We start from the raw sequence: 55,925 nt of genomic DNA, 5'->3' as shown, positions 1-55,925 counted from the left end.
AGTCATCGGTGGCGAAGTCGATCCGGGGGACGAAGCCGGACTCCTCGCAGACCTCCACCAGCTGCCGCCGGCAGCGCGGGCAGCCCGCGATCCAGGACTCGTCGGCCAGTTCACCGATCCCCACCGCGTCCGCACCGGCCAGCCGGTGCCCCTCGGGAACCAGGCCGATCAGCCGGTCGGTGAGCAACGGGCGCACGACCAGGTCCTCCCACTCGCCGCCCGAGGCGCCGTAGCGGAACGCCAGCGCGATGTCGCAGTCGCCCTCCCTGAGCATCTCGACCGAGCGCGGCGGCTCCGCCTCGACCAGGGAGACCCTCGTCCCCGGGTGGGCGGCGCGCAGGGCGGCCAGAGCCCCGGGAACCAGAGTGGAGCTGCCACTGGGGAACGAGACGAGCCGGACCCGGCCGGCCCGCAGCCCGGCGATCGCAGCGACCTCCTCCTCGGCGGCGGTCAGCCCGGCGAGGATGCCGGACGCGTGACGTACCAGCGCCTCACCCGCCTGGGTGAGCCGCATCTCGCGGCCTGTGCGGATCAGCAGCGTGGTGCCGGCCGAGGACTCCAGGGCCTTCATCTGCTGGCTGACCGCGGGCTGGGTGCAGCCCAGTTCGCGCGCAGCGGCGGAGAACGAGCCGGTGGCGGCCACGGCGCGCAGGACACGGAGATGACGGGCTTCGATCACTCTTCAACCATAAGGGCAGCTTGGGTGGGGTGCGAAATATTCGCATGCATCTTTGAGGATGGGGTCGTCAGTGCCCCTCCCGGCAGGCTTTGCCCCGTCGCACCGCCGAGCACGCCCGCTCGCCCCGTCGGCCAAAAGCCCTGGTGGCTGCTTCCTCGAGCTCTCGACTCCGTTCGAGCAGGGGAGACCGCATCCAAGGACGTCCGGCCGCCGTGCGACCGCACGCACCGGAGAACGCCCCTCATGGGCAAACACTGCCGGTCACGGCACTAGCGTTCGCTGCATGGAACTGCTGACTGTGAATGCGGGACGGCCCGAGGCCGTCGACTACACCGACGCCGCCGGCGGCGTGACCGGGATCGACAAGCAGCCGGTCGACGGCCCGGTGCGGGTCACCGACCCCGGCCCCAAGGGCACCGGCGGCAGTGGGGTGGCCGGGGACGCGGTGTGCGATCTGCGCCATCACGGCGGCTCGGACCAGGCCGTGTACGCCGTCGCCCGTGAGGATCTCGACGCCTGGGAGCGTTCGCTCGGCCGCCCGCTGGCCAATGGCGCGTTCGGCGAGAACCTGACGACCGCCGGACTGGACGTGAGCGGCGCGAGGATCGGCGAACGCTGGCGGATCGGAGCCGATCTGGTCCTGGAGGTGACGTCGGGTCGCATTCCGTGCCGCACGTTCGCCGGTCACCTCGGAGAGAAGCGCTGGGTCAAGCGATTCACCGAGGCGGCCGCGCCGGGCGCCTACCTGAGGGTGATCGAGCCGGGCGAGATCCGCGCCGGGGACCCGGTCGAGATCGTGCACCGGCCGGACCACGACATCACCGTACGGATGCAGTTCCTGGCGGTGACGGTGCGACGGGACCTGCTGCCGGAGCTGCTCACGGCCCGGGACGCACTGCATCCCGAGACGCTGCGCACCGCTCTGAAGTACGTGGCGGCGCAGGCACCGGGCGAGTGATCAGTGCGGTGTGCGGGGCACTAACGTGCCGCGTATGACGACTGCATTGATTACGGGTGCGACCGCGGGAATCGGGGCCGCCTTCGCGCGGCGTCTCGCGGCCGACGGGCACAATCTGGTGCTGGTGGCGCGCAGCACCGAGCGACTCCGGGAACAGGCCACCGAACTGCACGACCGGCACGGCATCGAGGCCGAGGTGCTGATCGCCGACCTCTCCGAGGACGACGGGATCGCCTCGGTCGAGGCGCGGCTGACGGACCGCCGGCAGCCCGTCGATCTGCTGATCAACAATGCCGGGTTCGGCAACAAGGGCCGCTATCTGGATGTGTCGATGGCGGACGAGCTGAAGATGTTGAAGGTGCACTGCGAGGCGGTGCTGCGGCTGACCTCGGCTGCCGCGGCGGGGATGAAGGAACGCGGGCGGGGCGGGGTGGTCAATGTGGCCTCGGTGGCGGCGTTCGTGCCGCGCGGGACGTACGGCGCGTCCAAGGCGTGGGTCGTTCAGTTCACCCAGGGCGCGGCGAAGGACCTGGCCGGTTCGGGGGTGCGGCTGATGGCGCTGTGCCCCGGCTTCGTACGGACCGAGTTCCATGAGCGCGCCGGGATGGGGACCGACAACATTCCGGGCTGGATGTGGCTCGACGCGGACAGGCTGGTCGCCTCGGCGCTGGCGGATCTCGCGCGCGGGAAGTCGGTGTCGATCCCCGACGCGCGGTACAAGGCGCTGATGGGGCTGGTGAAGGTGACGCCGCGCGGCCTGCTCGGAGGGGTCACCTCCAAGACAGGCCGCAAGTACGGTCCGCAGTAGGGCGGTCGGACGGTGTGCGGATTACTTGACGCCGCGGCCCGCGTACGCGCCGATGTTGGGGGCGCCGGGCTTCAGCTCGTTGCCGAACCAGTCCTTGCCGCCGTTGTTCTCGATGACGGCTCCGGCGGCCAGGGCGGGCGAGCCCTCGCCGAGCCGGAAGTCGTCCCGCAGCTTCGGGTCCTCGGTGATGCCGCCGGGGTTGGGGCGGGTCATCTCGATGCCGTGGAACGCGTTGTGGTCGAAGGAGAGCCCGGGGGTCGGGTTCTTGAAGGCGTAGCCGCCGGTGCCCTCGCTCACGAAGATGTTGTTGCGGATGGACAGTTCGTGCTGGGTGGTGGCGGGGCTTCCGGCGTCGTCCTGGACGAGGTAGCCGGGCACCTTCTCCTTGTTGTGGAAGGTGTTGTTGTAGATCTGCGTGTCGAGGATCGGGCCCCAGCAGTTCTGGATGAGGCGCGCGCCGTCGTTCCGGCTGACGTTGTAGCGGGCGACCGTGCCGATGGTCTTGGCACCGCTGTACGGGCAGATCAGCAGGAAGCCGCCGGCGTTGTCGTGGCTGTAGTTGTACTGGAAGACGGTGTTCTGCGAGGCGCCGTCGGCGTCGAAGGACATGCCGTCGTGGGTGTTTCCGCCGCCCGAGACCTCGTTGTACTCGATGGTCGTGTCGTCGGTGTTGAAGGTCCAGATACCGGCGTTGGCGGAGGGCGAGCGGAGCTGGAAGCCGTCGACCCTGTTGTGGTCGACGCGGGCGCCGCTGGTGGTGTCGAGCTTCATGCCGTCACCCGCGAGGGACTTCAGCGTGTTGTGGTGGATCCGCACGCCGGTACTGGGCGTCCACTCCCCCGGGTAGACGTTCGGGTCCTGCTGCTGGCCGACCAGATCGCGCTTGGAGAACGTCGACTTGAAGTAGATGCCCTCGCGGTCGACGTCCTCGATGCGGTTGTGGCTGATGTCGAGACCGTCGTACGCGCTGGGCTTCGTCTTCCCCTCGACCGCGATCTGGATCGCGCTGGAGCCGGAGACCGTCTTGTAGTCGCCTCCGCGCACATCGTGGATGTACAGGCCGGAGATCTTGAAGCCGCGGGCGGTGCCGTAGTCGGTCAGGCGCAGCCGGACCCCGTTGCGCTCGCTGCCGGGGGCGGCGGCGTTGGTGATCTCCAGGTCGCCGAGGTGCACGTATTGCGTGTTGGAGAGCAGGACGACGTCGTGGGCGCCCGCGCCGTCGAGCTTCGCGCGGGCCTCGCCGCTGCCGTAGTCGGCAATGGTGAAGGGCGCGCGGGCCGAGCCTTCACCCCGCGGGGCGAGGGTGCCGGTGCAGGTGGTGCCGCGCTTGAAGAGCAGCCGGTCGCCGGGGCCGTAGGTGGGGGCGCCGGCCTCGGCCAGGGTGGTCCACGGATGCTCCTTGCTGCCGGTGGCACCGGCCGGGTCGGCCGAGCAGTCGACATGGAACGTGCGGCCGGTGGGCGCGGCCTGCGCGGTCGTCTGGCCCGCGACGGTCACACCCGCGGCAGCAGTCAGGGCCGCGAGCGCTGCGGCGGTGACGCGATGTCTCACAATTCCTCCGTACGAACAGTCAGGGTCGAGTCGGCATCGCCGGAATCCTGGACTCGGATTGATCGAACGTCAATGGATTACGTTTGAATGATCGAAACTGCCATCGTTCGATCACGTTGGACTAGGGTCGATCCCGGGGTCGGATCACTGCGAGGGGACTGCTGCCGTGCGCGAAACTGCTGCTGAACGTCATGACCGGCTGCTGGGGCTGGTTCGGGAACGGGGCTCGGCCCGGGTCTCCGATCTCGCCTCCCAGCTGGGCGTCTCGCCCGTCACGGTGCGCCGGGACGTGGAGGAGCTGGCGGGCCGGGGCCTGCTGGACCGGGTGCACGGCTCGGTCTCCTGGCCGCAGGACCACGCGGCTCCCGGTGCCGCCTCCGCCTCCGGCGCGGGCAGCGGCCTGGTCCTCGGCATGCTCGCCCCCTCAGCGACGTACTACTTCGCCGAGGTCATCCGCGGGGCGCACGAGGCGGCGGCCCGGGCCGGGGCCCGGCTGATCCTGCGGATCTCGGACTACCGGCCCGAGGAGGACCACGCGCGCACCGACGGGCTGCTCTCGGCGGGCGCCGAGGGCCTGCTGATCGCACCCGGCTGGCAGCATCCGGGCGACCCGGCGGCATTCGGCGACTGGATCGCCTCACTGCCCGTGCCCACGGTGCTGCTGGAGCGTCGGCCCGCCGCGGGCTCGCGGCTGGACGGCCTGGACCGGGTCTGCTCGGACCATGCCCACGGGGTACTGCTCGCCGTGCGCCACCTGGTGGAACTGGGGCACGGGGCCCCGCTGCTGATGGCCCGTGCCGATTCCCCGACAGCGATCGCGGTGCGGTCCGGATACGCGGAGGCACTGGCCGTGCTGGGGCTGCGCGCACCGCAGGACGTGATCGATTCCGTACCGGCGGAGCTGGCCCCCGACGCCTTCGAGGCGGCGGTGCAGGCGCTGCGCGAGGCGGTCGTCTCGGGGGTGGCCACGGCGGCGCTGATCCACAACGACGTGGACGCGATCCAGGTGGTGCAGCGCCTGGCCGAGCTGGGTGTGCGGGTGCCGGACGACCTGGCGCTGATCGCGTACGACGACGAGGTGGCGGCGCTCGCCGACACGCCCCTGACGGCGGTGGCGCCGCCCAAGCGCGATGTGGGCCGGCATGCCACCGAGCTGCTGGTGGAACGGCTGGGCGAGGGCGCGGGCGCGCCGCGGCGCCATCTGACGCTGCTGCCGCAGCTGCGGGTCCGCGACTCGTGCGGTTCACCCCTCCCGTAACCCGTCCCCCGCGACCCCTCCGGCAGCTCTCACCATCCGCTTCCGTACGTAACTTCTTTGATCTTTTTTCGATCAATCAATCTTTCGCTCTTGACTTCGGTCACGACTGGTTCAAGGATCACGGCCAACGCCAATGTCGTCGCCTGTTCAGGAGCCTCGCTGTGAGCCGCAGTTCGAGCAGAACGTCCCTTGCCCTCGTCGGCGCCGCCACCGCCCTCGCCGTACTCACGGCCTGCGGCGGCAGCGGCGACGACAGCGCCGCCACCGGAAGTGACGGCAAGCCCGTCAGCATCACCTTCTGGGGCTGGGCCAAGGGATCCAAGGAGGTCGTTGACGCGTTCAACGCCTCGCACAAGAACATCAAGGTCGTGTACGAGGAGATCCCGTCCGGCAACGCGGGCGGCTACGCCAAGATCTCCAACGCGGTGAAGGCGGGCAACGCCCCCGACCTGGTGTCCATCGAGTACCCGCAGCTTCCGGAGTACGTCAGTCAGGGCGCACTTCAGGACATAGGCCAGTACTTCACCGAGGACATCAGGAAGAAGCTGCTGCCGCAGGCGGTGGAGCTGACCACGCTCGGCGGCAAGAACTGGGCCGTCCCCTTCGACGCCTCGCCGCAGTCCTTCTACTACCGCAAGGACCTGTTCGAGAAGTACGGCGTCGAGGTCCCCACCACCTGGGACGAGTTCCGCAAGGCGGCCGAGAAGATCAAGAAGGCCGACAAGAAGGCCCGCATCGGCACGTTCTTCCCCGACGACCCGACCACGTTCCAGGCAATGACCTGGCAGGCCGGCGCCCAGTGGTTCAAGGCCGAGGGCGACACCTGGAAGGTCGACACGACCGACGCGGCCACCAACAAGGTCGCCGACTACTGGCAGGGTCTGCTCGACGACGACCTGATCCGTGCCAACGCCTCGTTCAGCCCCGAGTGGACCAACTCCCTGAAGAGCGGCGGCACCGTCGGCTATCTCGGCGCCGCCTGGGGCGCGGGCGTCCTCAAGGGCACCCTGCCCGAGCAGAGCGGCAAGTGGGCGGTCGCCCCGATGCCCAGCTGGGACGGCAAGCCGGCCAGCGGCATGCTCGGCGGCTCCACCTTCGCGGTGACGAAGACCAGCAAGAAGGCGAAGGCCGCGGTCGAGTTCGCCACCTGGATGTCGACCACCGAGGACGGCATCAAGGCCCGGATCGAGTCCGGCACGTCGAGCGCCTTCCCGGCCGCGGCCGAGCTGCGTCCGGTCGCGAAGAAGGCCTTCGACGCGGACTTCTACGGCGGCGAGGACATCTACCAGGTGTTCGAGGACGCGGCGGCGTCCATCGGCCCCGACTGGACCTGGGGTCCGACGACCGGCACGACGAACACCACCATCAAGGACCAGTTCGGCAAGGTCGCGGCCGGCGGCACGACGATCACCGACGCGGTCAAGGCGGGCCATGACGCCACGGTTGCCGAGCTGAAGAAGCGCGGTCTGAAGGTCGAGGACGCAGGCTGATGAACCGCGCCCGGACGACCAGAGCCGCCGCCATCCTGCTGGGGCCCTTCTTCGTACTGTTCACGTTGGCGATGGTGGTGCCGATCGGATACGCGGTCTGGCTCAGCCTGTTCACCGAGAAACAGTCCGGCCTGGGCTTCGGCGGCACCGAGACCGTCTTCAGCGGACTCGACAACTACGCGGCGGCGCTGGGTGACCGGGCATTCCGCGAGGGCTTCGCTGTACTCCTCGGATACTGCCTCTTCTACATTCCGCTGCTGCTCATCGGGGCCCTCGCCCTCGCCCTGCTGCTGGACTCCACGCTGGCCCGCGCCCGCCGGTTCTTCCAGCTCGCGCTCTTCCTGCCACATGCCGTGCCGGGCATCATCGCCGCGCTGATCTGGGTGTACCTCTACACGCCGCAGCTCAGCCCGGTCATCAGCGCCATGGAGTCCGGCGGCATCGGCTTCGACTTCTTCTCCCCCGAGGGCGCGCTCCCGTCCGTCGTCAACATCGCCCTGTGGGAATGGCTCGGCTACAACATGGTGATCTTCTACGCGGCGCTGCAGGCCATCGACCGCTCCGTGCTCGAAGCGGCCACGGTCGACGGGGCGGGCGCCTGGCGCATCGCGCTGAGCATCAAGGTGCCGCTGATCCGCGCCTCCGTCGTGATGGTCGCCCTGTTCACGGTCATCGGCTCGCTGCAGCTGTTCACCGAACCGCTGATCCTCAACAAGGGCACCGGATCCGCCGTCTCCTCCACCTGGACGCCGAACATGTACGCGTACACCGCGGCCTTCGAACGCAACGACTACGGCCTCGCGGCCGCGGCCTCCATCCTGCTGGCCCTCACCGCCGCACTGCTGTCCTTCGTCGTCACCCGCTTCACCGGCCGGAAGGGCAGGAAGGCATGAACTCCTCAGCCCCCAAGAGCCGTTGGATGTCCAGGACGGCGGTCAACGGCTTCCTGATCCTCGCGGTCGTCTACATGCTCTTCCCTCTCGTCTGGCTGGTCACCGCCGCAACCAAGGACACCGGCGATCTGCTCGCGGGCAACGCGTTCTCCTTCGACGGCTTCAACCTCGGCGAGAACCTGTCGAACCTCGCCTCCTACGGCGACGGCATCTACTTCCGCTGGTACCTCAACAGCCTCTTCTACGCGGGCGGCGGCGCGGTCGTCTGTTCGCTGATCTGTGTCGCCGCGGGGTACGCCTTCGACAAGTACGAATTCCGGGGCAAGGAGAAGCTGTTCGGCCTGGTACTGATGGGCGTGCTGGTCCCGACCACCGCGCTCGCCCTGCCGATGTATCTCCTGGCGTCCAAAACCGGTCTCGTCAACACCTACTGGTCGGTGCTGATCCCGGTCCTCGTCAATCCGTTCGGCGTCTACCTCGCCCGGGTGTTCTCCACCGGCTACATCCCCAACGAGGCGCTGGAGGCCGCCCGTATCGACGGAGCCGGCGAGCTGCGCGTCTTCTGGTCGATCGGGCTGCGCATGGTCATGCCGGGCTTCGTGACCGTCTTCCTCTTCCAGTTCACCGCGATCTGGAACAACTTCTTCCTCCCCCTCGTGATGCTGTCGGACCGCAAGCTGTTCCCGCTGAGCCTCGGTCTGTACTCCTGGAACACCAACACCCACGGCGAGCCGAGCTTCTATCCGCTCGTCGTCACCGGATCCCTCCTCGCCGTGATCCCCCTGATCGTCGCCTTCGTCTCCCTGCAGCGGCACTGGAAGGCGGGTCTGACCGCCGGAAGCGTCAAGTGACCGTCGCCCGCCCCTTGAGCCGAGCGCCCTTTGAGGAGTCCGAGTTACACCATGCCCCACGCCACTGACAACCGGCCGAAAGCCCTGCTGGCGATGGGCCCCGGCATCGCCGACCGGCTCCTCGCCGACCGCCACCGCACACGACTGGCCGCCCTCACCCGTACGGATCCCCGCTTCGTCGCCCACGACCTGGCCGACCCGACACCGGAGACGGCCGCCGCGCTCGCCGAGGCCGAGGTGCTGTTGACCTGCTGGGGTGCGACACCGCTGACCGCCGAGGTGCTGGACGCCGCACCGCGGCTGCGCGCCGTGGTGCACGCCGCCGGTTCCGTGAAGCACCACATCACGGACGCCTGCTGGGAACGCGGGATCGCCGTCACCTCGGCGGCCGGTGCCAATGCGCTGCCCGTCGCCGAGTTCACCCTTGCCGCGATCCTTTTCGCGGGCAAGCGGGTGCTGCAGACCGCGCAGCGTTACGCCGCCCTGCGCACCGACCACGACTGGCTCCAGGAGCTCGCCGGCTCCGGCAACTACCGCCGCACCGTCGGCATCATCGGAGCATCCCGCATCGGCCGACGGGTGATCGAGCTGCTGCGCCCCTTCGACCTGGACGTCCTGCTGTACGACCCCTACGTCGACGCGGCGGAGGCGGCCCGGCTGGGCGTACGGCTCGCGGCGCTGGACGAGCTGTGCGCACGCAGCTCCGTCGTCTCCGTGCATGCGCCGCAGCTGCCGGAGACGCGCCATCTGATGGGCGCGGCGCAGCTGGCGGCGATGGCGACGGGCACGACGCTGATCAACACGGCTCGCGGGTCGCTGATCGACGAGGACGCCTTGCTTGCGGAGCTGCGGAGCGGGCGGCTGCACGCGGTGCTGGATGTGACGGATCCCGAACTTCCGCCCGCGCTCTCGCCGTTGTACGAGCTGCCGAATGTATTGCTCACTCCGCACATCGCGGGCTCGCAGGGCGATGAGCTGCACCGGATGGCCGACCAGGCACTCGACGAGATGGAGCGGTTCGCGTCCGGCCTGCCCTTCGCGGACCCCGTGCACGCCGGGAGCCTGCAGCACTCGGCCTGAGCCCCGAACGTCGAAAACCCTCTGGCTCACTGAGCTCCTCTAAACTGGAAGGATCCCATCCAGACTGCAGGACCGGGAGACGCCATGAGATTCGTACAAGTAATCGACTGCAAGACGGAGCGGTTCGACGACATGGACCGCCTCATGGACGAATGGGTCGAACGGACCAAGGGCACCCGGACGGCCACGCACAGCCTCATCGGCAAGGACCGCTCCGACGGGTCCCACTTCGTCGAGATCGTCGAATTCCCTTCGTACGAAGATGCGATGGCGAACTCGAAGCTGCCGGAGACCGACCAGATCTTCCAGGAGATGGTGGCGCTCTGCAACGGAATGCCCACCTTCACCGACCTCGATGTGGTCCGTGACGAACAGTTGAACCAGACACTGTCGCGCCGGTTCTTCCACGAGATCGCCGTCGGGGGCAACCTCGAAGCCATCGACGAGGTGTTCGCGCCCGACTACATCGACCACGACGTCGCCAAGGAACAGGACACGGTGATCGGGTCCGGCTCCCTGAAGAACGACGTGATCAGATGGCGTGCGGCCTTCGATTTCACCATCAGCCTGGACCGGCAGGTCTGCGAGGGTGACGACGTCGTGACGCTGTGGACCTGGACCGGCACCCACGAGGGCGACTTCATGGGGATCGCCCCCACGGGCAGGCAGTGCACCATGACGGGCACCACGATCTTCCGGTTCAAGGACGGCAGGATCCAGGAAGGCTGGTGGCACGAGGACCTTCTCGGCCTGATGCACCAGCTCGGCGCGCTCCACTGATCCAACGGCAAAGGACAGCCGAAGGCCCCCGTTCCCATCGCTGAACAGCGGGAACGGGGGCCTTGTGCGGCGGTGAGCCCAGGTGTCAGCTCGTCAGTGCGAGTGACCGTGGCCGCCGTGACCGGCTTCGGCCTCTTCCTCGGCCGGCTTCTCGACGACCAGGGTCTCGGTCGTCAGCAGCAGCGACGCGATGGACGCGGCGTTCTCCAGCGCGGAGCGGGTGACCTTGACCGGGTCGATGACGCCGGCCTTCACCAGGTCGCCGTACTCGCCGGTCGCGGCGTTGAAGCCCTGGCCCTTGTCGAGCTCGGCGACCTTCGAGGTGATGACGTAACCCTCGAGGCCGGCGTTCTCGGCGATCCAGCGCAGCGGCTCGACCGCGGCGCGGCGCACGACCGCGACACCGGTGGCCTCGTCGCCGGCCTTGTCGAGGTTGCCCTCGAGGACCTTGACGGCGTGGACCAGAGCGGAGCCACCACCGGAGACGATGCCCTCCTCGACCGCGGCGCGGGTCGCGGAGATGGCGTCCTCCAGACGGTGCTTCTTCTCCTTGAGCTCCACCTCGGTGGCGGCACCGACACGGATCACGCACACGCCGCCGGCCAGCTTCGCGAGGCGCTCCTGGAGCTTCTCGCGGTCCCAGTCGGAGTCGGTGGCGTCGATCTCGGCCTTGATCTGGTTGACCCGGCCCTTGACGTCGCCGGGCTCGCCGCCGCCGTCCACGATGGTCGTGTCGTCCTTGGAGACGGTGACACGGCGGGCGGTGCCCAGCACGTCCAGACCGGCCTGGTCGAGCTTGAGGCCGACCTCCTCGGCGATGACGGTCGCACCGGTGAGGGTGGCGATGTCGCCGAGCATGGCCTTGCGGCGGTCACCGAAGCCCGGGGCCTTCACCGCGACGGCGTTGAAGGTGCCACGGATCTTGTTGACGACCAGGGTCGACAGGGCCTCGCCCTCGACGTCCTCGGCGATGATCAGCAGCGGCTTGGAGCCACCGGCCTGGATGACCTTCTCCAGCAGCGGGAGCAGCTCCTGGATCGAGCCGATCTTGCCCTGGTGGATCAGGATGTACGGGTCGTCGAGGACGGCCTCCATACGCTCCTGGTCGGTCACCATGTACGGGGACAGGTAACCCTTGTCGAAGGCCATGCCCTCGGTGAACTCGAGGTCCAGACCGAAGGTGTTGGACTCCTCGACGGTGATGACACCGTCCTTGCCGACCTTGTCCATCGCGTCCGCGATGAGCTCGCCGACCTGCGAGTCCTGCGCGGAGAGCGCGGCCACGGCGGCGATGTCGGACTTGTCGTCGATCGGGCGGGCGGTCGCGAGGAGCTCCTCGGACACAGCCTTGACCGCGGCGTCGATGCCCTTCTTCAGGGCGGCCGGGGAAGCACCCGCGGCAACGTTGCGCAGGCCCTCGCGGACGAGCGCCTGGGCGAGCACGGTGGCGGTGGTGGTGCCGTCACCCGCTACGTCGTTGGTCTTGGTCGCCACCTCCTTCACCAGCTGGGCACCGAGGTTCTCGTACGGGTCGTCGAGCTCGACCTCGCGCGCGATGGTGACACCGTCGTTGGTGATGGTGGGAGCGCCGAACTTCTTGTCGATGACGACGTTGCGGCCCTTGGGGCCGATCGTCACCTTGACCGTGTCGGCAAGCTTGTTGACGCCGCGCTCAAGGGCGCGACGGGCGTCCTCGTCGAACTTCAGAATCTTCGCCATGGGAGCTGAACTGTCCTCTCGAACGAACTGCGCCCCTGACCGCCCGGCTTGTTATCTCGCAGGGGACCAGGGGCGCAGAACGGAAGCAAACGTGTGTGAATTACTTCTCGATGATCGCGAGCACGTCGCGGGCCGAGAGGACGAGGTACTCCTCGCCGTTGTACTTCACCTCGGTGCCGCCGTACTTGCTGTACAGCACGATGTCACCGGTCTTGACGTCGAGCGGCAGGCGCTCGCCGTTCTCGAAGCGACCCGGGCCCACGGCCAGGACGACGCCCTCCTGGGGCTTCTCCTTGGCGGTGTCCGGGATGACCAGGCCAGAGGCCGTGGTCTGCTCGGCGTCGAGCGGCTGGACCACAATGCGGTCCTCAAGCGGCTTGATGGCAACCTTGGAGCTGGTGGTCGTCACGATCCGGCCTCCCCCTTCGGAGATCTCGGGGTTAACTGCGGGGTTAACTGTCTGGGGTGGCGATCAGGTGGGTCCGTCGTCGCGGGTGCCGGACCTGCCGGTCGCACAGTACTGCTGGCACTCTCCAGCGGGGAGTGCCAGAGCTGACACTATGACCGCGATTAGCACTCGGTCAAGCGGAGTGCCAATTCAGTCCGGTCGTGGCGTCACCGCACCGGACTGTCCCGATGGGTCGACGTACGGGGAACGCAGGGACGGACCGCACCGTTCCGTACGACGGCGGGGAGATGCCGGACGTCGCGCCCCCGCGTCGGCGCCGACTGTCGGGACAGGTCTCGACATCGCTCCGGTTCCGCCCCTGATGGCCCCTCCGGGCGGCCGGGGCGGGCCGGGCCGCCTCCTGCACCGACCCGCCCGAGGCGGCCGAACCAACCGCCGACGAACCGGGCCGTGATCACATTCGGGGTGCTCACCCCGGCGGTCGTCGCGATCGGCGTCGCACCGCTGCGCGCGAACCGGCCCCGGGCCCGGTCCAGGCCTTCGCCGCGATCGCACCGTGCCTCATGACGGTGCGGACCGGGCACGTCGACTACCGCCGCTCGCACCCCGTACCGGCGCCCGCTCCGCCGGACGGTCCCGGACGGTCCGGCCGCCAGTGCCTCAGCGGCGAGGACGACGCCGTGGGCCCGGTCTCCGGCAGCCGACCCGGCCGACCGCAGGAGCCGACGACCGTCGGCCCCGCGGCCCCCTGATCACCCCGCACACCCGCCCGCCGCTCCGGCTCCGCCCCCGACGCTGGTCCCGGCTCCGGCTCCGGCGTCCGGTGCGGCCGGCTCACCTTCTGCGCGGCCTTCCGGCCCAGCCGTTCGATCGGGTCGACCGACTGCGCGCACCCGGCGGTGGCCGTCAGGAGCGCACCGGTTGCCAGTAGGCCGGCGAGCAGCCGGTGCGCCCTCCTCATGCGTAGTCCTCCAGCCGGGCCGCGGCGTACCCCTTGTCCGTGACGGTCCTCATGACGGCCCGCGCCGCATCAGGGCCGACCCATACCCCTGCGCGGTTAAATCTTCCTTTTGTCGTACAAGCTGCGTGGTTTCGCATACTGCCAGTGGGGGCTCGGCCGCTGGCTCCGACACCTCCGCCGGGCCCGCGCGGTCCCCCGGCTGGCTCACAATGGGCCGGTGAACGCCTTCGATCCGACCGACCCGACCGACCCGCTCGCCGCCTTCACGGCCCTGCGTACCCCCGAGGGCGAGGCACTCCTCGCCGAGCTGCGGGCGTACGACCCCTCCCAGGAGCTCGCCACCGCGACCCGGCTGCGCCGCAGCCATCCGGCCCCGCTGGTGTCGGCGGCGCTGGGGCAGGCACGGCTGCGGCAGCGGGCGGTGGCGAAGTTCGGCGCCGAGGACGCGTACCGGATGTTCTTCACCCCGAACGGCGTCGAGCAGGCGACCCGCACCTCGGTCGCCACCCACCGCGCCCGGCGCTTCGCCGAAGCGGGCGTACACAGCATCGCCGACCTCTGCTGCGGGATCGGCGGCGACGCCCTCGCCCTCGCCCGCGCGGGCATCTCCGTCCTCGCCGTGGACCGCGACCCGCTGACCGCCGAGGTGGCCCGCGCCAATGCCGCCGCACTCGGTCTCGACACCCTGATCGAGGTGCGCTGCGCCGATGTCACCGAGATCGACACGTCCGCGTACGACGCGGTCTTCGTCGACCCGGCCCGGCGCGGCGGACGCGGCAGGATCTTCGACCCCGAGGCGTACTCGCCACCGCTCTCCTGGGCGACCGCCGCCGCGCTGACGGCCCCCCGTGCCGCACTGAAGATCGCCCCCGGCATCCCGCACGAGGCGATCCCGGCGCAGGCGGAGGCCGAGTGGATCTCGGACGCCGGCGATGTCAAGGAGGCGGTGCTCTGGTTCGGTGAAGGGTTCGCCCCGGGCTCGTACCGCGCCACACTGCTCCCGGCGGGCGCGACCCTGTCGGCCCCGGCCGCACTGCCCGCCCCGCCCGTCGGACCGGTGGGCCGCTATCTGTACGAGCCGGACGGCGCCGTCATCCGTGCCCATCTGGTCGCCGACGTCGTGGAGCGGTCGGGTGGCCGGCTGGTCGACGAGACGATCGCGTACGTCACGAGCGACGAGCCGTACAACTCCCCCTACGCCTCCGCGTACGAGATCACCGACCAACTGCCCTTCAACATGAAGAAGCTGAAGGCACTGCTGCGGGAGCGGAAGGTCGGCGTCCTGACCGTCAAGAAGCGCGGCTCGGCCGTCGAACCGGAGGAGCTGCGCCGGAAGATGAAGCTCCAGGGCCCGAACGCCGCGACCGTGTTCCTGACCCGGGTCGCCGGGGCACCGACCATGCTGGTCGGCCACCCCGTGCGGCCCGACGTGCGTGCGAGCTCCTAGCGTGTGTTTGCCCCGTGAGGAGCGTCGTCCGAGTGTGCGTGCCGGGCGGCGCGACGGGGGCAAAGCGTGCCGGGAAGGGCACTAGGTCAGATCGGTCAGTTCGTCGGCGTACACCTGGGAGAGCGGCTGCGGGCCCACGTACTGCTGGCAGTTGCACTGCCCGGATTCGAAGCGGACCGGCTTCTTGCTCTCGTCCCAGGCCGTCGGCACCTCGACCCGCTCATGGCACTTGCCCTGCTTGTCATGCTTGGCAAGGTGGTGCGTGCAGCCGCAGATCGGCTCCGGCGGCCGGTTCGCCGCCTCGACGGCGAGGCGTTCCTGTTTGCCCGCCTCCAGCAGTTCCAGCTTGCGGGTGTGCCGGTTGCGCAGCGCCGTACGGACGTTGTCGACCACCCATCCGAAGCCACCGGTCCAGAAGATGATGAGCACCCACCAGTACCACTCCATATGACCCCTCCCCCTGCGCGGATCCTGCTACGCGGCCAGAATAGAGGCGCGTTCAGCGGTGAGCACCGCCGCGGACGGAGAACAGCGGCTCGGGCCCGGGCGCCCCGACGAGCACCCTCAGCACCCAACGGCGGTGCGCGAACGCCTTGGTGACCCCGATCAGACCGAGCAGCCAGCCGATCATCCCGAGCCCCATGACGAGGGCGACCGCACCGTAGGTGTCCTCGGGGGCCCTTGCACCCGCCGGAACGACCACGCAGGCGTACAGCCCGACCGCACACAACGCGAACGACGAGAGCACCCAGGCGAGGCTCGCACCGGAGGCACGCAGCCGCATGTCGCCGTCCGGATCGCGGTCCAACTCGCCCCAGGCGTCGAGCAGTCGGCGGATCTTCCGGTCGCGGCGCAGACCGACGACGACGAAGACCACCGACGGCACGACACAGCAGGCGCCCAGGACGGCGAGGACGACGCCGAGGACGGCACCGAAGATGTCGTACGACTCCTCGAACGTCAGGATCGCGGTCCCCACCAGCGACCAGCCGAGCGCGCACAGGGCGCCCCACAGCCACAGCAGCACCAGCCGGCCGCGCCCCACATGCATGGTGACCAGCTCGCCGAGGACGAACGCCCGGTCGGCGAGCAGGGCTTCCCTGTCGGGCCAGGACCGTATCTCGACGGGTGGAGGGGGCGGCGGCAACAGTGCGCGGCGGGACATGGGCCCGAGCCTACCGACCGGGTGCGGGCACAGTTCGGCGTGGCTTGCGTTGAAGCGCGCTCCAGCTCGTAACGTCCGAATGCGACCGGCTGACCGGATGCACGCACGTACCGAGGGAGAACACTGTGCAGTACACGCTGTTCGGCCGGACCGGCCTGCGGGTGAGCGAGCTGAGCCTCGGCGCCATGACCATCGGCGAGGACTGGGGGTGGGGCGCGGACAAGGAGACCAGCGCCCGGATCGTCGACGCGTACGCGGACGCGGGCGGCAACTTCATCGATACCGCCAACAACTACACCAACGGCAGCTCGGAGACGATCCTCGGCGAACTGCTCCGAGGCCGCCGGGACCGGTTCGTACTCGCCACGAAGTACAGCTGCGCCACCCGCACGGGCGATCCGAACGCGGCGGGCAACCACCGGAAGAACCTGGTCCAGTCGGTGGAGGCGAGCCTCGCCCGGCTGCGTACCGACCGCATCGACGTGCTGTGGGTGCACGCACGGGACAACTTCACCCCGGTCGAGGAGGTCATGCGCGCCCTCGACGACCTCGTACGGTCCGGCAAGGTGCTCTATCTCGGGGTGTCGGACTGGGCGGCGTGGGAGATCGCGCAGGCGAACACCATGGCCGAGCTGCGGGGCTGGACCTCGTTCGCCGGTTCTCAGCTGCGGTACAACCTGCTGGAGCGCACCCCGGAACGCGAACTGCTGCCGCAGGCCCGCGCCTTCGACCAGGCCGTGCTGGCGTGGAGCCCGCTCGCCGCAGGCAAGCTCACCGGGAAGTACCGCCGCGGCGAAACGGGCCGGCTGGACGCGCCCGCCTTCGACAATCGGGCCGATCGCCGGGAGGAGGAGGTCCTCACCGCGGTGCTGGAGGTCGCCGAACAGGGCGGCTGGAGCCCGGCGCAGGTGGCGCTGGCGTGGCTGTGCGGGCGGCCCGGGAACATCATCCCGATCGTCGCCGCCACCAGGGTGAGCCAGCTCGTCGACAATCTCGCCGGTGTCGATGTCGCGCTCGACGCCGCCGCGGTGCACCGGCTCGACGCGGCCAGCGAGGTAGCGCTCGGTTTTCCGCACGACTTCCTGCGGGAGCCGGGGGTCATGAGGAACGTGTACGGAGACCTCTGGGCGAACATCACGGACCGGCGCTCGACCTACCGCCGGACGGCGAGCGAGATCCGCTAGCGGCGCTCCGTAAGGGCTGTCCCGGCTCGCCGACCGGTCCGACGCGTGGGAGCAGGAGATCCGCGAACACGCCGGACGGCTGGCCGGGCCCCTGCCGCGGTACGTCACCGACGCGGTGCTGGCGACCGTACGGGAACTGGGCCGCGAGCAGCCGGACACCCTGGTCCACGGCGATCTGAACTACGGCAACGTGATCGCCGGCGCACGCGAGCCCTGGCTGGCCATCGACCCCAAGGGCTGGGTGGGCGACCCGGCGTACGACGGGATCACGCTGCTCCGCAGCCGCCTCGACACCCTGGACGCCACGCTGCAGCGCCGCGTCTCGCTCTTCGCGGACGCCGCCGAGCTGGACCGCGACCGGGTGCGCCGCTGGGCGCAGGCGCGTGCGGTGACGGCGGCCCACTGGGGACGGCTGCACGGGGACCCGGAGTGGCTGATCGCCGCGACCGACGGGATCGCGACGGCGCTCGTCCGATGAGGTGAGGCCGCAACGGTGTGCGGGACGGGCGGGGCCGGTGGCAACGGGGATCCCGCCCGTCCCGTCCGGTCTCAGCTGTCCGACCGGCCGTCCGGGTACTCGCTGTACCCGTCGAACCCGGCGTCCGCGCCGTCGTACTCGAAGTCGTCGGCGCCGTCGCCGCCCGCCCCCGACTCGGGGCTGTAGTCGTACTGGTCGGCCATGATGGCTCCTCTCGCGACGGGCGCCCGATGCGCCCCGGTCACGCGGTCAACGAGGCTGCCGGACCGGCCGATGCGCCCGCCCGACCCGGGCCACCTCAGTGGCGTACAGCCCGGTCGGCCGGTTGACCGATTCCCGCCCATGGCCCGTCAGTTGCCGATCATCGGGGCGACCTTGAGGCACGTGACGCACACCCGGCCCACCGGGACGGGTCCGCATCGGCCGGACGGCACGGACGCCGTCAGGCGTTGCGCAGCGCCTCGATGTCGAGCTTCTTCATGCCGAGCATGGCCTTCATGGCCCGGTCCGCCTTGGCCGGGTCGGGGTGGGAGAGCGCCTCGGACAGCCCGCGCGGAACGATCTGCCAGGACAGCCCGTACTTGTCCTTGAGCCAACCGCACTGGCTCTCCTCGCCGCCGTCGGTGAGCCTGTCCCACAGCTCGTCGACTTCCGCCTGCGTCTCGCAGTCGACGGCGAGCGAGATCGCCTCGGTGAACGGGAACTGCGGACCGCCGTTGAGCGCCACGTACTCCTGGCCGGCCAGCCGGAAGTCGACGGTCATGACGGTGCCCGGCTCGCCGGGCGACGACTCGGTGTAGTTCGACACGCCGAGCACCTTCGAGTCGCCGCCGAAGACGGAGATGTAGAAGTGCGCGGCCTCCTCGGCCTGGCTGTCGAACCACAGGAAGGTCTTGATCTTCTGCATGGTCTGCTCCTCGGCTGTCCGTACGGGCGTTGACTGTGCAAGGTAGACCGGGCGGGCCGCGGAAACTCATCGCTCCACGCCGGATTCCTTTTCCGCCCGGGCCAGCAGCAGCGCCCGCTCGCGCGCGTTACGGGTCAGGTCCGCCGCCCGCAGGAACTCCGCGCGTGCCTCGTCCGTGCGCCCCAGCCGCGCCAGCAGATCGCCGCGCACGCTCGGCAGCAGGTGGTACGCCTTCAGCGCCGGGTCCCCGGCCAGGGCGTCGACCAGCGCGAGCCCCGCCGCCGGCCCCTGCGCCATCGAGACGGCGACCGCCCGGTTCAGCTCGACGACCGGCGACGGGGCCGCCTCCAGCAGCAGTCCGTAGAGCGTGGCGATGACCGTCCAGTCCGTCTCCTCGTACGTCACCGCGTGGGCGTGGCACGCGGCGATCGCGGCCTGCAGGGCGTAGGGGCCCGGGGTGTCGCCCGCCGCGTTCGCCCGCTCCAGGGCCGCGTATCCGCGCCGGATCAGCAGCCGGTCCCAGCGGGACCGGTTCTGGTCGGCGAGCAGCACGGGCGCACCGTCCGGCCCGGTCCTGGCCGCGATGCGGGACGCCTGGAGTTCCAACAGGGCCACCAAGCCGTGCACTTCGGGTTCCTTGTCCATCAGTCCGGCCAGCACCCGGGCCAGCCGCAGCGCGTCCTCGCAGAGCGCCGGGCGCAGCCAGTCGTCGCCCGCGGTGGCCGAATAACCCTCGTTGAAGATCAGATAGATGACTTCGAGGACGGAGTCGAGCCGGGCCGCGCGCTCGGGGCCGTACGGCACTTCGAAGGGAACGCCCGCCCGGCCCAGGGTGCGCTTCGCGCGGACGATGCGCTGGGCGACGGTCGGTTCGGACGCCAGGAAGGCCCGGGCGATCTCGTCGGTGGTGAGTCCGCCGAGCAGCCGCAGGGTGAGCGCGATCCGGGCCTCGGTCGACAGCACGGGGTGGCAGGCGGTGAAGATCAGCCGCAGCAGGTCGTCGTCGATGTGGTGAGGGTCCTCGGTGCTGTCGAAGTCTCCCGGCTCGAGCGGCGGGACGTCCTCCAGGCTCCGCCCGACCTCGGCCAGCTTCCGCGCGTACGTCTCCTTGCGGCGTACGAGATCGATCGCGCGGTGCTTGGCGGTGGCCATGAGCCAGGCGCCCGGTCTGTCCGGGACACCCGACTCCGGCCACTGCTCCAGCGCGGCGACCAGAGCGTCCTGTGCGAGCTCCTCGGCGATGCCGACATCCCGCACGATGCGGGTGACACCGGCGATGATCCGCGCGGACTCGATCCTGAATACCGCCTCGACCGCCTGCGTCGCGCTTGCTTCCGTCACGGCCACCCATCAGAGCAGCCGTACCGCGGCGCAGCAAGCGCGTCCCGGGAGAGCCCTTACGGCCCTCAGCTCTCGGCGATCTCGCGGACCTCGGAGGTGACGGTCCAGTTCTTCGGGTGGATCTCCAGGAACCGCTTGGTCCACTCCAGCGCCTCGGCCATGTCCTTGCACTGGGTGATGGCGTAGCCGCCGACGACTTCCTTCGTCTCGGTGAAGGGCCCGTCGGTGTAGCTCAGCTTGCCGTCCTCCCAGGTGACCCGGGTCCCCTGCGAGGTGGGGGTGAGCCCGGCGGTCTCCAGCATGACCCCGGCCTTGGTGATCTCCTCGAACAGTGCGCCCATGCGCGCCTCGAAGTCGGGGTCGGGGGCCTCGGAGGGGAGGTTCTGCTCATCGATGCGGATCATCGACAGGTAGCGCGGCATGGTGACTCCTCGGTGCGGGAGGGCGGGGGCTTTCCCTGCCTCTCACCCTTGCGTCGAACGGGAGACGCCGCAATCGACACACTCCCCCGAACAAGTTGAAGAAATTTCCGGGAGACTTTTCCGGACTACCGCAGGGACGCCCACAGCTCGCTCGCGGCCGGTTCCTGCGCCACCATCCGGTTGGGGTCGGACGGGGCGGTGACGACGGGCATGGTGACCGTCCTCAGCCCGCTCGAGGGGATGTTCCGCAGGCTCTGCGCGAGGCTGCTCAGCTCGCCGAGCGAGTCGAGTCCGGTGTCCGTGGTGAGGCTGCCGGTGACCGCGTCCGCCACCTTGTACAGGCCGGCCGCGCCGGTCAGCAGGTTCGTGTCCCGTACCTCCTTCAGCAGTGCCTGGACCAGTTGTTGCTGGAGCTCGATCCGGCCGAGGTCGCTGCCGTCGCCGATGCCGTGGCGGGTGCGGGCGAACGCCAGGGCCTCGGTGCCGTCGAGCCGGTGCGTGCCCGCGTCGAGGTGGAGATGGCTGCGGTCGTCGTCGATGTCCTGGGCCGTGGTGACGGTCACCCCGCCCAGCGCGTCGACGAGGTCGGCGAAGCCGGAGAAGTCGATCTCGATGTAGTGGTCCATCCGGACGCCGGTGAGCCGCTCCACCGTCGTGACGGCGCAGACCGGACCACCCACCGAGTACGCGCTGTTGAACATGACGTTGTACGCCGTGGGGGTTGTGCCGCCCGAGGAGACCGGGCACGAGGGGCGGGTCACCAGGGTGTCGCGAGGGATGCTGACGACGGTGACCTTCGTGCGGTCGTCGTTCAGGTGGACGACCATCGCCGTGTCGGAGCGGGCGCCGGCGCTGTCACCGCCGCCGAGCGCGGCGTTCTTCGTGCCGGTGCGCGAGTCCGAACCGAGGACCAGGATGTTCAGCGCACCGGCGGGCAGCGGAGACGCGGAGGCGGACGGCGTCGCGCTCGGGACGGTGGTGGGCGCCCGGGCCGGGCGGTTGTCGCCCAGCGCGTTGTCGATGTCCACGCTGCGGATGTTCTGGTTCAGATGCCAGTACGCCCACCCCGCTCCGGCCGCGGCGAGCACCAGCGCGCAGCCGATCACCGCGGCGGCCGCCCTGAGCGGACGGCGGCGGCGTCTCTTCTCTCGGGTCACGTTGAGGAACGTAAGTCCGAATTATTACGGCGGGAACCGTTGTTCGGTTTTCCTTCGGAAAATCTCAGGATCCCTTGAGTTTTCTCATGTTCCGCCGGCGGAGCCGTCGGCCACCTCGAACCGCCATCGGTGCACCGCCCTGGTGATCAACTCGGCTGCGGGTTCGGGCAGCTCGGGCAGCTCGGCGCCGTATGCCGCTTCCCACCAGGTGATGACCAGCACCCGGTCCTGCGGGGCGCGCAGCAGTTCGTACCGCAGCGGCTCAGCCGCCAGCTCACCGGTGCGCGCCCGGGCCCACTCCAGCAGTTCGGCGCCCCGGCCGTCCACGGCCCGGGCCTCCCACATGAGGGCGACGGTCATGAGTAGAGGTTGTCCTTGCTGATCTCGTGCACATGGTCGTGGTCGTGCGCGCTGCCCGGCACGTGCGTGTCCGTCACCGGCAGCGACGAGTCCGCCGACAGTTCCAGATCGGACGCGGAACGGTTGCGCGCCACCATCTCGGCGCCCAGCGCCGCGACCATCGCCCCGTTGTCCGTGCACAGTCCGGGCCGCGGCACCCGCAGCCGGATGCCGGCCCGCTCGCAGCGCTCCGCGGCGAGCGCCCGCAGCCGCGAGTTGGCCGCGACGCCACCGCCGATCATCAGATGATCGACGCCCTCGTCCTTGCAGGCCCGGACGGCCTTCCGGGTGAGCACATCGACGACGGCCTCCTGGAAGGACGCCGCCACGTCCCGTACCGGCACCTCCTCGCCCGCGGCCCGCTTCGCCTCGATCCAGCGGGCGACGGACGTCTTCAGACCGGAGAAGGAGAAGTCGTACGCGGGGTCGCGCGAGCCGCTCAGTCCGCGCGGGAACGCGATCGCCTTCGGATCGCCCTCCTTCGCCAGCCGGTCGATGACCGGGCCACCGGGGAAGCCGAGGTTCAGCACCCGGGCGATCTTGTCGAACGCCTCGCCCGCCGCGTCGTCGATGGTCGCGCCCAGAGGCCGTACGTCGTTGGTGATGTCCGGCGCGAGCAGCAGCGAGGAGTGGCCGCCGCTGACCAGCAGCGCCATCGTCGGCTCGGGCAGCGGGCCGTGCTCCAGCTGGTCGACGCAGATGTGCGAGGCGAGGTGGTTCACCCCGTACAGCGGCTTGTTCAGGGCGTACGCGTACGCCTTCGCCGCCGAGACGCCGACGAGCAGCGCGCCCGCCAGCCCGGGACCGGCGGTGACGGCGATGCCGTCGAGGTCGCGGGCGCTGACGCCCGCTTGCTTCAGGGCGCGTTCGATGGTGGGGACCATCGACTCCAGGTGCGCGCGGGAGGCGATCTCCGGGACGACACCGCCGAAGCGGGCGTGGGTGTCGACGCTGGACGCGACGGCGTCCGCGAGCAGCGTCGTCCCACGGACGATGCCGACGCCGGTCTCGTCGCAGGAGGTCTCGATGCCGAGTACGAGCGGTTCGTCAGCCATCAGTCAGTCCCAGTTTCCTGTACGTGCTCTGGTGCGGGTTCTTGTACGTGGAGGCGCATGACGAGCGCGTCGATGTTGCCCGGCTGGTAGTAGCCGCGGCGGAAGCCGATCGGTTCGAAGCCGAAGCGTTCGTACAGCTTCTGCGCACGCGTGTTGTCGACCCGGACTTCGAGGAGCACCTCCGCGCACTCGAAGGCCGTGGCGTGCTTCAGCAGATCGGTGAGGAGCTCGGAGCCCAGCCCGCCGCCCCAGTGGTCGCGGGTGACGCCGATCGTCTGGACGTCAGCGAGGTCACCGGCGGCGGCGAGTCCCGCGTACCCGACGATGCGTCCGGTGTCCGGGGCCTCGGCGACGACATAGCGGCGGGTGGCCTGCGGCCCGCGGGCGTGCGCCAGCTCGGACCAGAACATGCCGGCCGACCAGGCGTCCTCCGGGAACAGCTCGTGTTCGAGCTGCAGCACCGGGTCGATGTCCCACCAGCGCATCTCACGCAGCACGGCAGTCGGGCTCGTCACTTCGGGGTGACCACCTTGTAGTTCTTCGGAACCTGGGCGTCGGGCCGGCGGAGATACAGCGGCTGCGGCGGCAGCAGCTCCGCTCCCGCGGCGAGCCGCTCGGCGGCCAGCGCCGCGAGCGCCCCGGCACTGACGTGCTCGGGACCGCGGGCGTCCGGGAACGCGTCGGGGTAGAGCGCCGCGCCCGCCCCGACCACCGGGAGCCCGGCGAGCTGCTCGGCGATGTCGGCCGGCCGGTCGACGGCGGGTTCGCCGACGCGGGTACGGGGATCCTCGTACCGCGCCCAGTAGACCTCCTTGCGGCGGGCGTCCGTCGCCACGGCGAACGGGCCCTCCAGTCCGCCCTGCCCGGCGGCGTACGCGAGACCGTCCAGCGTGCACAGCCCGTGGACCGGCACGGAGAGCGCCGAGCCGAACGTCGCGGCCGTCACAAGACCGACCCGCAGACCGGTGTACGGGCCGGGGCCGACGCCCACGACCACGCCGGTCACGGCATCGAGCTTCACCCCGGCCTCGGCGAGGACCCGGTCGACGGCGGGCAGCAGCAGCTCCCCGTGCCTTCGGGCATCGACCTGGCCCGACTCGGCGACGACGGAGTTCCCGTCGTGCAGGGCGACGGTGACGGCGGGGGTGGCGGTATCCACGGCGAGCAAGAGCACGCAAACAGCCTACGGCTCCGCCGACGGCTCCATGGCGCCCCGTACGGCATCCCGTTCCCACCGGCCCCTGCTGCTACCGTCACCGGGTAGACGCGGGTACGACGTAAACGCTTGTACGACATACGGACGTCGGCGAAAGGGGCACGCACGGTGGCAAGGGGCAGCTCGGGAATCGTGGCCGGGCTCACCGCGGCGGCACTCGTCGCGGTCGGCTTCCTGGCCTACCAGGCATCGGCGAACGCCCCCGACTCCGTCGCCGTCCCCAAACCGGAGGCGTCCAGCAGCGCCCCCGCCGTCGGTCACGACAAGCCGAAGAAGAAGGAGCGTTCGACCGCGCTTCCCGCCGAATCCGGGGCCGGGGCGCGGGTGGTGTACGCGCTGGGCGACCGGCGTGTGTGGCTGGTCGACGCGCAGGGGAAGGTGACCCGGACCTTCGCCGTCATGCCGAGTGCCCTGAGCCCGCGGCCCGGGGTCTACAGGGTGGGTTCGCGCTCGGGCTCGATCAAGGGCTCGGACGGGGTGCTGATCGAGCACGTGGTGCGGTTCGCGATGGCCGACGGGGATGTGCCCGTGGGGTTCAGCGCGGCACAGGACGGCTCGATGGAGAGCCCGGACCCGACGCTGAAGACCGGCGGGGTACGGATGAAGCGCGCGGACGGCGACGCGATGTGGAGGTTCGCGACGGTCGGCGCCAAGGTGGTCGTCGTCCCGTAACGCCACCGGGGACGAGAGGCCCCGGGCCTCTCGTTCGGATCGGGCGGCGTTGTTCGTCTTCGGTCGCCACCCCCATGGCCCTCGAGGGCCGTCAATACATCCGTGGACGCCCTTCGCGTGGGCTTCTTCCTGCGCCTTGCGGCTGCATGCACCGAGGCGAGGCCGACCGCTCCGCGGCGGGCCGCTCCTCGATCCGGCCCGATCCGAACGAAGGACCTCAGGCGGCGTCGCGCTCCCCGTCACACCCCTGGGGCCCCTGCTGCTCCTGGGGCTCGTGGCGCTCCTGCTGTTCCTCCGACGGCGGCGTCGAGACCGCGTTCGCCGCGGCGCAGGCCGCCAGCAGATCCTTCATCGACACCGCGGACGTCACTGGCGGCTGCGGCTGCGCTTCACGCTCGGGCGTCGGCATGGATGCCTCCTGGGCTCCGGTGGAAGGCGTGGTTAGGCAGACCTAACCCGCTCTCGGCATCCATGTGACCACGCCCGGCCCGCCCCGCGCAACAATTTGCCGACAGCCTGTCGGAAACGTGTCAGTACTCTCAGCAGCCCGCTTCCAGCGCCGCCCCCAGTCCTGACCAGCGCTCCCCGATCCCGACCAGCGTGACCGAGCGCCGTTCGTCGTCCGTGTCCCCGACCGCGCGGTGGATCACCACCTGCAGCCGGTCGTCCGAGAGCTCCTCGACCTTGCCGTCGCCCCACTCCACGACCACCACCGACTCCGGCAGCGACACATCGAGGTCCAGGTCCTCCATCTCGTCGAGGCCGCCGCCCAGCCGGTACGCGTCCACATGGACGAGCGCCGGACCCCCGCTCAGGGACGGGTGGACGCGGGCGATCACAAAGGTGGGAGAGGTGACGGCGCCGCGCACCCCGAGACCCTCGCCGAGCCCCCGGGTCAGTGTCGTCTTCCCGGCGCCGAGCTCGCCGCTGAGCATCACGAGGTCGCCGGGGCGCAGCAGACCGGCGAGGCGGCGGCCCAGCGCCTGCATCTGTTCGGCCGACGTGACATCGAAACGGGCGGTGACCTGGGCCTGTGCGGTCATGACCGCCGGGGTGTGCGCGGTTTCAGCTGCCGGGCTGTTGTGCGGTGCTTCCATGCCCGCCAACGTTAGCCGCTGCCGGTACGGCTCCGATCCGTACCAGCAGGTCCGCCAGCCGGTCGGTCACCGTCTCCGGGTGCTCCAGCATCACCAGATGCCCGCCGTCCGGCACGATGACGAGCTCCGCGTCCGGCAGATGGTCGGCGATCGCCTCGCTGTGCGAGCTGGGTGTCACCAGGTCCTTGTCGCCCGCCAGGATCAGCACCGGCACGTCCCGGAACGCGGGCAGCGCCGTGCTCTTGTCGTGCTCGGTGAAGGCCGGGTAGAACTCCGCGACCACGTCGATCGGTGTGGACTCGATGAGCCGCTCGGCGAACCGCTCGACCGCCGGGTCCACGTCCCGGGAACTGAACGAGTACCGCTTGATGAGCCCGGCGAAGAGATCGGCGGTCGCCCGCCGCCCCCGCTCCACCAGCTCGGCCTGTGAGCCGAGCGCCCTCAGCACCCCGGGCAGCACCCGCCGCACGGCGTTCACACCCGCGACCGGCAGCCCGAAACTGACCTCGCCGAGCTTCCCGCTCGACGTACCGACGAAGGCGACGGCGGCGACCCGCTCCCGGATCAGCTGCGGGTACTGCTCGGCGAGCGCCATGATCGTCATGCCGCCCATCGAGTGCCCGACCAGTACCAGCCGCCCCTCGGGGGCCGCCGCGTCGATGACCGCCTTCAGATCGCGGCCGAGCTGGTCGATCCCGACCGTCACGCCCTGCGCCTGGGCCCGGCCGCGCTCGGACCGGCCGTGGCTGCGCTGGTCCCAGTGCACGGTGCGCACCAGGTCACGCAGCGCCGCCCGCTGGAAGTGCCAGGAGTCCTGGCTGAGGCAGTAACCGTGGCTGAAGACGACGGTGACGGGCCCGGGGACCTTACGGCCGAAAAGACGGCGTCTGCGCGGTCCGGTACCGGCGGGCCCGGAGCCCGCACCCGGGCCGGCGCCCGCGCCCGTACCCCCGTCCGGTTCGACCTCGTCGGTCTCGTAGTACAGCTCGGTGCCGTCGTCGGCGGCGGCCCGGCCGGGCATGCCGCGCAGCGAGCCGTACGGCCCCGAGGCGTCCAGCGCCAGCCTGGCCCGCCTGCGCATGCCCCGGCCGACGGTCATCCGCTCGACCGCGACACCGGCCGCCGCACCGGCGGCGATCACGCCTATGGCGGCTCCGGCGATGCCCGCCCGGCGCCAGCCGACCGCCGAAGCGGCCGTCGCCATCGCGTCCCCCGCGCTGATCTCGCTCACCGTGCCGTGCTCCTCGTCGGTCGTTGTCCGTCAGGTCAGGTCAGGACGTGCAGGACAGAGCGGATCAGAGAGAACCGGTCGGGATCTCGTTCAGATAGACGCGCGGCACGCGGCCGCCGATGCGGGTGACGATCTCGTACGCGATCGTGCCGGCCGCCTCCGCCCAGTCCTCGGCGCTCGGCTCGCCCCGGTCCCCCGGGCCGAACAGCACCGCGTCGCTGCCCACCTCGACGGTGTCCCCGCCGAGATCGACGACGAACTGGTCCATGGCCACCCGGCCGGCGACCCGTCGCCGGGCGCCGCCGACCAGGACCGGGCCGCGCCCGGAGGCGTGGCGCGGGATGCCGTCCGCGTAGCCGAGCGGGATCAGGCCGAGTGTCGTCTCGGCGGACGTCGTGTAGTGGTGCCCGTAGCTGATGCCGTGCCCGGCCGGCACCTGCTTGACCAGGGCGACCGACGCGGCGAGCGTCATCACGGGGCGCAGCCCGAAGTCGGCCGGGGTGCCCAGCTCCGGGCTGGGCGAGATGCCGTACATGGCGATGCCGGTCCGCACGAGGTCGAAGTGCGACTCGGGGATCGTCAGCGTCGCCGGGGAGTTGGCCATGTGCCGCACCTCGGGTTCGACGCCCGCCTTCTCCGCGTGCGCGACCATGTCGCGGTACACCGCCAGTTGGGCGGCGATCGACGGATGGCCTGGCTCGTCGGCGCAGGCGAAGTGGGACCAGAGGCCGGTGACCTTCACCGTGCCCTCGCCCTCGGCGGTGCGGGCGGCGGAGACCAGTTCGGGCCAGTCGGCGGGCTGGCAGCCGTTGCGTCCCAGTCCCGTGTCGGCCTTGAGCTGGATACGGGCCGGCCGTCCGGCCTCCCGGGCCGCGGCGACGACCTCGCGCAGCGCCCACATGCCGCTGACCGACACATCGATGTCGGCCTCGATCGCCTCGCGCCAAGGGCCGCCCGGTGTCCACAGCCAGCACATCACCCGGCCGCCGAGCCCGGCGGCGCGCAGGGCGAGCGCCTCGTGCGGGGTCGCGGTGCCGAGCCAGGTCGCCCCGGCCTGGAGCGCGGCCCTGGCACAGGGCACCGCCCCGTGCCCGTACGCATCGGATTTGACGACGGCCATGAGTTGCGCGCCGGCCGCCCGGGCACGCAGAACACGCACGTTGGCGCGCAGTGCTGCGAGGTCGATCTCGGCTCGGGCTCTCAAGGACGCTGTCTCGTTCATCGCGCCCAGTCTCTCAGAGGCACACGGCAGGACCCTCGGGTGCCGGGTCCGGTCAGCGCCTTTCTTTCGGATCATGCCGGGCTCGCGGGGCCCGGCATGATCCCGAAGGACGGCCCGGGGCGTGTCACCGGTGGCGGCAGCGGTCGCGAGCCCGCTGATGTCACCGATGGCGCAGCTCATGTTCCACGTGGTCGACGAGGACCGGGACATGGCTGTGCGGGACGTCCTTCACCGCTGTGACGAGGGTCACCGGCTCGCCCGCGCGGACCAGCTCGACCAGCTCCCGCACCGCCGCCGCGTGGGAGGGGTCGGCGAGTTCGGCGCGGTAGCGGTCCACGAAGTCGTCGTACCGGGTGCCGCTGCGGTCCTCGTGGTACCAGGAGCGGAGCTCGTTCGACGGGGTGAGGTCCTTCAGCCACCTGTCGATCCGTGCCCGGTCCTTGGCGACGCCGCGGGGCCAGAGCCGGTCGACGAGGACGCGGGTCCCGTCACCGTCCTCCTGCGGGTCGTACACCCGGCGTACGCGTACGGAGTCGCTGTCCACCGTCGACCACTCCTCACCGGCTCTCCTGCGCGGTTCCGTGTCCGCTGCCCAGGATCTCTCAGGCCCGCACGTCACGCCACGCCGCGGGGACCGCGTCCGCGACATCCTGGGCGGAGACCGGGCCGCCGTCCGAGGCGTGGCGGGCGGCGAGGCCGTGCAGGTAGGCGCCGGCGGAGGCGGCGTCGCGCGGATCGAGACCCGCGGCCAGCAGGGACCCGGTCAGCCCGGAGAGGACGTCGCCGCTGCCCGCCGTGGCCAGCCAGGAGGTGCCGGTCGGGTTGACCCGTACGGGAGCGCGTCCGGTGCCGTCGGCGACCAGGGTCGTCGACCCCTTGAGCAGCACGGTGGAGCGGTACCGGGCGGCGAGCTCCCGGACGGCGGCGAGCCGTTCGCCCTCGACCGCCTCGCGCGGGACGCCGAGCAGCGCCGCGGCCTCCCCGGCGTGCGGGGTGAGCACCGTCGGCGCGGTGCGCGACCGCACGACGGCCGCGTCGAGCAGCCGCAGCCCGTCCGCGTCGACAAGGACCGGAACCTCGGCGTCCAGCACGTCGGCGACCGCCGAGACGGCGTCCGTACCGTCCCCGAGCCCGGGTCCGACGACCCACGCCTGCACCCGTCCCGCCTTCGACGGCGGGCCCGTGTGGACCAGGGTCTCCGGGTGCCGGGCGATCACGGCACCGGCGCCCGGCCCGACGTACCGCACCGCGCCCGCACCACCCCGCAGCGCCCCGCCGACGGCGAGCACCGCCGCGCCCGGATAGCGCGCGGATCCCGCAACGATGCCGACGACGCCACGCCGGTACTTGTCGCTCTCGCTGCCGGGAACCGGCAGCAGTGCGGCGACATCGGCGTACTGCAGCGCCTCCAGATCGGGTACGTCGGGCAGCTCGTCGCCGAGCCCGATGTCGACGAGGTGCAGCGCGCCCGCCAGGTCGGCGGCCGGGTCGACGAGCAGCCCCGGCTTGTACGCACCGAAGGTGACCGTCGCATCGGCCCGCACGGCGTCGCCGAGCACCTCCCCGGTGTCCGCCTCGACGCCGCTGGGCAGGTCGACCGCGAGAATCGGCGCCCCGGTCGTCCGGTAGGCGCGCACCAGCGCGGCCGCGTCCGGGCGCAGCCCGCCGCGCCCGCCGATGCCGGTGATGCCGTCGACCACCAGGTCGACACGGCCGATCCGGTCCGTGCGCACCTGCGCCGCTTCCTCCACCAGCCCGCCCGCCGCGCGGAGCGCCGCGACCCCGCCCTCGTGGGCGCGGTCCGGCGAGGTCAGCAGCGCGCGGACGCCCGCGCCGCGCCGGGCCAGCCGGGCGCCCGCGTACAGCGCGTCGCCGCCGTTGTCGCCGCTGCCGACGAGCAGGACGATCCGTGACCCGTACACGCGGCCATTGCGCCGCAGCAGATCGCCGCAGGCCACGGCGAGTCCCGCGGCGGCCCGCTGCATCAGGGCGCCCTCCGGCAGCCGTGCCATCAGGGCACGCTCGGCGGCTCGTACGGTCTTCACGCTGTACGCAGTTCGCATACGGTCAACCTTCCGCGATCACCACGGCCGACGCCACCCCCGCATCATGGCTCAGCGAGACGTGCCAGTGCCGTACGCCCCGCTCGGCAGCGCAGGCGGCGACGCTGCCGCGGACCCGCAGCCGGGGCCGCCCGCTGTCCTCGACGTACACCTCGGCGTCCGTCCACAGCAGCCCTCCCGGCGCGCCGAGCGCCTTCGCGACGGCTTCCTTGGCGGCGAACCTGGCGGCCAGCGAGGCGATACCGCGCCGCTCACCGCTGGGCAGCAGCAACTCCCGTTCCAGGAAAAGCCGCTGAGCCAGATGCGGCGTACGCTCCAGCGCCGCACCGAACCGTTCGATCTCCGCCACATCGATCCCGACCCCGATGATCACGCGCTCACTCACTCATTCTTCGACTCACTCGACGGTCACGGACTTCGCCAGATTGCGCGGCTGGTCCACCTCGTTGCCGCGGGCGGTGGCCAGTTCGCAGGCGAAGACCTGCAGGGGCACGGTCGCCACCAGCGGCTGAAGCAGCGTAGGCGCAGCGGGGATCCAGATCAGATGATCGGCGTACGGAACGACCGCCTCGTCGCCCTCCTCGGCGATGACGATGGTGCGGGCGCCGCGGGCCCGGATCTCCTGGATGTTCGACACGATCTTCTCGTGGAGCACCGAACGCCCGCGCGGCGACGGCACGACCACGACGACCGGAAGATCGTCCTCGATCAGTGCGATCGGCCCGTGCTTGAGCTCGCCGGCGGCGAAGCCCTCGGCGTGCATGTAGGCGAGTTCCTTGAGCTTCAACGCCCCTTCGAGGGCGACCGGATAACCGACGTGGCGCCCCAGGAAGAGGACGGTGTTCTTGTGCGCGAGCGAACGGGCCAGCGCGCGCACCGGCTCCATGGTCTCCAGGACCCGTTCGACGTGCCCGGGGACCTCGGAGAGCTGCCGGACGACGGTCCGGATCTCGTCGCCCCACTTCGTACCGCGGGTCTGGCCGAGATACAGGGCGACGAGGTAGCAGGCGACGAGCTGCGTCAGGAACGCCTTGGTCGAGGCGACGGCGACCTCCGGACCGGCGTGCGTGTACAGCACCGCGTCGGACTCGCGCGGAATGGTCGACCCGTTCGTATTGCAGATGGCAAGGACCTTCGCCCCCTGCTCGCGGGCGTGCCGCAGCGCCATCAGCGTGTCCATCGTCTCGCCGGACTGGGAGATCGCGATGACGAGGGTGCGCTGGTCGAGGATCGGGTCGCGGTATCGGAACTCGCTGGCGAGCTCCGTCTCGCAGGGCAGCCTGGTCCAGTGCTCGATGGCGTACTTGGCGATCATCCCGGCGTGGTACGCGGTCCCGCAGGCCACGACGACGACCTTGTCGACCTCCCGGAGCACGCTCGGCGCGATGCGCACCTCGTCGAGGTGGAGCGCGCCCGAGCCGTCGATCCGGCCGAGGAGTGTGTCGGCCACGGCCTTCGGCTGCTCGGCGATCTCCTTGAGCATGAAGTAGTCGTAGCCACCCTTCTCGGCGGCGGAGGCGTCCCAGTCCACGTGGTACTTACGGACCTCGGCGGGCTGCCCGTCGAAGTCGGTGACCGTGACGGACTCCCGGCGCAGCTCGACGACCTGATCCTGCCCCAGCTCGATCGCGGACCGGGTGTGCGCGATGAACGCGGCCACATCGGAGGCCAGGAACGCCTCCCCCTCCCCGACCCCGACCACGAGCGGTGAGTTCCGCCGGGCTCCCACCACCACATCCGGCTCATCGGCATGCACGGCAACCAGGGTGAACGCCCCTTCGAGCTGCCGACAGACCTGTCGCATCGCCTCCGCCGGGTCACCGGTCGACGAGTACGCCTCGGCGAGCAGGTGGGCGACGACCTCGGTGTCGGTCTCGGACGCCAGATCATGCCCGCGCTCGGCGAGTTCGGCGCGCAGCCCGGCGAAGTTCTCGATGATTCCGTTGTGCACGACGGCGACGCGGCCCGCGTTGTCGAGGTGCGGGTGGGCGTTGGCATCGGTGGGTCCGCCGTGGGTGGCCCACCGGGTGTGCCCGATCCCGGTGGTCCCGGCCGGAAGGGGCTGTTCGACCAGCGCCTTCTCCAGATTGACGAGTTTGCCGGCCTTCTTCGTGGAGGCGAGCCCGCCGTCCGCGAGAACGGCGACACCCGCGGAGTCGTACCCGCGGTATTCGAGGCGCTTCAGCCCCGCGACGACAACATCAAGCGCCGACTGCCCACCGACGTACCCGACGATTCCACACATAACGATCCTTTCGCGGTCGCCCTCCCCTCGCTTGGCATCGTCGCAGAAGGGGCGCGGGGCGGCCGGGATCATTCGTCGGCGGAGTCGCTGCAATCCTCTGCGAGCGGCAGCCCCGGGTCCGCGGTCCGGCGCACCGGCACCCACGGGAGCGCGCAACTCGCGGGGCCGGCCGACTCCGGGACATCTCCGGGCAGTCGCCCCTTCTCCGCAACGCAGCGAGCGTGCGTGCCAGGCGTCGCGAGTCGGGCGCCCATTTGGTGAGCTCCTCTCAGCCCTGTGCACCCACCGCCCGCCGTGCCTCGGCCACCACTTCGGGATCGGTGACGAAATGGGTGTCCTGCTCGGCCGACGCACCCCCGGCGCCGAGCGGTACCCAGCCGCCGCCACGCCGGGGCAGCGCCCTGGTCTTGGCGGAGAGGTGGACGGCGGCGGCTCCGGCAGAGGTCAGGGCCGGAATGTCGGCGGGGCGCACCCCGCCGCCGGCCATCACCTGCACCCCGGGTGCGGCGGCGGCCATCGCGGCGATCGTCTCCAGCCCCTCGGCCGCGGTGGGGGCGCCTCCCGAGGTGAGGACCCGGGTGAGGCCGAGCGAGGGCAGCAGTGCGGCGGTGGCCACCGGGTCGGCGGACTGGTCGATGGCGCGGTGCAGGGTGATGTCCACCGGGCGGCCCGAGGAACGGGCCGCTTCGGCGAGCCGGGCGACCGCCACGGTGTCCAGGGCGCCGTCGGCGGTCAGCGCGCCGATCACCACGCCGGAGGCGCCGGAGGCGATGACGGATCGCACCTCGGCGGCCATCAGCGCGATCTCCTCCGCGTCATGGACGAAGTCGCCGGGCCGGCACCTGACCAGCACCTGCACCGGCAGCCCTTCCCCGGCGACCGCCTCCACCAGGGCTGCCGACGGGGTCAGGCCGCCCAACTCCAGGGCGACGCAGAGCTCGACCCGGTCGGCGCCGTTCTCCCGGGCGGCGCGGGCGCCGGCCGGTGAGGTGACGGCGATCTCCAAGGCGGGACGTGCGGTCACTCGTCGTCCCCGGTCAGCGGCTGGTCGGAGGCGGGAATGATGCGGGCCGACAAGTCCGGGTCGGCCATCTCGCGGTCGAAGGGGAACATCGGGCGGCGGATGCGGTGGTGACCCAGGCGCACCAGGTCCTGGTCCACACCGCCGGGGGTGAGCGCCATCTTCCAGCCGACCGACATGTCGAAGAGCTCGGGCTCCAGGTAGCCGATCTTCACGATCACGATATCGGCGCCGCGCGGGTCGAGGTCCAGGTCGGTGAAGTCGTGCTCGTGGTGGTAGGGCTTGCGCAGCTTGGTGAGGATCGCGTACACGCTGCCGACCCGGACGACGACCTCGGTCTCGGCGTCGCGGTCGCCGTGCCGGATGGCGTGCACCACACCGGTCAGGGTGACCGGGCCCGCGTGCCGGTCGTCCACCTCGGCACCGGCGGTGACCGTGACGGTGGCGCCGACACCGGCGGCGACGGCGGTCTCGACGGCAGCCGGTCCGGGCACCGAGGCGTAGATGACGGTCGGGCCGTCGTCCTTCTGGAACTCCGGGCGGGTCAGCAGCCGTGTCAGGCCCCAGGTCACGTCACCGGCGCCGCCGGCGGTCGGGTTGTCCCCCGTGTCGCTGATGAAGTACGGGCGCTGGTCGGAGGCCAGGGCCTCGTCCAGGATGCCGTCGAAGGTGCCGGTCGGGGCGACGAAGTCGAAGTCGTCGCGGGCCTTCCAGAAGCCTTGGGCCAGGCGCTCGGACCCGGCCGCCACGGCGGCCCGGTCGGAGCCGGTGACCACCACCACGGCGCGGTTGCGCGGTTCGTCGGCCCAGGCGTAGCCGACCCATATCGCGGCGTCGATCACGCCGTCCATGGCCTCGACCTCGTCCACGGCCGCGTACACGCTCCTGGCCGGCTCGATCCGGGTGGAGGTCTGCTCGCCGGCCAGCAGCACCGGCACCGGCACCCAGGCCTTGACCGGGCGGGGCGCGCCGGAGACCAGCAGGTCCACCAGGTTGCGGACGGCCCGCTCCTTGGTCTCCATGTGGTCCTCGTGCGGGGCCATCCGGTAGCAGGTGATCAGGTCGCTGCCGTGGGCGAGTTCGCGGGAGACGTTGCCGTGCAGGTCCATCGAGGTGGAGATGATCACGTCGGGGCCGACGGTGGCGCGGATGCGCTCCAGCAGCACCGCCTCGGCGTCGTCGATGCCCTCCACGGTCATGGCGCCGTGGATGTCGTACCAGAGGCCGTCCGGCTTGGGCAGCGCGGCGAGCCGTTCGATCAGCTCGTCGGTCAGCTCGGCCCAGGCGGCGGCGGTGACGGTGCCGCCCGGCAGCGACTTGCCGACCAGGGCGCCGTGCCAGTCGGCCGCCTCGCGCAGTTCCTCACCGGGGGTCAGGAAGGGGTAGCGGTCCAGCACTTCGGCGCCGCGCGAGGGGTGGAAGGCGGGGGCCTGGGTGCGAGCGGGAGAGAAGGTGGACGATTCGATGCCGAGTCCGGCTATGGCGATGACCGGGCGGGCTGCGGCGGTGCGGGATTGCGACATGGCTCCTCGTAGGGGGTGGGGCGTCAGGCGTGGCGGGGCGCCGGGGCGCGGAACTGGTCGGTGCCGCCGACCTCGCGCAGCGCGAGGGCCAGGGCGCGCTGCAGGGCGAACTGCCCGGCGCCGACCAGTCCTGCGTCGGCGCCCAGGCTGGCCCGCTCGATGGTGAGATGTTGGGTGACCAGCGGGTGGCAGCTCTCGTAGAGCTGGCTGCGCACGGCGGCGACGAACGGCTCCAGGGTGGAGAGAATGCCGCCGAGGTAGACCGCGTCCGGGTTGAAGAAGTTGACGTTGGCGGCGAGCACTTGGCCCAGGTAGTCGCCGGCCCTGCGGACCGCGCGAGTGGCCTCCGGGTCGGCGTCCACGGCCAGCCGGGCCACGTCCTCGGTGCTGCTGACGTCGGCCCCGCGCTCGCGCAGGATGCGGACCAGGGCGGCGCCGGACGCCACGGTTTCCAGGCAGCCGGTGTTGCCGCAGGAACAGGGGATGTCGGCGCCGCCGTCGATCCGGATATGGGTGATGTCACCGGCCGCGCCGGTGGCGCCCCGGTAGAGACGTCCGTCGGCGATGACGCCGGCGCCGATCGCGGAGCCGATCTTCACCATGATCGTCTGCCGGTGCTCGGCGGGCCGTACGGTGTGCTCGCCGATCGCCATGCAGTTGGCGTCGTTGTCCACGGCGGCAGGGACACCGAAGCGTTGCTCCAGCCAGGCGGTGACCGGGAAACGGTTCCAGCCCGGCATCCGGGACGGCAGGACGACCGAGCCCGACGCGATGTCCACCGGCCCGGGCAGCGAGAGCCCGACCCCGCGCAGCCGGCCGCGGCCGCGCTGCTCGGCCAGCGCCTCCAGGGTCTCGGCGAGCCGGGGCAGGGCCGCCTCCGGGCCGTCGGCGATCACGAAGGGGACGGTCGAGACTTCGGTCAGACCGCCGCCGGGCAGCACCACACCGATCCGGGCATGCCGGCCGCCGAGGTCGGCGGCGACGGCGAACTCGTCGTTGCTTCCCAGTCTCAGCACCTTGCGGGGGCGCCCGCCGGTGGAGGACTGGGTGCCCTCCTCGGCGATCAGCCCGCGCTCCACCAGATGGGCCACGGTGAGGGAGATGGTGGAGGCTGCGGCCCCCAGCAGTCCGGCGAGTTCGGCGCGTGACGAGGCCTGGCCCGATGCGACGAGTTCCAGGACCCGCGAGGCGAGGGCTGGGGTGCCTTTCGCGGCCTTGCGGTCCCATGCACTTATTTCAGTCATGTACGAAGTAACTTCCGCAACGGTGTGTGTGGCGAAGACAATACGCCCGAGCCTGGCACGGGGGAACAGCTTCGCGAAGGAAGTGAGCCATACCTGAAACCCATTCAATCCGCCCAAATTCACCCAAAGGAGAGGGCGGATCGGAGCGAGTGGGCTTTTTTCGAAGGTGCAGTAACTTACTTTTTACTAATTCTTGTTTGTTTCTTCGGTGTGTCCGACGTTAGCTGTCGTGAACGCAGTGCCGGTCCCGGGACACATACGGGTCCTTTCACTCTGAGGAGAGTCATGTTCCTTGCTCACACGGCGAACAGCCGCCGCTGGGCCCTCGTCGCGGGCGCCGTTGTCACCGCGGGCGCTCTGCTGACCGGCTGTTCCGGCGGCGACACCTCGTCGTCCGCCTCCGGCTCGTCGGACAGCATCAACTACGCGCTGCCGGCCAACTTCACGCCGAACTGGATCCTCCCGATCGGCACCGCCGCGCACCTGAACACCAACAACTCCTCCATATCCCAGTCCCTCTGGGAGCCGCTGATCGCGTACGACGGCTCCACCGGCAAGGTCGGCTGGAACAAGGACAACTCGCTGGCCACCGCGGCCGACTTCGCCGAGGACAGCAAGAGCGTCACGATCACGCTCGGCGACCGGCACTGGAGCGACGGCAAGCAGATCACCTCCCGCGACGTGGAGTTCTGGTTCAACCTGGTCAAGGCCAACAAGGCCGACTGGGCCAGCTACAGCCCGGGTAAGGCGCCGGACAACTGGACGTCGCTGAAGATCGTCGACGACACGCACTTCACCATCACCTTCGACCAGGCGTACAACCAGCAGTGGATGCTCGCCAACGAGTTGAGCATGATCCGCCCGATGCCGCAGCACGTCTGGGACAAGACCAGTGACTCGGGCACCGTGTCGGACCTCGACCGCACCGCCGCGGGCGCCAAGAAGGTCTGGACGTACCTGAACGGCGTCGCCAAGAAGATCTCCGGCTACGCCACCGACCCGCTCTGGAAGACGGTCAGCGGCCCCTACACCATCAAGTCGTTCTCCACGGCCGGCAAGGTCGAGCTGACCGCCAACGCCAAGTACGACGGCGGCGGCAAGGCCAACATCAAGAACGTGAACCTGCTGCCGTTCACCACCACGGACGCCGAGAAGAACGCGCTCCGGGCAGGCACGGTCGACTACGGCTACATCAACGCCACCGACCTCAGCCAGAAGTCGTCCTTCGCTTCCAAGGGCTACACGGTGAAGCCGTGGTCCGGCTGGGCCATCACCTACATGCCCTACAACTTCAACAACCCCGCCATGGGCGCGGTCTTCAAGCAGCTCTACGCCCGCCAGGCGATCCAGATGTCGGTGGACCAGACCACCCTCTCCAAGGTCGTCTTCAACGGCACCGCGGTCTCCACCTACGGCCCGATCCCGCAGGGCCAGAATTCGTCCTTCGTCTCGTCGGAGCAGAAGAACAACCCGTACCCGTTCTCCACCACCAAGGCGAAGCAGCTGCTGACCGGCCACGGCTGGACCGAGCAGAACGGCACCATGGTGTGCACCAGCCCGGGCACCGGCGACAGCCAGTGCGGCGCCGGCGTGGACAAGGGCACCAAGTTCCGGATGCAGGTGCTCTCGCAGTCCGGTTCGACCGTGACCGACAACATGATGAGCGCCCTGCAGTCGTCGTTCGCCAAGACCGGCATCGACTTCACCATCAAGACCGCCCCGGTCAACTCGGTCCTCTCGCAGGCCGGTCAGTGCACGGCCGACCAGGCCGGCTGCAAGTGGCAGCTGTCGTTCTTCGGCACCGCGGGCAGCTGGTACTTCCCGGCCTACCCGAGCGGTGACTCCCTCTTCGCCACCGGCGGCGGTTCCAACTTCGGCAGCTACTCCAACTCCGCCGTGGACAAGCTGATCACCCAGACCACCACCTCCGCCTCCGACGAGGCGGTGCAGAAGTACAGCGCCGCCCTGGCCAAGGACCTCCCGGTCATCTGGCTGCCGGAGCCGGACTACCAGGTCTCCGTGGTCAAGAACGGCCTGGGCGGCTTCGCCCAGGACTCGCTCGCCAACTTCCACCCCGCCATGTGGAAGTGGACCACCAAGTGAGCCCGGTCGGTGACCGTACGTACCACTGAGCCGAAGCGACCGGAAAACACATGAGTACTTCCTCGTACCTGATCAGACGGGTCCTCCAAGCCGTCGTGGTGATCGTCATCGTGACGATCGTGGTCTTCGGTCTGCTGCACGCCCTGCCCGGGGGTCCCGCTCGCGGGATCCTCGGCCCGCAGGCCACGGCGCAGCAGATCGCGTCCTTCAACCACGAGCAGGGCCTCGACAAGCCACTCCCCGTGCAGTACTTCTACTACCTGAACCAGCTGCTGCACGGCGACCTCGGAACCTCGTACACCCTCAATGAGCCGGTCTCCCAGCTCATCTCCGAGCGGCTGGCCAAGACCCTGGTCCTCACCGCTCTGTCGGCGATCGTCGGCCTCGTGCTGGCCATCCCGCTGGGCATGTGGCAGGCCGTCCGGCGCAACAAGCCCGTCGACTACGTCATCACCACGCTGAGCTTCATCGCCTACTCCACACCCGTGTACTTCCTCGGGCTGATCCTGGTGCTGGTGTTCAGCCAGGCGCTGCCGTGGTTCCCGTCCCAGGCCCCGCAGGGGGACACGCTCGCCCAGGTGTTCTCCGACCCGCTGGCGCTGGTGCTGCCGGTCGTCGCCGGTGCCGCCTCGATGATCGCGGTGTTCAGCCGCTACATGCGGGCGGCCACCCTGGAGAACCTCTCCGAGGACTACGTCAGGACGGCGCGGGCCGGCGGTTCCCGCTCCCGCTCCATCCTGTGGCGGCATGTGTTCCGCAACTCGCTGACGCCGGTGATCGCCATGCTCGGCTACTACGTGCCGGTGCTGTTCGGCGGCGCCCTGGTGGTCGAGCAGCTCTTCAACTACCCGGGCATGGGCCTGCTCTTCTGGACCGCCGCGCAGTCCTCCGACTACCCGGTGCTGCTGGGCTGTGTACTGGTCATCGCGATCGCCACGGTGGTCGGCACGCTGCTCGCCGACATCGTCCAGCGGATCATCGACCCCCGAGTGAAGGCAGGTCGGGCATGAGCGCCGTCATCCAGCCGGGTCAGGCGCCCGGCACGGCCACCGCCACCGCCACCGGTGCGGTGTCCGGCTCCCGGCTCGCCGTCCGGCGCTTCCTGCGCAACCGGCTCGCCGTGGTCGGGCTCGGCGTCGTGGTCTTCTTCTTCCTGTTCTGCTTCGTCGGTCCGCTGGTGTACTCCACCGACCAGACCCACACGATGCTCCAGCAGGTCAACCTCGGCCCCAGCGGTTCGCACTGGCTCGGCACCGACGCGGTCGGCCACGACGAGCTGGGCCGGCTGATGTACGGCGGCAAGGTGTCGCTGATCGTCGGCCTCGCCGCGGGCATCCTGGCCACCGTGATCGGCACCCTGTGGGGCGCCGCCGCCGGCTACGCGGGCGGCTGGATCGACGCGGTCATGATGCGGATCGTGGACGCGGGGATCGCCATCCCGGCGCTCTTCATCCTGCTGGTGGTTTCGGCCATCACCACCCCGGGCCTGACCGGGCTGATCGTCATCCTGGGCTTCGTCTCCTGGCTGGTGCCCTCCCGGCTGATCAGGGCCGAGACGCTGACCCTGAAGAACCGCGACTACGTCCTGACCCTGCGGGCCATCGGCGGGACGCACTCCCGGGCGATCACCCGGCACATCCTGCCGAACTCGGTCTCGACCATCATCGTTGCGACCACCTTCCAGATCGCCGACGCCATCCTGCTGGTCGCCTACGTCTCCTACCTGGGCCTGGGCGTCCAGCCGCCGGCCACCGACTGGGGCGGCATGCTCTCGGCCGGTCTCACCGCCGCCTACTCCGGCTACTGGTGGCTCATCCTGCCGCCGGGCCTGGCCATCATCCTGGTGGTGTGGGCGTTCAACGCGATCGGGGACGGACTCCGCGACGCATTCGATGTGAGGGGACGCGGATGACCGCCACCCAGGGCACCGCCGCCCCGTCGGCCGGGCCGATTCTCGAACTCGACGACCTCGGCGTCATCTTCACCACCGAGACCGGCGAGGTGCCGGCCGTCCGGGGCGTCTCCCTGCACGTCAGCCCCGGCGAGACGCTCGCCCTGGTCGGCGAGTCGGGCTCCGGCAAGTCCACCATCGCGCTGGCCGCGATGGGCCTGCTGGCCGGCAACGCCCGTGCCACCGGCTGCGCCACCATCGCCGGCACCCAGGTGGTCGGTGCCCATGAGACCGACCTGGCGGCGCTGCGCGGCCGGACCGTCTCCATGGTGTTCCAGGAGCCGGCCACCGCGCTTGACCCGCTGACCCGGATCGGCAAGCAGATCGCCGAAGTGATCCGCAACCACCGCGAGGTGTCCGCCAAGGACGCCGCCGCCGAGGCCGTCGAACTCCTCCGCAGGGTCGGCATCCCCGAGCCGGAGAAGCGTGCCACTGCCTACCCCTTCCAGCTCTCCGGCGGACAGCGCCAGCGGGTGGTCATCGCCATGGCCATCGCCAACGAGCCCGCCCTGCTGATCGCCGACGAGCCGACCACCGCGCTGGACGTCACGGTGCAGGCCGAGATCCTCGACCTGCTGCGCCGGCTCGCCGTCGAGACCGGCACCGGCGTCCTGCTGGTCACCCACAACATGGGCGTGGTCGCGGACTTCGCCGACCGGGTCGCCGTGATGTACCACGGCGAGATCGTGGAGACCGGAGCGGTCGAGGACGTGCTGCTCCGCCCGTCCCACGACTACACCAAGCGGCTGCTGGCCGCGGTGCCCCGGCTGTCGGTCGCCGAGGCCGGCCGGCCGGCGGCGCCGGCTGCCACCACCCGCCCGGACACCGAGCCGGTGGTCGAACTCCGCGACATCTCCGTGGTGTTCGGCCGTGGCAAGGGCGCCGTGCGGGCTCTGGACGGGGTCTCGCTCGCCGTCCACGCCGGGGAGACCCTGGGCCTGGTGGGCGAGTCGGGCTCCGGCAAGTCCACCGCGTCCCGGGTCGCGCTCGGTCTGATCCCGCCGACTTCCGGCACCGTCTCGCTGTTCGGCACCGACCTGGCCGGCACCCGGTCCCGGGGCCGCCGGGCGCTGCGGGCCGGTATCGGCGTGGTCCTCCAGGACCCGGTGGCGTCGCTCGACGCCCGGATGACGGTCGGCGAGTGCATCGCCGAGCCGCTCAGGGTGCACCGCCGCAAGCTCTCCGCCAAGGACCGCCAGAGCAAGGTCGACGCCGTACTCGACCGGGTCCGGCTGCCGCGTGAACTCGCCCGGCGCGCCCCCCGGGAGCTGTCCGGCGGTCAGCGCCAGCGGGTCAGCCTGGCCCGCGCCCTGGTCCTGGAGCCCCGGCTGCTGGTCGCCGACGAGCCCACCAGCGCGCTCGACGTGAGCGTGCAGGAGGCGGTGCTCGACGTGATCTCCGAGCTCCAGGACGAGCTGGGCTTCGCCTGTCTCTTCGTCTCCCACGACCTGGCCGTCGTACAGCACTTCGCCCAGCGCGTCGTGGTGATGCGGGCCGGCCGGGTCGAGGAGCAGGGCGCCACCGGCGCGACCCTGCTGCACCCGGAGACCGACTACACCCGCCGGCTGCTGGCCGCCGTGCCGGTGCCCGACCCGGTGATCCAGCGCGGCCGCAGAGCCGAACGCCTGGCCACCCTCGCGGCCGGCCGGACGGAGGCCCAGGGGTGAGCTCCCACGACCGTACGCTCTTCGCCGGAGTGGACATCGGCGGCACCACCACCCAGGTGGTTCTCTGCGCCGAGGACCTGACCGTGCTGGACCGCGCCGAGGTGGCGACCCCGGCGACCGACGGCGGCCGGGCCATGATCGGCGCGGCCCTGGGCGCGCTGGCCCCACTGCTGGAGCGCACCCCCGGCCGCCTCGTCGGTTGCGGGGTCGGCGCTGCCGGCGTGGTGGACTCCGCCACCGGCCGCATCCTGGTGGCCAGCGACTCCTTCACCGGCTGGGCCGGCTTCGCGGTGACGGATGCCGTCGAGGAGGCGCTGGGCGTCCCGGCCTTCCTGGACAACGACGTCAACGCCTTCCTCTACGGGGAGGTGTCCGGCGGCGCCGTGCGCGGCGAGTCGGACGTCCTCGGGATGACCCTGGGCACCGGGGTCGGCGGCGCGCTGTGGACCGGCGGCGCGCTGTTCACCGGGCCGCACGGCGCGGCCGGCGAGATCGGGCACATCCCCGGCTTCGGTGATCTGCTCTGCTCGTGCGGCGGCCGGGGCCATCTGGAGACCCTGGCCTCCGGCCGTTCCATCGGCGCCCGTTACGCGGACCGCACCGGCCGCCGGCTGACCGCCCGCGAGGTCGCACAGGCCGCCGACCGCGGTGACCAGGACGCCCTCGAGGTGTACCGGGCCGCCGGTGCCGGGATCGCCCGGGCGATCGTGATGACGGCCGGCGTCGTGGACATCACCACGGTGGTGGTCGGCGGCGGGGTCAGCCGCGCCTGGCCCCTGCTGGAACCCCTCATCCTGGCGTCACTGGCCGCCGACCCGCCGGTCAGCGGCCACCCGGTCCGGCTGGTCAGGGCAGCCCTGGCTGCCGACGCGGTACCGGTCGGCGCCGCGGCCCGGGCCCGACGGGAGCTGGCGGCGAAGGTCGGCGTCTGAGGAAGCCGGTCGAAGGCGCCACGAGTGCGCTCCGATGCTACGAGCCTCCGTGCGTCGTAGCGTCGGAGCAGGCTCCTCGCCGCCCCCTCCGACGCCGGACGATCACCGTGTCGTCCAGGAGATCGAGGCCCTCCGTGCCGAGTTCCGGACATCGGGTCGCCCGCCCGGCCGGCAGGATCGGCTGAGGTCGATCGACGCGGGGGTGCCGGCCACCGCGGTGGTACCGATGCCGGAACGCGACACCGACTCCATCCCCCGGCCGGCGTCCTCGCCGGGAGGGGGCGGGCTGAAGAGCCGGACCCGGTCCGTGCTGAGGTTGCTGCGCGGATCGGCCGCCGCGGCTGATACCGGCCTCGTACAGGGGCTGAGGGCGCCGCCCGGCGACCTGCGCCCTCGGCCGCTGCGCCCCGTGAACCTTTCTGCGCCCTGCGGGGAACAAGGGGTGACACGCTCACCGACCGAGCCCCAGGAGCCCCTGTGACCGGACCCCCGACCGGACGGCCCATCACCGAAGCCGACGACGCCGAGATCGTCGCCCAGTCGCTGGAGCAGCCGGAGATCTTCGCCGGGCTCTACGACCGCCACGCGCCCGACATCCACCGGTACGCCGCCCGCCGCCTCGGGGAGGGCGCGGCGGACGACATCACGGCGGAGACGTTCCTCATCGCGTTCCGGTCCCGGCGCCGCTACGACACCACCCGCCGGGGCGCCCGGCCCTGGCTGTACGGCATCGCCGCCAACCTCATCGGCAAGCACCGGCGCAGCGAGGAGCGGAATCTGCGGGCCCTGGCCCGTACCGGACAGGACACGGTCGCCGCGTCCTGGAGCGACCGCTCCGACGACCGGATCGCCGCCCAGGTGCCGCTGGCCGGAGCGCTCGCCGCGCTCTCCCCCGGCGACCGCCATGTGCTGCTGCTCGTCGCCTGGGCGGACCTCGGGTACGAGGAGGTCGCACAGGCGCTGGGCATCCCGCTCGGCACCGTGCGGTCCCGCCTCAACCGCGCCCGTCGCAAGGTCCGCGAGGCATTGCACACCGACCCCGCGTTCACATCCGACGTCATGGAGCTGAGCCCGTCATGGACGAAATGACCCAGCTGCGCGAGCTGCGCGCAGATGCTCCCGTCCCCGACCGTGCCGCGCTCGCTCCCGGCCGGCAGCGGCTGACGGACTCCCTTGCGGGCGGCCGGAGCACCCGCCGGCTGCGTGCCGACTGGCGGATCGCGTCGATCGGCGCCGCGGCGGCGATCACCGCGGCCGCTCTGCTGACCACGCAGATCGGCTCGGACGGTCCCACCCACGGGGCCACCGCGGCGGCCCCCCTGACCCTGGACAGCCCGGCCGAGGTACTGAACCGGGCCGCCGACGAGCTGGCGAAGCAGCAGGCCGCGCCGGAGCCGCGCGACGACCAGTGGATCTACACCCGGACGAAGATCGCCCAGCGGGAGCCCAAGGCGGGCTCGGCCGGCGTGGGGCGGCTCTCGTACGACCCGGACTCCTGGGTTCCGTACGACAACTCCGCCGCGGCGGAGAACGGCAAGGACAGCGACTACCGCACGGCCCGCCAGGTCTACCGGGCCGCCGACGAGCTGCCCGACGACCCGGCGCGTCTGCTGGCGAAGGTCCGCTCGTTCTATCCGACGGGCCACACCGCCGAGAGCCCTCCCGAGGCCGAGGCCCAGCACAGCTTCCGCGCCATGGGCCTGATGGTCGAGGCGTACCCGATCGCCCCGGACGCCCTCGCCCGGATCTACCGTGCGCTGGCCACCGTCCCGGGGGTGAAGGTCACCGACCATCTCGTGAAGGACGCCGCCGGGCGCGATGCCATTGCCATCACACGGAAGGAGGACGGCTCGCACGAGCAGCGCGAGATCCTCATCAACCCCCGCGACTACAGCTACGCGGGCATGCGCTTCGTGGCCGCCGAGGACTACGAGATGAAGGCTCCCGCCGGGATGAAGGTCCCGCCCGAGACGTACAAGGCCGGGGAGGTCCTCACCAGCGAGGCGCGGATCAGGGCCGCCGTCGTCGACGCCGAGGGCCAGAGGCCCTGACCGCAGGGTGGTACGAAACGGCCCGGTGTCCGCTACAGGGGTGCGGACACCGGGCCGCAGCCCTTCCACGTGACCGACCCCACCCCCCACTGGGTCAGAACTCCCGCGACAATGAACCCGTGATCACTTCGCCGCCACGGAGCACCCACCGACGTGCCGAGCACGCTTCGACGCCGTACGTCGATCTGTCGCGCGCCGAGTGGAGCGCCCTGCGCGACAAGACGCCGCTGCCGCTGACCGCCGACGAGGTGGAGCAGCTGCGCGGGCTCGGGGACGTCATCGACCTCGACGAGGTACGCGACGTCTACCTGCCGCTCTCCCGCCTCCTCAACCTCTACGTCCAGGCCACCTCCGGCCTGCGCGGCGCCCTGAACACCTTCCTCGGGGACGCGGGCAACGGCCATGGCGCGCAGCGGGGCACCCCGTTCGTCATCGGGGTCGCCGGCAGTGTCGCCGTCGGCAAGTCCACCAGTGCCCGTATCCTCCAGGCGCTGCTCGCCCGCTGGCCCGAGCACCCCCGGGTGGAGCTCGTCACCACGGACGGTTTCCTGCTGCCGATGAAGGAGCTCAGGACGCGCGGGCTGATGTCGCGCAAGGGTTTCCCCGAGTCGTACGACCGGCGGGCCCTGACTCGTTTCGTCGCCGACATCAAGGCCGGCAAGGACGAGGTGACGGCGCCCGTCTACTCACACCTGATCTACGACATCGTGCCGGGCGAGCGGCTCACCGTCCGCCGCCCCGACATCCTGATCGTCGAGGGCCTCAACGTGCTGCAGCCCGCGCTCCCCGGCAAGGACGGCCGCACCAGGGTCGGGCTCGCCGACTACTTCGACTTCAGTGTGTACGTGGACGCGCGGGCCGAGGACATCGAGACCTGGTACCTCAACCGCTTCCGCAAGCTGCGCGAGACGGCCTTCCAGAATCCGTTCTCGTACTTCCGCAAGTACACCCAGGTCTCCGAGGAGGAGGCCATGGAGTACGCCCGCACCATGTGGCGGACCATCAACAAGCCCAATCTGCTGGAAAATGTGGCACCCACACGCGGCCGTGCCACTCTGGTGCTGCGCAAGGGCCCGGACCACAAGGTCCAGCGGCTCTCGCTGCGCAAACTCTGAGTCCCCGAGCCTCCCCGGGAGTGTCCGCGTGCTGCATCTGCGCCTGATCGTCCCTCAGGACCGCACGGACGATGTGGTGCACCTCGTGCGGCACACCGTCGGCACCACGCATCTGGTGGTCATGCCCGGTGTCGCCCTCGACCCCGCGGGCGATGTCGTGACGTGCGACGTGGCGCGCGAGGCGGGCGACGAGCTGATCACATCACTGCGCGAGCTCGGCATCGACGAGTCCGGCTCGATCACCGTCGAGGAAACGGACCTGACGCTCTCCGCGCATGCCGACCGGGCCGAGGAGGAGGCGCCGGGCGAGGGCGCGGACGCGGTGCTGTGGGAGGAGCTGGCGGACGCGACCCACGAGGAGTCCACGTTCAGCGTCACCTACCTGGCGTTCCTCTCGATCGCCACGATGCTCGCGGCCTGCGGTGTGATGCTGGACAACGCGATCCTGATCGTGGGGGCGATGGCGGTGGGCCCGGAGTTCGGGCCGCTGGCCGGCATTTCCACGGCGCTGGTGCAGCGCGTCCCGCGCCTGGTGTGGCGGTCGCTGTGGGCGCTGGTCGGCGGGTTCGCCGTAGCGATGGTGCTGACGGCCGGGTTCGCCTGGATGATGAACGGCCTCGGGCTGTTCACGGGGGCGATGATCGAGGCGGAGCGGCCCAACACGGCGTTCATCTGGCAGCCGGACTGGATGTCGTTCGTGGTGGCGTTCCTGGCGGGCATCGGTGGCACGCTCTCCCTCACCTCGGCGAAGTCGGGGGCGCTGATCGGCGTCGCGATCTCGGTGACGACGGTGCCCGCGGCCGCCAACGCGGCCGTGGCCTTCAGCTACCAGGACCTCGCGCAGACGTGGGGTTCGGTGGGCCAGCTGGCGGCGAACCTCGGCGGGATCGTGCTCGCGGGCACACTGACACTGCTGGTCCAGAAGGCGCTGTGGGCGATGCACCGCCGCCGGATCCGGGCTGTCTGACGCGATGGCCCGGGGCCGGCGACGGTCCTTCGGCTGTCGTCCGGCAGTGGCCGCACACGACGCCGCCCGGCGCCCCTCCAGGAGGAACACCGGGCGGCACCTCACCCTCGAACGGCGAAGGTCACCCCAGGGCGGACTTCACCGCGTCGGCCAGCCGCCCGGCCACCGACCGCGCCTGCTCGATGTCGGCCGCCTCGACCATGACCCGCACCAGCGGCTCGGTGCCCGACTGGCGCAGCAGTACGCGCCCGGTGTCGCCCAGCTCGCGCTCGGCCTCCTCGACCGCAGCGGCCAGCTCCGGAGAGGTGTCGACCCGGGACTTGTCGACGTCCCGGACATTGACCAGGATCTGCGGGAGCCGCTGCATGACACCGGCCAGGTCGGCGAGCGTACGGCCGGTGGCGACGACCCGGGCCGCCAGCATCAGGCCGGTCAGTGTGCCGTCACCGGTCGTGGCGTGGTCGAGGACGATGACATGGCCGGACTGCTCGCCGCCCAGCGCGTAGCCCTGCGCCTTCATCGACTCCAGGACGTATCGGTCACCGACGGCGGTCTGGACGAGGTGGATGCCCTCCCGCTCCATGGCGATCTTGAAGCCGAGGTTGGACATGACCGTGCCGACCACGGTGTCCTTGCGCAGCTGCCCGGCCTCGCGCATGGCGAGGGCCAGCACGGCCAGGATCTGGTCGCCGTCGACCTCCTCGCCCGAGGCGTCCACGGCGAGGCAGCGGTCGGCGTCGCCGTCGTGCGCGATACCGAGGTCGGCGCCGTGCTCGACGACAGCGGTCTTCAGCAGCTCCAGGTGGGTGGAGCCGCAGCCCTCGTTGATGTTCAGGCCGTTCGGATCGGCCCCGATGGTGACGACCTCGGCGCCGGCCCGGGCGAACGCCTCGGGCGAGACCCGGGCGGCCGCGCCGTGCGCCTCGTCGAGGACGACCTTCAGCCCGTCGAGCCGGTTCGGCAGGACCGCGACGAGGTGGGCCACGTACCGGTCGAAGCCTTCGGTGTAATCCGTGACCCGTCCCACACCGGCACCGGTCGGACGCGCCCACGGCTCACCGGTGCGGTGCTGCTCGTAGAGCGTCTCGATCCGGTCCTCCAGCTCGTCGGCGAGCTTGTGACCACCGCGGGCGAAGAACTTGACACCGTTGTCCGGCATGGCGTTGTGACTGGCGGAGAGCATCACGCCGAGGTCGGCGCCCAGCGCGCCGGTGAGGTACGCCACCGCGGGGGTGGGCAGCACACCGACGCGCAGGACGTCCACGCCCGCGCTCGCCAGACCGGCCACCACGGCGGCCTCCAGGAACTCTCCGGACGCGCGGGGGTCACGGCCCACCACTGCGGTCGGCCGATGCCCCTCAAGGGTGCCCGTCTCGGCGAGCACATGCGCCGCAGCGACCGACAGACCGAGCGCGAGCTCGGCCGTCAGATCCGCATTGGCGACGCCGCGCACACCGTCCGTGCCGAAGAGTCGTCCCACTGGTGTCCTCCGAAGATGCTCCGAAACCGAACTGCAAAAAACAAAACGAGTCATGACAGGCATGACCCAGAACGACGCAAGGGAACATAAAGAGCCATGCCGAGCCACGGCGGGCCTATGAACGTCTGATGCCGTTATACGCCCCAGGGGGCCAATAGACGAACGCCCCGGGGGCACAGGGAGTGCCTCCGGGGCGAACGTGTAAAGCAGGTGAGCAGGCGGATTAGCGCTTGCTGTACTGCGGGGCCTTACGGGCCTTCTTGAGACCGGCCTTCTTGCGCTCGACCGCACGGTCGTCGCGGGAGAGGAAGCCGGCCTTCTTCAGCGGGGCGCGGTTGTTGTCCACGTCCGCCTCGTTCAGCGCACGGGCGACACCGAGGCGCAGGGCACCGGCCTGACCCGAGACGCCGCCACCCGAGATACGGGCGATGACGTCGTAGCGGTTGTCGAGCTCGAGCACCTTGAAGGGCTCGTTGACTTCCTGCTGGTGCACCTTGTTGGGGAAGTAGTCCTCAAGGGTGCGACCGTTGATCTTCCACTTGCCGGTGCCCGGAACGATCCGGACGCGGGCAATGGCGTTCTTGCGACGGCCAAGGCCGGCGGCAGGCTGCGGCTCGCCGAAGCGGGACGCCAGCGACTCGCTGGTGTACTCGCCCTCGACGGGAACCTCGGACTCGAAGGTGGTCACCTCGGCGAAGACCTCTTCGCCCTCGGTGCCCTCGATGGGGTTCTCAACAGTGGTCTCGGCCACGATTCTCCTCAGATCTTTCTTTATGTCTTAGGGGGAGGCCGGAACTACTGCGCGACCTGGGTGATCTCGAACGGGACCGGCTGCTGCGCAGCGTGCGGGTGCTGGTCGCCCGCGTAGACCTTGAGCTTCGAGAGCATCTGACGGCCCAGGGAGTTCTTGGGAATCATGCCCTTGATGGCCTTCTCGACAGCCTTCTCCGGGTTCTTGGAGAGGAGCTCGTCGTAACGCACGGAGCGCAGACCACCCGGGAACCCGGAGTGGCGGTACGCCATCTTCTGGGTCTTCTTGTTGCCGGAGAGGTGAACCTTCTCGGCGTTGATGATGATGACGAAGTCGCCCATGTCCATGTGGGGGGCGTAAATCGCCTTGTGCTTGCCTCGGAGGAGGTTCGCAGCCGTGGTGGCCAGACGACCCAGGACGATGTCCTGCGCGTCAATGATGTGCCACTGGCGCGTCACATCGCCGGGCTTGGGGCTGTACGTACGCACTTCGTAGCCTTCGCTTCTTCAGTGGATGAGGTCCAGACACATGGCACCCCTGAAGCGATCATGCAGCTGGGGCTCACAATGCCGGGAACGCTGCCCGTATGCGAGCCACTGGTAACTGCTCCAGAGAACCTACGTAAGGGCTCTTCGCGTGAGAACGACGAAGCCGATACGTATAACAACCCCCGACAGTACCCGCCCCGCCCGGGACGGGTCAAAACGCGCCGGCCCTACCGCTCCCGCTCCACCCGCCGCTCGTCCCACACCGGCTCCGCCGTCTCCCGCACCACCCCGTCCGACCCGAACACCAGGTACCGGTCGAAGGACTTCGCGAACCACCGGTCGTGCGTGACGGCCATCACGGTCCCGTCGTACGCCTCGAGCCCGTCCTGCAGCGCCTCCGCCGACTCCAGGTCCAGGTTGTCCGTCGGCTCGTCCAGCAGCAGCGCCGTGGTTCCCGCCAGCTCCAGCAGCAGGATCTGGAAGCGTGCCTGCTGCCCGCCGGACAGCTTCTCGAAGGGCTGGTCGCCCTGCCGCTCCAGTTCGTACCGGCGCAGTACGGACATCGCCCCGCCCCGGTCCTTCGCGTGCTCCGTCCACAGGATCTCGACGAGCGTGTGCCCCATCAGCTCCGGATGGGCGTGCGTCTGCGCGAAATGCCCGGGCACGACCCGCGCACCGAGCTTCCACTCCCCCGTGTGCGCGACCGGTTCCCCGGCCAGCAGCCGCAGGAAGTGCGACTTGCCCGAGCCGTTCGAGCCGAGGACGGCCACCCGTTCGCCGTAGTAGATCTCCAGGTCGAACGGCTTCATCAGCCCGGTCAGCTCCAGCCCCTTGCAGGTCACCGCCCGCACCCCGGTCCGGCCGCCGCGCAGCCGCATCTTGATGTCCTGCTCGCGCGGCGGCTCCGGCGGCGGTCCCGCGTCCTCGAACTTCTTGAAGCGGGTCTGCATCGCCCGGTAGCGCGACGCCATGTCGGGGCTGATCGCCGCCTGCTGCCGCAGCCGGTGGACCAGCGCCTTCAGCCGGGCGTGCTCCTCCTCCCAGCGTCGCAGCAGCTCCTCGAACCGGGCGAACCGGTCCTTCCTGGCCTGGTGGTACGTATCGAAGCCGGCGCCGTGCACCCACACATCGCTGCCCGCCGGGCTGGGCTCCACGCTCACGATCTTCTCGGCGGCCCGGGACAGCAGCTCCCGGTCGTGCGAGACGAAGAGCACCGTCTTCCGTGTCTCCTTGAGCTTCCCCTCCAGCCATCGCTTGCCGGGGACGTCGAGATAGTTGTCCGGCTCGTCGAGCAGCAGCACCTCGTCGGGCCCGCGCAGCAGCGCCTCGAGCACGAGCCGCTTCTGCTCACCACCACTGAGCGTGCGGACCTCGCGCCACTGCGCCTTCTCGTACGGGACACCGAGCGCAGCCATGGTGCACATGTCCCAGACGGTCTCGGCCTCGTACCCGCGGGCCTCCGCCCAGTCGCTGAGGGCCTGCGCGTACGTCATCTGGGCGGCCTCGTCGTCGACGGTGAGGATCAGCTCCTCGGCCTTGTCGACGGCCTGCGCCGCCTCCCGGATACGCGGCTGGGCGACGGAGACGAGGAGGTCCCGGACCGTACGGTCGTCCCGCACCGAGCCCACGAACTGCGGCATCACCCCGAGTCCGCCGCTCACCGACACCGTGCCGCCGTGCGGCTGGATCTCCCCGGACAGCAGCCGCAGCAGCGTCGTCTTCCCGGCGCCGTTCGCCCCCACGAGGGCGACGACGGCCCCGTCCGCGACCCGGAACGAAGCATCACCGAGCAGCACCCGCCCGTCCGGTAGGTAGTACTCGAGATGGCCTGCTTCAAGATGTCCCATGCACAGCATTGTCACGGCCCGCGAAGCCCTGGCCCAACTGGTTTACGCCTCCTCTAGGATTCGCCGCATGAGCTTTGGGCAAGGGGGGCCCTCCTGGGGGCCCGGAGGAAATCACACTCCGGACTGGGCAGCGCTGGCCGATGAATCCGCCGCGCGGAGCCGTCGCAAGAAGTGGCTGATGATCGGCGGCGGCGCGCTCGCCACCGCCGCGATCGGGGCGATCGTCGCCACAGCGGTCATCTCGACCAACAACAACGGCTCCACCGGCTCGGGCAAGAACGCGAGCCAGTTGCCGGGACCCGCCGATCTGCCGACCGACTCGGCGGAGCCCGAGCCGTCCTTCTCCACGGTGGCCCCTCCGCCCCCGCCGGACCCGAAGGACTACATATCCGATGTGAAGAAGGACAGGGCTCCGATCTCCATCGACTCGTTCTACCCGGGCAAGAAGCTGACGATGGGCGACCGCGTCTACGCCAAGGGCGCCACGCACCGCACGACGAACTGCGCCGCGACCACCCAGGGCGCGCTCGGCTCGATCCTCACGAACAACGGCTGCGACCAGGTCATCCGCGCCACGTACAGCAGGGCGGGGGTCGCCGTCACCGTCGGCGTCGCGGTCTTCGAGACGGAGGCGCAGGCCAAGAAGGCGGCGCAGCAGGCGTCCGGCGGTCTGGCGTCGCTGAGCGGCGCGGGCGTGCCGACGTTCTGCCGCGGCGGTTCCATCTGCCGCCGCACCGCCAACTCGTACGGCCGCTACGCCTACTTCACCGTCGGGGGCTTCACGAACGGCAAGAACGTCACCAAGGCCGACAAGAACGTCTTCGCGGTCGGCGACGACCTGACGAACTTCACGTTCCGTCAGATCCGCCACCGCGGCGAGGTCCAGGCCTCGGCGGCGGCGACCGCACCCGTCGGCTGACCCGGCCCGGAGGGTGTCGCACGCCCGCCACAGGAGCGGTGAACGACTGCCTCTCGTCCCCCGACCGACGGGCCGTCCGATGACCGACGTCACACGCATCGACATCGACGACCCCGAGGCCGACATGGACGGGGCGCAGTGCCTGCTGTACCGGGGCGCACCGTTCCTGGGCAGTGAGCAGGAGTGAGTCCTGGCTCACCGGCACGCCCCGAATGGTCTTGGGCGCACTGGTCCTCCGCTTTCGCCTCCCGGTCGGCGACGCATATCCCGTATGCGGTCCGTCCCAGGCGGGCGGAATCCCTCACGACCTGGCCATATGGGTGTGGCCAGAGGCGACGGGGAGGCCCCGAACCATCGCGCTGGTGGCGCGGGGGCCCCGACTGCTGACGCCACACCCGGCGTCCCAGATCGCACCGAGAACGTTACGCACGCCCCGCCAGGCATACCCGCAGATCGTCACGCCGTTCACTCAATCGTGGCTACCTGCGCCAAAGCAGCTTGCATGCCCAGCAGTTGTGAACCCTTCACGGGTGAGGTCGAAGAACGCCTGGGGGGTGTCGTTGTCAGCCTCGATTCCTACGTCGACGGGGTGCAGCACGGCCCCAGCCGCGAGTGGTACAGGGACGACGCACTGCGATCCGAGGCGCCAGCCCGCACAGGGCGCCCTGTCGGAGTGTCCAGGGAGTGGCACCCGAACGGCACGCTCGCCGTCGAGCGGATCTTCGCCGAGGACGGGCTGACCATGCTGGTGGATCGCCGGTGGGACGAAGCGGGGCGGCCGACGAAGCAGTGGCGCACGGGCGAGGAATGAGCGCTTCGGCCACGTGCGTCGAGCCGTCGGCGCACGAGACGTCGGAGCACGTGGGCAGCCGGGAGGCGGCCGGATTCCGCAACCACCTGTCCCTGATGCTCCTGCGCGCGGAACGCTGGGACTCTCGACGCTGTCGGCCCTCGCGGCGCCGGCGATGGCGGCACAGCTGACGGGGGCGTGGCGGCAGCGGCGGGCGCAGGCGACACCCGCGGCCCGTCCGTCGAGAACACGGCTTTGAGCCGGCCGCTCCTCAGCAGCAACCGCTCCCCGGCAGCGTCCGCATGTTGCGCGCCTCCTTGTTGCGCGCGGCGAGCAGCTCGTCGACCGGGTAGGCGACTTCCTCCAGCGTCAGCCCGTGCGGCCGCACCACGTGCACCCCCGGGTCCCGCACCCCCGCCGCCAGCACCTGGGCCGGCCACGGGTCGGGGCGGCGTCCGTCGCCCACGAACAGCATGGCGCCGACCAGCGCGCGCACCATGTTGTGGCAGAAGGCATCGGCCTGCACGGTCCCCGTGATGACACCGGACGCCTCGTCCCGTACCCAACTCAGCTTCTGCAACGTACGGATGGTCGTCGCACCCTCGCGCTTCCTGCAGTACGCGGCGAAGTCGCGCTCGCCGAGCATCCTGGCCGCAGCCGCGTTCATCGCGTCCACGTCCAACGGCCGGTCGTGCCAGAGCACATGACCTCGGATCAGGGGATCCGCGCCACCGGGCCGATCCGAGATCCGGTAGGCGTACCGGCGCCACAGCGCCGAGAAACGCGCGTTGAACCCCGCCGGAGCCTCGGCCACCCGCCAGATCCGTACGTCGGGGGCCATCCGGCCGGCCATCCGACGCAGCAGCAGCGCCCCGTGCTCGGCCCACACCCCGTCCGGCAGATCGACGTGCGCGACCTGACCGCGGGCGTGCACCCCGGCGTCGGTGCGCCCGGCGACCGTCAGGTCGTACGTCCGCTCGGACCGCGTCACGGTACGGAGCGCGTCCTCGATCTCCCCCTGCACCGTGCGCCGCGCCGTCTGCTTCGCCCAGCCGGAGAAGTCCTTGCCGTCGTAGGCCAGGTCCAGCCGCACCCGTACGAAACCGGGCTCTACTTCGTCACTCACCCAACGATCCTCTCAAGCCTGAACATACGGAACGGGCCCGCACCGCCCCGAAGGGTGATGCGGGCCCGTCCAGTGGTCTCAGAACGCTCAGGCGTCCTTGGACTCCGCGTCGGCCTCGGCCGGCTTGGCGTCCTCGACGACCTCGGCGGACTCGTCCTTCTTGAGGGCGTCCTCCTTGACCGCACGCTTCGTCGCGGCCTCGGCCTCACCGGTGGCCTGCTGCGCCACGGTCAGCGCCTCGACCAGCTCGATGACGGCCATCGGGGCGTTGTCGCCACGACGGTTGCCGATCTTGGTGATGCGCGTGTAACCACCGGGGCGGTTCTCGTAGCGCGGGGCGATCTCGGTGAAGAGCGTGTGCACGATGCTCTTGTCCGTGATCGTCTGCAGAACGAGGCGACGGTTGTGGATGTCGCCCTTCTTCGCCTTGGTGATCAGACGCTCGGCGACCGGACGCAGGCGGCGGGCCTTGGCCTCGGTCGTCGTGATGCGGCCGTGCTCGAACAGCGACTTCGCGAGGTTCGCGAGAAGCAGACGCTCGTGCGCGGCGCTGCCGCCCAGACGGGCACCCTTTGCGGGACGCGGCATGGTGTTTCTCCTTGTGTGCTGCACCGGCCGTATCAGGTACCGGTGTCAGTTCCCGTGAAGCGGCCGCTCCACGGAAGTCCATGGGCCATCCGGACACCATCCCGGCCGATGAGATCAGTCATCGGCCGAAATCGAGCCCGTCCGGCGATTGAGGACAAAGCCCTCACCCGGTCCGGGGCGCCCGGAAACCCAGGCGCCCCGTCCGGAGGCGTACTAGTACTGCTCGGTCTCGACGAAGCCCGCGTCCGCGTCGTCGTCGGCGCCGAAGGCGTCGGCGGCAGCGGTCGGGTCGAATCCGGGCGGGCTGTCCTTGAGCGCCAGGCCCATACCGGCCAGCTTCGCCTTGACCTCGTCGATCGACTTCGCACCGAAGTTGCGGATGTCGAGCAGGTCGGCCTCGGAGCGCGCCACGAGCTCACCCACGGAGTGGATGCCCTCACGCTTGAGGCAGTTGTACGAGCGGACCGTGAGCTCCAGCTCCTCGATCGGCAGCGCCAGATCGGCAGCGAGCGCGGCGTCCGTCGGGGAGGGGCCCATGTCGATGCCCTCGGCGTCGATGTTGAGCTCGCGGGCCAGACCGAACAGCTCGACCAGGGTCTTACCGGCCGACGCCATGGCGTCACG

General features: G+C 70.6%; 57 protein-coding genes (1 of these 57 running past the window's edge). 24 read left to right on the top strand and 33 right to left on the bottom strand.

The genetic code is table 11. The features are described from left to right. Positions 1-679, bottom strand: the 5' portion of a protein-coding gene (locus ACFU8W_RS30235; protein WP_345515031.1) for a LysR family transcriptional regulator. The gene continues 212 nt to the left of window position 1, outside the view; the window shows 679 of its 891 coding nt (coding positions 1-679); it begins with the start codon at positions 677-679; its stop codon lies off the left edge, out of view. 283 nt (positions 680-962) lie between these two features. Between ACFU8W_RS30235 and ACFU8W_RS30230 the strand changes: the two genes are divergently transcribed. Further along, positions 963-1,637, top strand: coding sequence for an MOSC domain-containing protein (locus tag ACFU8W_RS30230; protein ID WP_384043719.1), 675 nt, complete (start codon positions 963-965; stop codon positions 1,635-1,637). 34 nt (positions 1,638-1,671) lie between these two features. Continuing rightward, positions 1,672-2,445 (top strand): SDR family oxidoreductase, encoded by a 774-nt coding sequence (locus ACFU8W_RS30225; protein ID WP_345515029.1) that lies wholly within the window; start codon positions 1,672-1,674, stop codon positions 2,443-2,445. Positions 2,446-2,466: 21 nt separating this feature from the next. Here ACFU8W_RS30225 and ACFU8W_RS30220 read toward each other — a convergent pair whose 3' ends face one another. Continuing rightward, on the bottom strand, positions 2,467-3,996 hold the full coding sequence (locus ACFU8W_RS30220; RefSeq protein ID WP_384043716.1) for a right-handed parallel beta-helix repeat-containing protein: 1,530 nt from the start codon (positions 3,994-3,996) through the stop codon (positions 2,467-2,469). Between the two features lie 166 nt (positions 3,997-4,162). On the opposite strand from ACFU8W_RS30220, the gene ACFU8W_RS30215 reads away from it, so the two are divergent. The 6 genes from ACFU8W_RS30215 to ACFU8W_RS30190 all read left to right on the top strand — a co-directional run bounded on the left by ACFU8W_RS30215 (position 4,163) and on the right by ACFU8W_RS30190 (position 10,348). Beyond that, the gene (locus ACFU8W_RS30215) at positions 4,163-5,254 is read left to right on the top strand and encodes a substrate-binding domain-containing protein (RefSeq protein WP_345515027.1); all 1,092 of its coding nucleotides are present in this window, start codon (positions 4,163-4,165) and stop codon (positions 5,252-5,254) included. A 161-nt stretch (positions 5,255-5,415) separates the two neighbouring features. Further along, a complete protein-coding gene (locus ACFU8W_RS30210) occupies positions 5,416-6,744 on the top strand; it encodes an ABC transporter substrate-binding protein (protein ID WP_384043711.1) in 1,329 nt (442 codons plus the stop codon). Continuing rightward, positions 6,744-7,637: a carbohydrate ABC transporter permease gene (locus ACFU8W_RS30205; protein WP_384043709.1), complete on the top strand. Its 894-nt coding sequence runs from the start codon at positions 6,744-6,746 to the stop codon at positions 7,635-7,637. Before ACFU8W_RS30210 ends, ACFU8W_RS30205 begins: the two co-directional genes overlap by 1 nt. Then, complete coding sequence (locus ACFU8W_RS30200; protein WP_384043706.1) at positions 7,634-8,488, top strand: carbohydrate ABC transporter permease; 855 nt, start codon at positions 7,634-7,636, stop codon at positions 8,486-8,488. The genes ACFU8W_RS30205 and ACFU8W_RS30200 overlap by 4 nt, the downstream gene beginning before the upstream one ends. A gap of 51 nt (positions 8,489-8,539) precedes the next feature. Beyond that, a complete protein-coding gene (locus ACFU8W_RS30195; RefSeq protein ID WP_384043703.1) occupies positions 8,540-9,568 on the top strand; it encodes a hydroxyacid dehydrogenase in 1,029 nt (342 codons plus the stop codon). An 84-nt stretch (positions 9,569-9,652) separates the two neighbouring features. After that, on the top strand, positions 9,653-10,348 hold the full coding sequence (locus ACFU8W_RS30190; protein ID WP_384043700.1) for an ester cyclase: 696 nt from the start codon (positions 9,653-9,655) through the stop codon (positions 10,346-10,348). 93 nt (positions 10,349-10,441) lie between these two features. Here the strand turns inward: ACFU8W_RS30190 and groL are convergent, their stop codons facing one another. After that, positions 10,442-12,067, bottom strand: coding sequence for a chaperonin GroEL (gene groL / locus ACFU8W_RS30185; RefSeq protein WP_345515020.1), 1,626 nt, complete (start codon positions 12,065-12,067; stop codon positions 10,442-10,444). Positions 12,068-12,167: 100 nt separating this feature from the next. Next, positions 12,168-12,476, bottom strand: coding sequence for a co-chaperone GroES (groES, locus tag ACFU8W_RS30180; protein ID WP_003998759.1), 309 nt, complete (start codon positions 12,474-12,476; stop codon positions 12,168-12,170). Between the two features lie 563 nt (positions 12,477-13,039). Between groES and ACFU8W_RS30175 the strand changes: the two genes are divergently transcribed. Further along, complete coding sequence (locus tag ACFU8W_RS30175; protein ID WP_384043696.1) at positions 13,040-13,228, top strand: hypothetical protein; 189 nt, start codon at positions 13,040-13,042, stop codon at positions 13,226-13,228. 426 nt (positions 13,229-13,654) lie between these two features. Continuing rightward, the gene (locus ACFU8W_RS30170; protein WP_384043693.1) at positions 13,655-14,884 is read left to right on the top strand and encodes a methyltransferase domain-containing protein; all 1,230 of its coding nucleotides are present in this window, start codon (positions 13,655-13,657) and stop codon (positions 14,882-14,884) included. Between the two features lie 81 nt (positions 14,885-14,965). Here ACFU8W_RS30170 and ACFU8W_RS30165 read toward each other — a convergent pair whose 3' ends face one another. Both ACFU8W_RS30165 and ACFU8W_RS30160 read right to left on the bottom strand, forming a co-directional pair. Then, positions 14,966-15,331: a hypothetical protein gene (locus ACFU8W_RS30165; RefSeq protein WP_384043690.1), complete on the bottom strand. Its 366-nt coding sequence runs from the start codon at positions 15,329-15,331 to the stop codon at positions 14,966-14,968. 52 nt (positions 15,332-15,383) lie between these two features. Continuing rightward, on the bottom strand, positions 15,384-16,049 hold the full coding sequence (locus ACFU8W_RS30160; RefSeq protein ID WP_384043687.1) for a hypothetical protein: 666 nt from the start codon (positions 16,047-16,049) through the stop codon (positions 15,384-15,386). Between the two features lie 125 nt (positions 16,050-16,174). On the opposite strand from ACFU8W_RS30160, the gene ACFU8W_RS30155 reads away from it, so the two are divergent. Together ACFU8W_RS30155 and ACFU8W_RS30150 are read left to right on the top strand one after the other, a co-directional pair. Beyond that, complete coding sequence (locus ACFU8W_RS30155; protein WP_384043685.1) at positions 16,175-17,233, top strand: aldo/keto reductase; 1,059 nt, start codon at positions 16,175-16,177, stop codon at positions 17,231-17,233. A 16-nt stretch (positions 17,234-17,249) separates the two neighbouring features. Continuing rightward, on the top strand, positions 17,250-17,711 hold the full coding sequence (locus tag ACFU8W_RS30150) for an aminoglycoside phosphotransferase family protein (RefSeq protein ID WP_384043820.1): 462 nt from the start codon (positions 17,250-17,252) through the stop codon (positions 17,709-17,711). 71 nt (positions 17,712-17,782) lie between these two features. Here the strand turns inward: ACFU8W_RS30150 and ACFU8W_RS30145 are convergent, their stop codons facing one another. The 9 genes from ACFU8W_RS30145 to tsaB all read right to left on the bottom strand — a co-directional run bounded on the left by ACFU8W_RS30145 (position 17,783) and on the right by tsaB (position 24,166). Then, positions 17,783-17,914, bottom strand: coding sequence for a hypothetical protein (locus ACFU8W_RS30145; protein ID WP_384043682.1), 132 nt, complete (start codon positions 17,912-17,914; stop codon positions 17,783-17,785). Positions 17,915-18,153: 239 nt separating this feature from the next. Then, the gene (locus ACFU8W_RS30140; RefSeq protein ID WP_384043679.1) at positions 18,154-18,618 is read right to left on the bottom strand and encodes a VOC family protein; all 465 of its coding nucleotides are present in this window, start codon (positions 18,616-18,618) and stop codon (positions 18,154-18,156) included. Positions 18,619-18,684: 66 nt separating this feature from the next. Continuing rightward, a complete protein-coding gene (locus ACFU8W_RS30135; protein WP_384043676.1) occupies positions 18,685-19,965 on the bottom strand; it encodes an RNA polymerase sigma factor in 1,281 nt (426 codons plus the stop codon). Positions 19,966-20,024: 59 nt separating this feature from the next. Further along, entirely contained in the window at positions 20,025-20,381 is a 357-nt protein-coding gene (locus ACFU8W_RS30130; protein ID WP_384043673.1) for a YciI family protein, read from the bottom strand. A gap of 125 nt (positions 20,382-20,506) precedes the next feature. Beyond that, positions 20,507-21,538, bottom strand: coding sequence for an LCP family protein (locus tag ACFU8W_RS30125; RefSeq protein ID WP_384043670.1), 1,032 nt, complete (start codon positions 21,536-21,538; stop codon positions 20,507-20,509). Positions 21,539-21,622: 84 nt separating this feature from the next. Beyond that, positions 21,623-21,898 (bottom strand): hypothetical protein, encoded by a 276-nt coding sequence (locus ACFU8W_RS30120; protein WP_345515007.1) that lies wholly within the window; start codon positions 21,896-21,898, stop codon positions 21,623-21,625. Beyond that, entirely contained in the window at positions 21,895-22,992 is a 1,098-nt protein-coding gene (gene tsaD / locus ACFU8W_RS30115; RefSeq protein ID WP_345515006.1) for a tRNA (adenosine(37)-N6)-threonylcarbamoyltransferase complex transferase subunit TsaD, read from the bottom strand. Before tsaD ends, ACFU8W_RS30120 begins: the two co-directional genes overlap by 4 nt. Next, positions 22,992-23,507, bottom strand: coding sequence for a ribosomal protein S18-alanine N-acetyltransferase (rimI, locus tag ACFU8W_RS30110; protein WP_345515005.1), 516 nt, complete (start codon positions 23,505-23,507; stop codon positions 22,992-22,994). Before rimI ends, tsaD begins: the two co-directional genes overlap by 1 nt. Further along, positions 23,504-24,166, bottom strand: a complete 663-nt coding sequence (gene tsaB / locus ACFU8W_RS30105) for a tRNA (adenosine(37)-N6)-threonylcarbamoyltransferase complex dimerization subunit type 1 TsaB (protein ID WP_384043665.1) — start codon at positions 24,164-24,166, stop codon at positions 23,504-23,506. The genes rimI and tsaB overlap by 4 nt, the downstream gene beginning before the upstream one ends. A 150-nt stretch (positions 24,167-24,316) precedes the next feature. Here tsaB and ACFU8W_RS30100 point away from each other — a divergent pair, with 150 nt between their 5' ends. Beyond that, positions 24,317-24,880 (top strand): hypothetical protein, encoded by a 564-nt coding sequence (locus ACFU8W_RS30100; protein WP_384043663.1) that lies wholly within the window; start codon positions 24,317-24,319, stop codon positions 24,878-24,880. A gap of 217 nt (positions 24,881-25,097) precedes the next feature. Here the strand turns inward: ACFU8W_RS30100 and ACFU8W_RS30095 are convergent, their stop codons facing one another. The 11 genes from ACFU8W_RS30095 to ACFU8W_RS30045 form a co-directional block, all read right to left on the bottom strand. Continuing rightward, positions 25,098-25,289, bottom strand: a complete 192-nt coding sequence (locus ACFU8W_RS30095; RefSeq protein WP_384043660.1) for a hypothetical protein — start codon at positions 25,287-25,289, stop codon at positions 25,098-25,100. Between the two features lie 130 nt (positions 25,290-25,419). Then, on the bottom strand, positions 25,420-25,977 hold the full coding sequence (gene tsaE, locus ACFU8W_RS30090; RefSeq protein WP_384043657.1) for a tRNA (adenosine(37)-N6)-threonylcarbamoyltransferase complex ATPase subunit type 1 TsaE: 558 nt from the start codon (positions 25,975-25,977) through the stop codon (positions 25,420-25,422). After that, entirely contained in the window at positions 25,946-27,208 is a 1,263-nt protein-coding gene (locus ACFU8W_RS30085) for an alpha/beta fold hydrolase (protein ID WP_384043654.1), read from the bottom strand. Before ACFU8W_RS30085 ends, tsaE begins: the two co-directional genes overlap by 32 nt. A 64-nt stretch (positions 27,209-27,272) precedes the next feature. Next, positions 27,273-28,430, bottom strand: a complete 1,158-nt coding sequence (gene alr, locus ACFU8W_RS30080; protein ID WP_384043651.1) for an alanine racemase — start codon at positions 28,428-28,430, stop codon at positions 27,273-27,275. Positions 28,431-28,590: 160 nt separating this feature from the next. Continuing rightward, positions 28,591-28,974 (bottom strand): DUF488 family protein, encoded by a 384-nt coding sequence (locus tag ACFU8W_RS30075; protein WP_345514996.1) that lies wholly within the window; start codon positions 28,972-28,974, stop codon positions 28,591-28,593. A 58-nt stretch (positions 28,975-29,032) separates the two neighbouring features. Next, positions 29,033-30,493, bottom strand: a complete 1,461-nt coding sequence (locus ACFU8W_RS30070) for an NAD(P)H-hydrate dehydratase (RefSeq protein ID WP_384043648.1) — start codon at positions 30,491-30,493, stop codon at positions 29,033-29,035. A gap of 4 nt (positions 30,494-30,497) precedes the next feature. Beyond that, positions 30,498-30,866 carry a holo-ACP synthase gene (locus tag ACFU8W_RS30065; protein WP_266990539.1) on the bottom strand — a complete coding sequence of 123 codons (369 nt, stop codon included), beginning with the start codon at positions 30,864-30,866 and terminating at the stop codon, positions 30,498-30,500. Between the two features lie 24 nt (positions 30,867-30,890). Next, positions 30,891-32,738 (bottom strand): glutamine--fructose-6-phosphate transaminase (isomerizing), encoded by a 1,848-nt coding sequence (gene glmS / locus ACFU8W_RS30060; RefSeq protein WP_345514993.1) that lies wholly within the window; start codon positions 32,736-32,738, stop codon positions 30,891-30,893. Positions 32,739-33,006: 268 nt separating this feature from the next. Further along, entirely contained in the window at positions 33,007-33,762 is a 756-nt protein-coding gene (locus tag ACFU8W_RS30055; protein ID WP_384043644.1) for a copper homeostasis protein CutC, read from the bottom strand. Continuing rightward, positions 33,759-35,282: a M81 family metallopeptidase gene (locus ACFU8W_RS30050; RefSeq protein ID WP_384043641.1), complete on the bottom strand. Its 1,524-nt coding sequence runs from the start codon at positions 35,280-35,282 to the stop codon at positions 33,759-33,761. Before ACFU8W_RS30050 ends, ACFU8W_RS30055 begins: the two co-directional genes overlap by 4 nt. Positions 35,283-35,305: 23 nt before the next feature. Next, complete coding sequence (locus ACFU8W_RS30045; RefSeq protein WP_384043638.1) at positions 35,306-36,526, bottom strand: ROK family protein; 1,221 nt, start codon at positions 36,524-36,526, stop codon at positions 35,306-35,308. 285 nt (positions 36,527-36,811) lie between these two features. Between ACFU8W_RS30045 and ACFU8W_RS30040 the strand changes: the two genes are divergently transcribed. The 9 genes from ACFU8W_RS30040 to ACFU8W_RS30000 all read left to right on the top strand — a co-directional run bounded on the left by ACFU8W_RS30040 (position 36,812) and on the right by ACFU8W_RS30000 (position 47,312). After that, positions 36,812-38,629, top strand: coding sequence for a peptide ABC transporter substrate-binding protein (locus tag ACFU8W_RS30040; RefSeq protein WP_384043635.1), 1,818 nt, complete (start codon positions 36,812-36,814; stop codon positions 38,627-38,629). Between the two features lie 50 nt (positions 38,630-38,679). Next, positions 38,680-39,639, top strand: coding sequence for an ABC transporter permease (locus ACFU8W_RS30035; RefSeq protein WP_327244825.1), 960 nt, complete (start codon positions 38,680-38,682; stop codon positions 39,637-39,639). Further along, positions 39,636-40,541 (top strand): ABC transporter permease, encoded by a 906-nt coding sequence (locus tag ACFU8W_RS30030; protein ID WP_384043632.1) that lies wholly within the window; start codon positions 39,636-39,638, stop codon positions 40,539-40,541. Before ACFU8W_RS30035 ends, ACFU8W_RS30030 begins: the two co-directional genes overlap by 4 nt. After that, the gene (locus ACFU8W_RS30025) at positions 40,538-42,247 is read left to right on the top strand and encodes a dipeptide ABC transporter ATP-binding protein (protein WP_384043630.1); all 1,710 of its coding nucleotides are present in this window, start codon (positions 40,538-40,540) and stop codon (positions 42,245-42,247) included. Before ACFU8W_RS30030 ends, ACFU8W_RS30025 begins: the two co-directional genes overlap by 4 nt. Beyond that, positions 42,244-43,179, top strand: a complete 936-nt coding sequence (locus tag ACFU8W_RS30020) for an ROK family protein (RefSeq protein ID WP_345514984.1) — start codon at positions 42,244-42,246, stop codon at positions 43,177-43,179. The genes ACFU8W_RS30025 and ACFU8W_RS30020 overlap by 4 nt, the downstream gene beginning before the upstream one ends. Positions 43,180-43,656: 477 nt before the next feature. Beyond that, the gene (locus tag ACFU8W_RS30015) at positions 43,657-44,268 is read left to right on the top strand and encodes an RNA polymerase sigma factor (protein WP_384043626.1); all 612 of its coding nucleotides are present in this window, start codon (positions 43,657-43,659) and stop codon (positions 44,266-44,268) included. Further along, complete coding sequence (locus ACFU8W_RS30010) at positions 44,256-45,230, top strand: CU044_5270 family protein (RefSeq protein ID WP_384043623.1); 975 nt, start codon at positions 44,256-44,258, stop codon at positions 45,228-45,230. Before ACFU8W_RS30015 ends, ACFU8W_RS30010 begins: the two co-directional genes overlap by 13 nt. A gap of 119 nt (positions 45,231-45,349) precedes the next feature. Next, entirely contained in the window at positions 45,350-46,345 is a 996-nt protein-coding gene (gene coaA, locus ACFU8W_RS30005; RefSeq protein WP_384043620.1) for a type I pantothenate kinase, read from the top strand. Positions 46,346-46,373: 28 nt separating this feature from the next. Next, the gene (locus tag ACFU8W_RS30000) at positions 46,374-47,312 is read left to right on the top strand and encodes a DUF389 domain-containing protein (protein WP_384043617.1); all 939 of its coding nucleotides are present in this window, start codon (positions 46,374-46,376) and stop codon (positions 47,310-47,312) included. A 121-nt stretch (positions 47,313-47,433) separates the two neighbouring features. Here the strand turns inward: ACFU8W_RS30000 and glmM are convergent, their stop codons facing one another. From glmM to ACFU8W_RS29980, 4 genes are all read right to left on the bottom strand, one after another. Continuing rightward, positions 47,434-48,792 carry a phosphoglucosamine mutase gene (gene glmM, locus ACFU8W_RS29995; RefSeq protein WP_345514980.1) on the bottom strand — a complete coding sequence of 453 codons (1,359 nt, stop codon included), beginning with the start codon at positions 48,790-48,792 and terminating at the stop codon, positions 47,434-47,436. 223 nt (positions 48,793-49,015) lie between these two features. Next, positions 49,016-49,543: a 30S ribosomal protein S9 gene (gene rpsI / locus ACFU8W_RS29990; protein WP_037688031.1), complete on the bottom strand. Its 528-nt coding sequence runs from the start codon at positions 49,541-49,543 to the stop codon at positions 49,016-49,018. 44 nt (positions 49,544-49,587) lie between these two features. Then, complete coding sequence (rplM, locus tag ACFU8W_RS29985; protein WP_096625076.1) at positions 49,588-50,031, bottom strand: 50S ribosomal protein L13; 444 nt, start codon at positions 50,029-50,031, stop codon at positions 49,588-49,590. A gap of 227 nt (positions 50,032-50,258) precedes the next feature. Next, positions 50,259-51,887, bottom strand: a complete 1,629-nt coding sequence (locus tag ACFU8W_RS29980) for an ABC-F family ATP-binding cassette domain-containing protein (RefSeq protein ID WP_384043817.1) — start codon at positions 51,885-51,887, stop codon at positions 50,259-50,261. 58 nt (positions 51,888-51,945) lie between these two features. On the opposite strand from ACFU8W_RS29980, the gene ACFU8W_RS29975 reads away from it, so the two are divergent. Next, positions 51,946-52,797, top strand: a complete 852-nt coding sequence (locus tag ACFU8W_RS29975; RefSeq protein ID WP_384043613.1) for a hypothetical protein — start codon at positions 51,946-51,948, stop codon at positions 52,795-52,797. Between the two features lie 673 nt (positions 52,798-53,470). Then, the gene (locus tag ACFU8W_RS29970) at positions 53,471-53,608 is read left to right on the top strand and encodes a hypothetical protein (RefSeq protein WP_384043610.1); all 138 of its coding nucleotides are present in this window, start codon (positions 53,471-53,473) and stop codon (positions 53,606-53,608) included. Positions 53,609-53,858: 250 nt separating this feature from the next. On the opposite strand, the gene truA is transcribed toward ACFU8W_RS29970, so the two are convergent. From truA to ACFU8W_RS29955, 3 genes are all read right to left on the bottom strand, one after another. Beyond that, positions 53,859-54,713, bottom strand: a complete 855-nt coding sequence (gene truA, locus ACFU8W_RS29965) for a tRNA pseudouridine(38-40) synthase TruA (RefSeq protein WP_345514973.1) — start codon at positions 54,711-54,713, stop codon at positions 53,859-53,861. A gap of 87 nt (positions 54,714-54,800) precedes the next feature. Next, positions 54,801-55,301, bottom strand: coding sequence for a 50S ribosomal protein L17 (gene rplQ, locus ACFU8W_RS29960; protein ID WP_384043607.1), 501 nt, complete (start codon positions 55,299-55,301; stop codon positions 54,801-54,803). Between the two features lie 213 nt (positions 55,302-55,514). Further along, the coding region (locus tag ACFU8W_RS29955) for a DNA-directed RNA polymerase subunit alpha C-terminal domain-containing protein (RefSeq protein WP_282573325.1) at positions 55,515-55,925 on the bottom strand (411 nt) is incomplete at its 5' end.

The sequence above is a fragment of the Streptomyces sp. NPDC057565 genome (assembly GCF_042801455.1).
Lineage (GTDB): Bacteria > Actinomycetota > Actinomycetes > Streptomycetales > Streptomycetaceae > Streptomyces > Streptomyces yanii.
The sequence above is the reverse complement of the archived record's forward strand: the minus strand, read 5'-3'. Positions and strand labels throughout refer to the sequence as shown.

What these genes read in the sequence shown, in the direction of transcription:
- ACFU8W_RS30230 (WP_384043719.1), top strand. Translation starts at nt 963, where the DNA reads ATGGAACTGCTGACTGTGAATGCGGGACGGCCCGAGGCCGTCGACTAC.
- ACFU8W_RS30225 (WP_345515029.1), top strand. Translation starts at nt 1,672, where the DNA reads ATGACGACTGCATTGATTACGGGTGCGACCGCGGGAATCGGGGCCGCC.
- ACFU8W_RS30205 (WP_384043709.1), top strand. Translation starts at nt 6,744, where the DNA reads ATGAACCGCGCCCGGACGACCAGAGCCGCCGCCATCCTGCTGGGGCCC.
- ACFU8W_RS30200 (WP_384043706.1), top strand. Translation starts at nt 7,634, where the DNA reads ATGAACTCCTCAGCCCCCAAGAGCCGTTGGATGTCCAGGACGGCGGTC.
- ACFU8W_RS30195 (WP_384043703.1), top strand. Translation starts at nt 8,540, where the DNA reads ATGCCCCACGCCACTGACAACCGGCCGAAAGCCCTGCTGGCGATGGGC.
- ACFU8W_RS30190 (WP_384043700.1), top strand. Translation starts at nt 9,653, where the DNA reads ATGAGATTCGTACAAGTAATCGACTGCAAGACGGAGCGGTTCGACGAC.
- groL (WP_345515020.1), bottom strand. Translation starts at nt 12,067, where the DNA reads ATGGCGAAGATTCTGAAGTTCGACGAGGACGCCCGTCGCGCCCTTGAG.
- ACFU8W_RS30175 (WP_384043696.1), top strand. Translation starts at nt 13,040, where the DNA reads ATGACGGTGCGGACCGGGCACGTCGACTACCGCCGCTCGCACCCCGTA.
- ACFU8W_RS30165 (WP_384043690.1), bottom strand. Translation starts at nt 15,331, where the DNA reads ATGGAGTGGTACTGGTGGGTGCTCATCATCTTCTGGACCGGTGGCTTC.
- ACFU8W_RS30160 (WP_384043687.1), bottom strand. Translation starts at nt 16,049, where the DNA reads ATGTCCCGCCGCGCACTGTTGCCGCCGCCCCCTCCACCCGTCGAGATA.
- ACFU8W_RS30145 (WP_384043682.1), bottom strand. Translation starts at nt 17,914, where the DNA reads ATGGCCGACCAGTACGACTACAGCCCCGAGTCGGGGGCGGGCGGCGAC.
- ACFU8W_RS30140 (WP_384043679.1), bottom strand. Translation starts at nt 18,618, where the DNA reads ATGCAGAAGATCAAGACCTTCCTGTGGTTCGACAGCCAGGCCGAGGAG.
- ACFU8W_RS30130 (WP_384043673.1), bottom strand. Translation starts at nt 20,381, where the DNA reads ATGCCGCGCTACCTGTCGATGATCCGCATCGATGAGCAGAACCTCCCC.
- ACFU8W_RS30120 (WP_345515007.1), bottom strand. Translation starts at nt 21,898, where the DNA reads ATGACCGTCGCCCTCATGTGGGAGGCCCGGGCCGTGGACGGCCGGGGC.
- tsaD (WP_345515006.1), bottom strand. Translation starts at nt 22,992, where the DNA reads ATGGCTGACGAACCGCTCGTACTCGGCATCGAGACCTCCTGCGACGAG.
- ACFU8W_RS30095 (WP_384043660.1), bottom strand. Translation starts at nt 25,289, where the DNA reads ATGCCGACGCCCGAGCGTGAAGCGCAGCCGCAGCCGCCAGTGACGTCC.
- tsaE (WP_384043657.1), bottom strand. Translation starts at nt 25,977, where the DNA reads ATGGAAGCACCGCACAACAGCCCGGCAGCTGAAACCGCGCACACCCCG.
- alr (WP_384043651.1), bottom strand. Translation starts at nt 28,430, where the DNA reads ATGAACGAGACAGCGTCCTTGAGAGCCCGAGCCGAGATCGACCTCGCA.
- ACFU8W_RS30070 (WP_384043648.1), bottom strand. Translation starts at nt 30,493, where the DNA reads ATGCGAACTGCGTACAGCGTGAAGACCGTACGAGCCGCCGAGCGTGCC.
- glmS (WP_345514993.1), bottom strand. Translation starts at nt 32,738, where the DNA reads ATGTGTGGAATCGTCGGGTACGTCGGTGGGCAGTCGGCGCTTGATGTT.
- ACFU8W_RS30050 (WP_384043641.1), bottom strand. Translation starts at nt 35,282, where the DNA reads ATGTCGCAATCCCGCACCGCCGCAGCCCGCCCGGTCATCGCCATAGCC.
- ACFU8W_RS30045 (WP_384043638.1), bottom strand. Translation starts at nt 36,526, where the DNA reads ATGACTGAAATAAGTGCATGGGACCGCAAGGCCGCGAAAGGCACCCCA.
- ACFU8W_RS30040 (WP_384043635.1), top strand. Translation starts at nt 36,812, where the DNA reads ATGTTCCTTGCTCACACGGCGAACAGCCGCCGCTGGGCCCTCGTCGCG.
- ACFU8W_RS30035 (WP_327244825.1), top strand. Translation starts at nt 38,680, where the DNA reads ATGAGTACTTCCTCGTACCTGATCAGACGGGTCCTCCAAGCCGTCGTG.
- ACFU8W_RS30030 (WP_384043632.1), top strand. Translation starts at nt 39,636, where the DNA reads ATGAGCGCCGTCATCCAGCCGGGTCAGGCGCCCGGCACGGCCACCGCC.
- ACFU8W_RS30025 (WP_384043630.1), top strand. Translation starts at nt 40,538, where the DNA reads ATGACCGCCACCCAGGGCACCGCCGCCCCGTCGGCCGGGCCGATTCTC.
- ACFU8W_RS30010 (WP_384043623.1), top strand. Translation starts at nt 44,256, where the DNA reads ATGGACGAAATGACCCAGCTGCGCGAGCTGCGCGCAGATGCTCCCGTC.
- ACFU8W_RS29980 (WP_384043817.1), bottom strand. Translation starts at nt 51,887, where the DNA reads ATGCTGTGCATGGGACATCTTGAAGCAGGCCATCTCGAGTACTACCTA.
- ACFU8W_RS29975 (WP_384043613.1), top strand. Translation starts at nt 51,946, where the DNA reads ATGAGCTTTGGGCAAGGGGGGCCCTCCTGGGGGCCCGGAGGAAATCAC.
- rplQ (WP_384043607.1), bottom strand. Translation starts at nt 55,301, where the DNA reads ATGCCGCGTCCCGCAAAGGGTGCCCGTCTGGGCGGCAGCGCCGCGCAC.